Source organism: Lacrimispora sinapis, from assembly GCF_043633585.1.
Taxonomy (GTDB): Bacteria; Bacillota; Clostridia; order Lachnospirales; family Lachnospiraceae; genus Lacrimispora; species Lacrimispora sinapis.
On sequence record NZ_CP141832.1, the window covers coordinates 3,456,486 to 3,512,774 of the forward strand.

63 protein-coding genes, 4 tRNA genes, 3 rRNA genes and 1 pseudogene (2 of these 71 running past the window's edge) are annotated in these 56,289 nt (G+C 44.5%); 6 read left to right on the top strand and 65 right to left on the bottom strand.

All coding sequences use genetic code 11. The features are described from left to right. The 36 genes from VIG27_RS16245 to VIG27_RS16420 form a co-directional block, all read right to left on the bottom strand. On the bottom strand, positions 1-199 hold the 5' portion of the coding sequence (locus VIG27_RS16245; protein WP_394523653.1) for a hypothetical protein. It extends 119 nt beyond the left edge of the window; 199 of the gene's 318 nt are visible here — the first part of the coding sequence; it begins with the start codon at positions 197-199; its stop codon lies beyond the left edge, outside the window. Positions 200-220: 21 nt separating this feature from the next. Continuing rightward, complete coding sequence (locus VIG27_RS16250; protein ID WP_394523654.1) at positions 221-352, bottom strand: XkdX family protein; 132 nt, start codon at positions 350-352, stop codon at positions 221-223. A 2-nt stretch (positions 353-354) separates the two neighbouring features. Continuing rightward, the gene (locus VIG27_RS16255; protein ID WP_394523655.1) at positions 355-798 is read right to left on the bottom strand and encodes a hypothetical protein; all 444 of its coding nucleotides are present in this window, start codon (positions 796-798) and stop codon (positions 355-357) included. Between the two features lie 86 nt (positions 799-884). Then, positions 885-1,352: a DUF2829 domain-containing protein gene (locus tag VIG27_RS16260; protein ID WP_394523656.1), complete on the bottom strand. Its 468-nt coding sequence runs from the start codon at positions 1,350-1,352 to the stop codon at positions 885-887. Positions 1,353-1,720: 368 nt separating this feature from the next. After that, positions 1,721-2,548 carry a hypothetical protein gene (locus VIG27_RS16265; protein ID WP_394523658.1) on the bottom strand — a complete coding sequence of 276 codons (828 nt, stop codon included), beginning with the start codon at positions 2,546-2,548 and terminating at the stop codon, positions 1,721-1,723. After that, a complete protein-coding gene (locus VIG27_RS16270) occupies positions 2,548-3,666 on the bottom strand; it encodes a hypothetical protein (protein ID WP_394523660.1) in 1,119 nt (372 codons plus the stop codon). The genes VIG27_RS16265 and VIG27_RS16270 overlap by 1 nt, the downstream gene beginning before the upstream one ends. Beyond that, entirely contained in the window at positions 3,666-3,839 is a 174-nt protein-coding gene (locus VIG27_RS16275; protein WP_394523662.1) for a hypothetical protein, read from the bottom strand. Before VIG27_RS16275 ends, VIG27_RS16270 begins: the two co-directional genes overlap by 1 nt. A gap of 67 nt (positions 3,840-3,906) precedes the next feature. Next, a complete protein-coding gene (locus VIG27_RS16280) occupies positions 3,907-4,299 on the bottom strand; it encodes a hypothetical protein (protein ID WP_394523663.1) in 393 nt (130 codons plus the stop codon). Positions 4,300-4,360: 61 nt separating this feature from the next. After that, positions 4,361-6,328 (bottom strand): tail fiber domain-containing protein, encoded by a 1,968-nt coding sequence (locus VIG27_RS16285; RefSeq protein ID WP_394523664.1) that lies wholly within the window; start codon positions 6,326-6,328, stop codon positions 4,361-4,363. 10 nt (positions 6,329-6,338) lie between these two features. Continuing rightward, entirely contained in the window at positions 6,339-6,725 is a 387-nt protein-coding gene (locus tag VIG27_RS16290; protein WP_394523665.1) for a DUF6711 family protein, read from the bottom strand. 14 nt (positions 6,726-6,739) lie between these two features. Next, positions 6,740-10,129 carry a hypothetical protein gene (locus VIG27_RS16295; protein ID WP_394523666.1) on the bottom strand — a complete coding sequence of 1,130 codons (3,390 nt, stop codon included), beginning with the start codon at positions 10,127-10,129 and terminating at the stop codon, positions 6,740-6,742. A gap of 194 nt (positions 10,130-10,323) precedes the next feature. Then, positions 10,324-10,620 carry a Gp15 family bacteriophage protein gene (locus tag VIG27_RS16300; protein ID WP_394527630.1) on the bottom strand — a complete coding sequence of 99 codons (297 nt, stop codon included), beginning with the start codon at positions 10,618-10,620 and terminating at the stop codon, positions 10,324-10,326. Between the two features lie 37 nt (positions 10,621-10,657). After that, on the bottom strand, positions 10,658-10,954 hold the full coding sequence (locus tag VIG27_RS16305) for a hypothetical protein (RefSeq protein WP_394523667.1): 297 nt from the start codon (positions 10,952-10,954) through the stop codon (positions 10,658-10,660). Positions 10,955-11,047: 93 nt separating this feature from the next. Continuing rightward, entirely contained in the window at positions 11,048-11,497 is a 450-nt protein-coding gene (locus VIG27_RS16310; protein ID WP_394523668.1) for a phage tail tube protein, read from the bottom strand. 10 nt (positions 11,498-11,507) lie between these two features. Continuing rightward, positions 11,508-11,912: a phage tail terminator protein gene (locus tag VIG27_RS16315; RefSeq protein ID WP_394523670.1), complete on the bottom strand. Its 405-nt coding sequence runs from the start codon at positions 11,910-11,912 to the stop codon at positions 11,508-11,510. Continuing rightward, a complete protein-coding gene (locus VIG27_RS16320) occupies positions 11,912-12,292 on the bottom strand; it encodes a hypothetical protein (RefSeq protein WP_394523671.1) in 381 nt (126 codons plus the stop codon). Before VIG27_RS16320 ends, VIG27_RS16315 begins: the two co-directional genes overlap by 1 nt. Continuing rightward, on the bottom strand, positions 12,292-12,531 hold the full coding sequence (locus VIG27_RS16325; protein ID WP_394523672.1) for a hypothetical protein: 240 nt from the start codon (positions 12,529-12,531) through the stop codon (positions 12,292-12,294). The genes VIG27_RS16320 and VIG27_RS16325 overlap by 1 nt, the downstream gene beginning before the upstream one ends. A gap of 103 nt (positions 12,532-12,634) precedes the next feature. Next, positions 12,635-13,021: a hypothetical protein gene (locus tag VIG27_RS16330; protein ID WP_394523673.1), complete on the bottom strand. Its 387-nt coding sequence runs from the start codon at positions 13,019-13,021 to the stop codon at positions 12,635-12,637. Position 13,022: 1 nt separating this feature from the next. Next, positions 13,023-13,280 (bottom strand): hypothetical protein, encoded by a 258-nt coding sequence (locus tag VIG27_RS16335; protein ID WP_394523674.1) that lies wholly within the window; start codon positions 13,278-13,280, stop codon positions 13,023-13,025. A 13-nt stretch (positions 13,281-13,293) separates the two neighbouring features. Beyond that, positions 13,294-14,253, bottom strand: coding sequence for a major capsid protein (locus VIG27_RS16340; protein WP_394523675.1), 960 nt, complete (start codon positions 14,251-14,253; stop codon positions 13,294-13,296). 20 nt (positions 14,254-14,273) lie between these two features. Next, on the bottom strand, positions 14,274-14,882 hold the full coding sequence (locus tag VIG27_RS16345; protein ID WP_394523677.1) for a phage scaffolding protein: 609 nt from the start codon (positions 14,880-14,882) through the stop codon (positions 14,274-14,276). Positions 14,883-15,023: 141 nt separating this feature from the next. Beyond that, complete coding sequence (locus VIG27_RS16350) at positions 15,024-16,082, bottom strand: phage minor capsid protein (RefSeq protein ID WP_394523678.1); 1,059 nt, start codon at positions 16,080-16,082, stop codon at positions 15,024-15,026. 149 nt (positions 16,083-16,231) lie between these two features. Continuing rightward, positions 16,232-17,788 (bottom strand): capsid protein, encoded by a 1,557-nt coding sequence (locus VIG27_RS16355; protein ID WP_394523679.1) that lies wholly within the window; start codon positions 17,786-17,788, stop codon positions 16,232-16,234. Further along, entirely contained in the window at positions 17,789-19,183 is a 1,395-nt protein-coding gene (locus VIG27_RS16360; RefSeq protein ID WP_394523681.1) for a terminase, read from the bottom strand. Then, positions 19,183-19,710, bottom strand: coding sequence for a terminase small subunit (locus VIG27_RS16365; RefSeq protein ID WP_394523683.1), 528 nt, complete (start codon positions 19,708-19,710; stop codon positions 19,183-19,185). The genes VIG27_RS16360 and VIG27_RS16365 overlap by 1 nt, the downstream gene beginning before the upstream one ends. Positions 19,711-19,802: 92 nt before the next feature. Next, on the bottom strand, positions 19,803-20,366 hold the full coding sequence (locus VIG27_RS16370; protein ID WP_394523684.1) for a hypothetical protein: 564 nt from the start codon (positions 20,364-20,366) through the stop codon (positions 19,803-19,805). 383 nt (positions 20,367-20,749) lie between these two features. Next, on the bottom strand, positions 20,750-21,247 hold the full coding sequence (locus VIG27_RS16375) for a helix-turn-helix domain-containing protein (protein ID WP_394523685.1): 498 nt from the start codon (positions 21,245-21,247) through the stop codon (positions 20,750-20,752). A 4-nt stretch (positions 21,248-21,251) separates the two neighbouring features. Then, positions 21,252-21,677 (bottom strand): hypothetical protein, encoded by a 426-nt coding sequence (locus VIG27_RS16380; protein WP_394523686.1) that lies wholly within the window; start codon positions 21,675-21,677, stop codon positions 21,252-21,254. Between the two features lie 376 nt (positions 21,678-22,053). Then, the gene (locus VIG27_RS16385; RefSeq protein ID WP_394523687.1) at positions 22,054-22,296 is read right to left on the bottom strand and encodes a Lar family restriction alleviation protein; all 243 of its coding nucleotides are present in this window, start codon (positions 22,294-22,296) and stop codon (positions 22,054-22,056) included. A gap of 74 nt (positions 22,297-22,370) precedes the next feature. After that, complete coding sequence (locus VIG27_RS16390) at positions 22,371-22,556, bottom strand: hypothetical protein (protein ID WP_394523688.1); 186 nt, start codon at positions 22,554-22,556, stop codon at positions 22,371-22,373. 224 nt (positions 22,557-22,780) lie between these two features. Continuing rightward, entirely contained in the window at positions 22,781-23,059 is a 279-nt protein-coding gene (locus tag VIG27_RS16395) for a hypothetical protein (RefSeq protein WP_394523689.1), read from the bottom strand. Then, positions 23,049-24,431, bottom strand: coding sequence for a DEAD/DEAH box helicase (locus VIG27_RS16400; RefSeq protein ID WP_394523690.1), 1,383 nt, complete (start codon positions 24,429-24,431; stop codon positions 23,049-23,051). Before VIG27_RS16400 ends, VIG27_RS16395 begins: the two co-directional genes overlap by 11 nt. A gap of 11 nt (positions 24,432-24,442) precedes the next feature. After that, positions 24,443-24,760, bottom strand: a complete 318-nt coding sequence (locus VIG27_RS16405; RefSeq protein WP_394523692.1) for a VRR-NUC domain-containing protein — start codon at positions 24,758-24,760, stop codon at positions 24,443-24,445. A 262-nt stretch (positions 24,761-25,022) separates the two neighbouring features. Continuing rightward, entirely contained in the window at positions 25,023-27,428 is a 2,406-nt protein-coding gene (locus VIG27_RS16410; protein ID WP_394523693.1) for a VapE domain-containing protein, read from the bottom strand. Between the two features lie 12 nt (positions 27,429-27,440). Beyond that, positions 27,441-29,438, bottom strand: coding sequence for a DNA polymerase (locus VIG27_RS16415; RefSeq protein ID WP_394523694.1), 1,998 nt, complete (start codon positions 29,436-29,438; stop codon positions 27,441-27,443). Between the two features lie 45 nt (positions 29,439-29,483). Beyond that, positions 29,484-30,164 carry a DUF2815 family protein gene (locus tag VIG27_RS16420; protein ID WP_394523695.1) on the bottom strand — a complete coding sequence of 227 codons (681 nt, stop codon included), beginning with the start codon at positions 30,162-30,164 and terminating at the stop codon, positions 29,484-29,486. 83 nt (positions 30,165-30,247) lie between these two features. Between VIG27_RS16420 and VIG27_RS16425 the strand changes: the two genes are divergently transcribed. Beyond that, positions 30,248-30,547, top strand: a complete 300-nt coding sequence (locus tag VIG27_RS16425) for a hypothetical protein (RefSeq protein WP_394523696.1) — start codon at positions 30,248-30,250, stop codon at positions 30,545-30,547. 141 nt (positions 30,548-30,688) lie between these two features. On the opposite strand, the gene VIG27_RS16430 is transcribed toward VIG27_RS16425, so the two are convergent. The 10 genes and pseudogenes from VIG27_RS16430 to VIG27_RS16475 form a co-directional block, all read right to left on the bottom strand. Next, positions 30,689-31,879: a DUF2800 domain-containing protein gene (locus VIG27_RS16430; protein WP_394523697.1), complete on the bottom strand. Its 1,191-nt coding sequence runs from the start codon at positions 31,877-31,879 to the stop codon at positions 30,689-30,691. Beyond that, a complete protein-coding gene (locus VIG27_RS16435; RefSeq protein ID WP_394523698.1) occupies positions 31,879-32,367 on the bottom strand; it encodes a hypothetical protein in 489 nt (162 codons plus the stop codon). The genes VIG27_RS16430 and VIG27_RS16435 overlap by 1 nt, the downstream gene beginning before the upstream one ends. Further along, positions 32,364-32,582: a YdbC family protein gene (locus VIG27_RS16440; protein WP_394523700.1), complete on the bottom strand. Its 219-nt coding sequence runs from the start codon at positions 32,580-32,582 to the stop codon at positions 32,364-32,366. The genes VIG27_RS16435 and VIG27_RS16440 overlap by 4 nt, the downstream gene beginning before the upstream one ends. Before the next feature lie 12 nt (positions 32,583-32,594). After that, on the bottom strand, positions 32,595-32,765 hold the full coding sequence (locus VIG27_RS16445) for a hypothetical protein (RefSeq protein WP_394523701.1): 171 nt from the start codon (positions 32,763-32,765) through the stop codon (positions 32,595-32,597). Continuing rightward, on the bottom strand, positions 32,765-33,406 hold the full coding sequence (locus VIG27_RS16450; RefSeq protein WP_394523702.1) for a hypothetical protein: 642 nt from the start codon (positions 33,404-33,406) through the stop codon (positions 32,765-32,767). The genes VIG27_RS16445 and VIG27_RS16450 overlap by 1 nt, the downstream gene beginning before the upstream one ends. A gap of 38 nt (positions 33,407-33,444) precedes the next feature. Beyond that, positions 33,445-33,693, bottom strand: coding sequence for a hypothetical protein (locus tag VIG27_RS16455; RefSeq protein WP_394523703.1), 249 nt, complete (start codon positions 33,691-33,693; stop codon positions 33,445-33,447). A 49-nt stretch (positions 33,694-33,742) separates the two neighbouring features. Next, a complete protein-coding gene (locus VIG27_RS16460; protein WP_394523704.1) occupies positions 33,743-33,931 on the bottom strand; it encodes a DUF6906 family protein in 189 nt (62 codons plus the stop codon). A gap of 74 nt (positions 33,932-34,005) precedes the next feature. Beyond that, positions 34,006-34,224: pseudogene (locus VIG27_RS16465) on the bottom strand (AbrB/MazE/SpoVT family DNA-binding domain-containing protein); the annotation flags it as partial. 176 nt (positions 34,225-34,400) lie between these two features. Then, positions 34,401-34,685 (bottom strand): hypothetical protein, encoded by a 285-nt coding sequence (locus VIG27_RS16470; RefSeq protein WP_394523708.1) that lies wholly within the window; start codon positions 34,683-34,685, stop codon positions 34,401-34,403. A gap of 92 nt (positions 34,686-34,777) precedes the next feature. After that, positions 34,778-35,575, bottom strand: coding sequence for a Rha family transcriptional regulator (locus VIG27_RS16475; RefSeq protein ID WP_394523710.1), 798 nt, complete (start codon positions 35,573-35,575; stop codon positions 34,778-34,780). Between the two features lie 92 nt (positions 35,576-35,667). On the opposite strand from VIG27_RS16475, the gene VIG27_RS16480 reads away from it, so the two are divergent. After that, complete coding sequence (locus VIG27_RS16480) at positions 35,668-35,955, top strand: hypothetical protein (RefSeq protein ID WP_394523711.1); 288 nt, start codon at positions 35,668-35,670, stop codon at positions 35,953-35,955. Here the strand turns inward: VIG27_RS16480 and VIG27_RS16485 are convergent. The 3 genes from VIG27_RS16485 to VIG27_RS16495 all read right to left on the bottom strand — a co-directional run bounded on the left by VIG27_RS16485 (position 35,945) and on the right by VIG27_RS16495 (position 36,973). Continuing rightward, the gene (locus VIG27_RS16485) at positions 35,945-36,268 is read right to left on the bottom strand and encodes a hypothetical protein (protein WP_394523713.1); all 324 of its coding nucleotides are present in this window, start codon (positions 36,266-36,268) and stop codon (positions 35,945-35,947) included. The two genes, VIG27_RS16480 and VIG27_RS16485, sit on opposite strands and share 11 nt — an antisense overlap. A 267-nt stretch (positions 36,269-36,535) precedes the next feature. Next, a complete protein-coding gene (locus tag VIG27_RS16490; protein ID WP_394523714.1) occupies positions 36,536-36,742 on the bottom strand; it encodes a hypothetical protein in 207 nt (68 codons plus the stop codon). A gap of 15 nt (positions 36,743-36,757) precedes the next feature. Then, a complete protein-coding gene (locus VIG27_RS16495) occupies positions 36,758-36,973 on the bottom strand; it encodes a helix-turn-helix domain-containing protein (RefSeq protein ID WP_394523715.1) in 216 nt (71 codons plus the stop codon). A gap of 217 nt (positions 36,974-37,190) precedes the next feature. Between VIG27_RS16495 and VIG27_RS16500 the strand changes: the two genes are divergently transcribed. The 3 genes from VIG27_RS16500 to VIG27_RS16510 all read left to right on the top strand — a co-directional run bounded on the left by VIG27_RS16500 (position 37,191) and on the right by VIG27_RS16510 (position 39,087). After that, positions 37,191-37,574 carry a helix-turn-helix domain-containing protein gene (locus VIG27_RS16500; RefSeq protein ID WP_394523717.1) on the top strand — a complete coding sequence of 128 codons (384 nt, stop codon included), beginning with the start codon at positions 37,191-37,193 and terminating at the stop codon, positions 37,572-37,574. After that, a complete protein-coding gene (locus VIG27_RS16505; protein ID WP_394523719.1) occupies positions 37,574-37,804 on the top strand; it encodes a hypothetical protein in 231 nt (76 codons plus the stop codon). Before VIG27_RS16500 ends, VIG27_RS16505 begins: the two co-directional genes overlap by 1 nt. A 170-nt stretch (positions 37,805-37,974) precedes the next feature. Beyond that, complete coding sequence (locus VIG27_RS16510) at positions 37,975-39,087, top strand: tyrosine-type recombinase/integrase (RefSeq protein WP_394523721.1); 1,113 nt, start codon at positions 37,975-37,977, stop codon at positions 39,085-39,087. A gap of 17 nt (positions 39,088-39,104) precedes the next feature. Here VIG27_RS16510 and VIG27_RS16515 read toward each other — a convergent pair. From VIG27_RS16515 to VIG27_RS16545, 7 genes are all read right to left on the bottom strand, one after another. Further along, positions 39,105-39,177 (bottom strand) — tRNA-Gly (locus tag VIG27_RS16515). 88 nt (positions 39,178-39,265) lie between these two features. Continuing rightward, positions 39,266-42,157: ribosomal RNA gene (locus VIG27_RS16520) — 23S ribosomal RNA — on the bottom strand. 328 nt (positions 42,158-42,485) lie between these two features. Next, a tRNA-Ala gene (locus tag VIG27_RS16525) sits at positions 42,486-42,558 on the bottom strand. A 70-nt stretch (positions 42,559-42,628) separates the two neighbouring features. Continuing rightward, positions 42,629-42,702 (bottom strand) — tRNA-Ile (locus tag VIG27_RS16530). A 7-nt stretch (positions 42,703-42,709) separates the two neighbouring features. Next, a 5S ribosomal RNA gene (gene rrf / locus VIG27_RS16535) occupies positions 42,710-42,827 on the bottom strand. A gap of 90 nt (positions 42,828-42,917) precedes the next feature. Then, positions 42,918-44,448: ribosomal RNA gene (locus VIG27_RS16540) — 16S ribosomal RNA — on the bottom strand. The 16S, 23S and 5S rRNA genes sit together here with 3 tRNA genes alongside, the layout of an rRNA operon. Before the next feature lie 592 nt (positions 44,449-45,040). Further along, positions 45,041-45,352: a hypothetical protein gene (locus tag VIG27_RS16545; RefSeq protein ID WP_394523722.1), complete on the bottom strand. Its 312-nt coding sequence runs from the start codon at positions 45,350-45,352 to the stop codon at positions 45,041-45,043. 134 nt (positions 45,353-45,486) lie between these two features. Here VIG27_RS16545 and VIG27_RS16550 point away from each other — a divergent pair, with 134 nt between their 5' ends. Further along, positions 45,487-46,065, top strand: a complete 579-nt coding sequence (locus tag VIG27_RS16550; protein WP_394523723.1) for a hypothetical protein — start codon at positions 45,487-45,489, stop codon at positions 46,063-46,065. Between the two features lie 1,170 nt (positions 46,066-47,235). Here VIG27_RS16550 and VIG27_RS16555 read toward each other — a convergent pair. The 9 genes from VIG27_RS16555 to VIG27_RS16595 all read right to left on the bottom strand — a co-directional run. Continuing rightward, a tRNA-Gly gene (locus tag VIG27_RS16555) sits at positions 47,236-47,308 on the bottom strand. A 106-nt stretch (positions 47,309-47,414) separates the two neighbouring features. After that, positions 47,415-48,161: a GntR family transcriptional regulator gene (locus VIG27_RS16560; RefSeq protein WP_394523724.1), complete on the bottom strand. Its 747-nt coding sequence runs from the start codon at positions 48,159-48,161 to the stop codon at positions 47,415-47,417. A gap of 12 nt (positions 48,162-48,173) precedes the next feature. Beyond that, positions 48,174-48,821, bottom strand: coding sequence for a hypothetical protein (locus VIG27_RS16565; RefSeq protein ID WP_394523726.1), 648 nt, complete (start codon positions 48,819-48,821; stop codon positions 48,174-48,176). A gap of 17 nt (positions 48,822-48,838) precedes the next feature. After that, positions 48,839-50,968 carry a hydantoinase/oxoprolinase family protein gene (locus tag VIG27_RS16570; RefSeq protein ID WP_394523728.1) on the bottom strand — a complete coding sequence of 710 codons (2,130 nt, stop codon included), beginning with the start codon at positions 50,966-50,968 and terminating at the stop codon, positions 48,839-48,841. 70 nt (positions 50,969-51,038) lie between these two features. Next, positions 51,039-52,382, bottom strand: coding sequence for a citrate transporter (locus tag VIG27_RS16575; protein WP_394523729.1), 1,344 nt, complete (start codon positions 52,380-52,382; stop codon positions 51,039-51,041). A 313-nt stretch (positions 52,383-52,695) separates the two neighbouring features. Further along, positions 52,696-52,830, bottom strand: a complete 135-nt coding sequence (locus VIG27_RS16580) for a hypothetical protein (protein WP_394523731.1) — start codon at positions 52,828-52,830, stop codon at positions 52,696-52,698. Between the two features lie 86 nt (positions 52,831-52,916). Next, a complete protein-coding gene (locus tag VIG27_RS16585; protein ID WP_394523734.1) occupies positions 52,917-54,404 on the bottom strand; it encodes an aldehyde dehydrogenase family protein in 1,488 nt (495 codons plus the stop codon). 1,015 nt (positions 54,405-55,419) lie between these two features. Further along, the gene (gene catA, locus VIG27_RS16590) at positions 55,420-56,067 is read right to left on the bottom strand and encodes a type A chloramphenicol O-acetyltransferase (RefSeq protein ID WP_394523736.1); all 648 of its coding nucleotides are present in this window, start codon (positions 56,065-56,067) and stop codon (positions 55,420-55,422) included. Positions 56,068-56,089: 22 nt separating this feature from the next. Further along, positions 56,090-56,289: the end of a GNAT family N-acetyltransferase gene (locus tag VIG27_RS16595; RefSeq protein ID WP_394523739.1), read on the bottom strand. It continues 658 nt past the right edge of the window; only the last 200 of its 858 coding nucleotides appear in the window; its start codon lies beyond the right edge, outside the window; the stop codon is at positions 56,090-56,092.

Genomic DNA, 56,289 nt, shown 5'->3' on the forward strand with positions numbered 1-56,289 from the left:
ATTTTAATTTTGCGATTTCCTCTCCTTGCATTGTCTGCTCCTTAAGCATAGCCTGCATATTGATGGCCAACTCTTTCACTGCCAGGACTAATTCCTGGATTGTCTTACTCTGTTCTTCCTGATCTTCCATTCGATGTTTCAGGGATTTAATTTCATGCTCATGAGCTTCCAATCGAACGGCAACCTCCGTTTCAGTCATGGCAGCACCTCCTACGTTTCATTAATTTTTAGTCGCCATAATCTCTTTTTTCTGGTCCTCACTAATCCACTTTTTAATAACCGCATTTGCCAACATTGGCACCGTCAACGGTCCCTTGCCACCATCGTATAACCACATTAATGTATCAAACATATTTACACCTCCAGACTTGACAAAACTAAAGTTCCAACGGTTGCTTTTAAGGTTTCAATTTCTTTTGCCTGCGCCGCTACGGTTTCTGTAAGATCAGGCTTGCGGAAATAGGCTGTCATCACATCGCCCTTGATATCCTTGTTTTCATAGATCGGTTTGTTTGTTTCTTCATCTGTGCCAATCTGCACCTGCTCACTTCCAATCACCTGGTCGGACTGTTTAGTCAGCTTTCCTGCATACACAAGATCTGATCGAGTCCAGTCCGGTTCATCGGATAATCCGATCTGCGTTATGCTTCTATTTTCTTTTAAAACAGCTTCGATTGCATCAAAGGTCATTGGCCCTTTCTGGAAGGAAATACTGCCTCCCGATTCACCAAGATTCACACCTGCAGCAATCAGCTCAAATTCCTGATCGCCAAATTTGATTTTTTCAATTTGATTCATAAATTGATTCCTTTCCGCCCGATTCGGGCATAAAAATAAGAGCCTTTTGGCTCTGGTTTACAAGTTTATTTAGTTCGGTAAATAGATTATTCTGCCACAACCCAATCCTCAGCCAAGCAATCATTGATTGAAGGAACCCACATAGCATGTGATCCATTTACCATCTTAATTTGCAAATAGGGTTCACACTTAAACAGATCACCTTCGTTAAGTCCCCAAGCCTCAGCGGTTTGTTTATTACACGGAATGCCTTGTGGATACCCCTTTTGATACACTACGAACATTCCTTTTCCGTTCCAGCCATCACGGGCAATTTTGATTCCCTTTTTAGCCAAATCGAGAGCAATACCAAAGGACATACCTTCACAGTCCTTGTATGATTCCTCAAATACTTTTTTGGGTGACCATGATTCATATCCATCCTGATATTTTACAAGATACCCCTCATCGTTTGGATTTTCATCCGCAGGAATCGTCCAACCTCTGTACTCGTTATATTTTCCTCTGTTCATCGGTCTTGCTTCTAACATTTTTGTTCCAATATATTTTTTCATTCTTATTTTCTCTCTTTCTGCTGTTTTTCGGACAGCTCCGGTTCTACGCTAAATAGCAATTTAGCATTGAAAGCCAATATTACAGATGTGAATACTTCAATGGACCAGAAGCTTAATAAAGATGCGGTACCAATCGAATGGCTAGACCTAATCCGGCGTAGCGGTTTATATGCTGTAGTAAATAGAGCCTATACGCCCGACGATAAGGAAGAATTTATTTTTCAAGCCTTCGCACCATCGCAAGGTAGTTGGGTTGTGTGGCTTACGGCATATCAATTATACGGTGACCATGTATATATAGCGAGAATGGCAACCACAAATGGAACAAATTATACAGTCGGAACATGGCATCAACTTTTTTAAATTAATCATTTAGTCCATAGAGTTGTCCATGTGCCATTATCAACCTTTGCATATTTTATATTATTAGAGTTAATCGCAAGCTGATATATTTTGCCTGACCCAACATGGACCTGTATGTATACTGTATCGTTAGCTATATCATAACCAGCTACAAATTTTTGTGCCCCAGTCTCTAATGTAAACTTGCCAGTTAAACTTGTTAAATTGCTATTTAACTCATTAAGTCCCGCCGTTAAATTATCCCCGATGTCCAAGTCCTCACCCATGCCAATTCTCTCACAGAGTTTATGGACAAAGGCCGATGTAGGTATTTTATTTTGATCGTTCGTATCCATATTTGTGAGCATATTTTTGAGCAGAGCATTTTCATTCAATCCCATGGTGACTGCTATGGATTTAGCAATTTTACCAAGTGCAGAAGCAATCGCTTCCCCTGCTATAATATTGGCCAACTCCGCCGCCTGCTCAAAGATGGTGTTTACATCAATGCTGCCGTCCTCTCCCACTTTTATCCCTGCGCTGCCCTTGACAATGCCGGCGGCAGTCTGTGTGGCAGTCTTTACACTTAAAGTGCCATTACTGTCCACTTCTGTTGTTACACCGTCCGGCTTAACTGTTCCTGGTGTGCTTACCGTAGCTTTACTGGTTCCCTGAGCTGATAACTGCCAGTAGTTCGTATCCGTTGGTAAAGTACCGACCGGGGGATCTGTATGTACTACATAGCTGCTGCCATCATAGGAAACCAAATTTAATAGCTCATATTTTACCTCCGGATCGAATTCCCCCATGGGCACCGTTCCTATGGTCCCATAAATTACTTCTGTTTCGTCCATTAAGTCGCAATCTCCTTTCCTATAAACTTCCCTTTTTCTAGCCGGAAGGTCATGCCTTTAGCCAAAAAGGTACTTTTTAACTGCATTGTTTTTGGGTCAACCCAAAATCGGGGAATTGACAATTTTGCCACATGGTCAATCTGCTTTTTCAGATCCTGTACCTGCTGCCAGTACCACTTTGCATTGTCTTCTGCATCAGCCGGCACCACACCTCCTACCGCATACCGCTTCGCTGTATCTGCGCTGGCCTGCGCTTCAGCTGCACTCTGCTCTGCTTCCGTCTTACTGGTCCCTGCCTCGGTTGCCTTATCCCTTGCCACCTGTGCACTGTTCCCCGCCTCTGTTGCTTTTTGTGTGGTGGTTATAACATCGGCTGCCGTCTGGTTTGCTGCCGACGTTGCCGCTGCTGCCTTTGTTGTGGCTATCCCCGCTTGGGTCGTGGATACCGCCGCACTGTCAGCCGCAAGCTGGGCATTTTCTCCGGAAGTGGCTGCATCCTCTTTTACCTGTTCATAGTAATATTTCGCATTATCTGTTTCGCTTCCGGGAAAAGATTCATCCCCCAATGTGTACCGTTTCGCAAACTTTTGATAATTCAGAGCTGCGTCCCGGGCTGATTGGGTATCAAGCATATACTGCCGGAACTCTGTCTGTATAGCAGCATCCAGTTTTTCCATAGTCACGGACCCAGCCACAATTTCAGCAGTAATGGTTCTGTTCATAATCTTTAGTGAAATAGTAGGTGTGCTATCCACAGAATAAACAAACCGGGTAAGGTCAATTATTTTCTGCGTACCATCTGCCAAAGTAAGAACCAGTTCATTATCGTCGTTGATGTCAAAGTTTGTGACCACTCTTTCAATGTCCAGATCAAAAGTTTTTACTGATCCGTTTTGATAGGTTATTGTCCATATTCCGGCATCAACATCAACATCAATATCTTTAACCAGGGCATTGACCATGGATTTATCTGCCTTGTTTGTGTCCATCAGTACAAGACGGTTGTCAGCTTCTTTAATCCCGTTTTCCATCTTTAGTAGATTGGTTCGATTGATGGCCGTCTTTTGAGAAGGTTCATTCTGCCAATCAGTAATTCTATAATATGGTTGTAAAGCCATTAGCCTTCACCTTCTTTCTTTTCAGGTTCCGTTATCTCTCCAGGCATTCCGGATTCTAGTACCTGCGCAATAGCAGATACTTGCCTTGCATTCTGGATTCCTATAACAGTAATTCCGTTAAGCATGTATTTCATTTGCAAAACCTGTTCCTCTGTAAATGTGAGTACTTTCAAGATTTTACCTCCTTTCAGGCATACAAAAAGAGCGGGGAATCAATCCTCGCTCTGTGTAATATTTTATTTAATTATTGGTTACAGCCTCAATAACTACCTGACCGTCTTTTACCCAAGCTCCATCAGGGCCCACTGTGTAACCGTCGGGTGTTGTGGTGTCGTGGAGCATAAGGCTGTTCTCATCAAAGTAATACCATTTTTCATTTATTAACGCCCAAGAACCTGGCATGGTCAAACCATCTTCTCCGAAATAACACCATCCACTTTCAAATTGTCTCCACTGGTTTTTTAAATAAATGGGGTATCCATTTTCATCATCATCTCCAGTATAATACTTCCAAGTTATTCCCTTTGATGTACTTCCGGAAGCAGATAACCCCTCTTTTCCAGCAAACGACAAAAAGGAAACGCATAAACAAAACAGTAAAGAGACGGATAGTATTCTAAATATTTTTTTCATCGTATTCCCCTCCTTTTTTGTTCATTATAGTTTTAGCATGTACAAAAGTCAAGTATCGTAATTAATCATCCCAACTGCCCATATCAACGAAATTTCTTAACTGGCTTAATCTATTATATATCTGCTTGAACATATCTAGTGCGGTATATCCTGCAGACCATGAGTCTTTAAATAAAATATCTCCGCATTTAACATCCCCGCAGTTGACTCTGCCAGTTCCAGTTATTGTGACGCCAGTATATCCGTCTCCGCCAATAAACAAGGAAGCCATTCTCCCTCCTGGGCTTCCTGATGGCCTGTCATTGGTGTTTATTTGTACCCAGCCATTTTTTGACCTTAATAAATTTGTTCCGTCAACAGAAACATAATAGTCTCCAAACCCAACCGCATCGTCATTCGCATAAAATGTTTCTGATTCCAAGTTTCCGGAGAAAGTACCGTTTATCGCTCTGATATTCCGGCAGGTTAATACTCCGTCCTTTGTCATGCTAGAATAGTTAGATTCCCATGACAAACGGTTTGTTTTAAGGATAATATCGTCCGGTTCAATAGAAAGTTGAGAAGAAACATCACCCTTACTCACCTTTAATGATATCTGCTCCGCTGTCTGTTCAAATTTTGAATTAGTTTCATTAGCAAGGCTGGTTACAGACATAGCTATCTGATCCGCTCTAATCCGCAATGACGCTTCTGCCTGCTGCGCCCTGGTCACTTCTGCAAGGATCTGCTTTGCTGTTTGAATAAACTTGGTTTCCGTTTCTTCTTTGAGGTCCGATACCCTGACAGATACCTCTTCTACAGACTTCTTTATAACAGCCGTTTTTCCTTCCAGTTGTATGATCTGCATGGGAATTCCAAAGTTCTGTTTTCTCTCCTTAGTGCCCTGGGCTTCGTAGGTGTCTGTCATGGCCTGAATGCCTTTTAAGGTTCGTTTCAGACAATAAGTCTCAATCACATCATCAGATGTATAGCAGATGATTCCGTCTCCCGGTTCCACCCAGGGAAGCGCGGCTGTCACGATCTTACACGGCCTGTAAATCTTCCCCGATATTTGATCATACGCTGTGGCCGCTATATTCATCAATTCTGACGCACTTTTGCCGTAGACGAGGAAATTACCCTGTATGGTATAAGCGTTCTTTCCACCACCGTATACGGCTCCTACATCCCCTTCTTCCTGTCTGATCTGGACCTGGTCGATACCGTACACCAGGAAATCTTCATAGGTGGTCCCTGATGGGTTGTAATATGAAAGAGTTTCTCCCTCCAGTTCGGAGGGGAACAAATCATCTGCAGGGTGAAGTTCCTCTGACGGATAAAGACCAGATGCTCCCAGGAAAACATATTTAAACTTTCCCGCTACATCAATCTGGCCAAAACACCCGTTAATTTCACAAATGGCTTTCATTATATCTCGGCCGGATATCTGGGACGGGTCAATCGTCTTTGCTACCTGCATATCGTCCAGCGGAAGAGTAACGTCTTTCTGCTTGATTCCCACAAACTCACAAAGGGAATCCCGAAATTGTTTCAAGGTCAGGGGGAATGTCAGGCTGTTATACCAATCAGCCACATCAATATCAAATTTCCTCATGCGGTCGAATGCTGTGATCTTTCTCTTGCTCCCGTCCACCTGCCTTACAAAGCTGTCCACTTTGTATATCCCAAGCATCATTTCATAGTCCCCTACTTCTACGGACAGGGCAAATTCTTTCCCCGTCACATCCAAGGTGACGTCTGAAACAACAATTTCCATCATTGCTGAACTGCATTGCCCAAATTTTAGGGCATTGCTATCACACAGGGCCTGCTCGAGGACAAATGTTTCTGATGATATCCGGTCCCCATCAACCAAAAGCATAGGCGTGTCATCTACGGGGAACAGGTCGTCAGATGGCCAAACATCTTCTCCGGGATAGAGCAGATCTATTTCTCCATCGAAAAACCTCAATCTGGCTGTCTTTACCGTTGGATCGGATATATTATTTCTTCGATACAAATTTTTTACTTCTTCGGGAATATGAATCATGGTTTTCCTCCTAATATTCTATGAGCTCAAAAGTGATGGGCCGATACAAGACTGTGTTTTCATATGGCATTAAAATATCAAACTCCACGTCAGGTATATAAAAATTCCCGGTTGCATAATCATTTGTTTCATCATTCCAGTATTCAATACTGACAAGCGTTCGGTCCGGGAACAGCTCCTGCAATTCGATTTTATCTTCCAAACACAAAGGTGGAGTGGTGAAAGTAATTGTAGTCTTCCTATGCGGAAGGACGTTGCGGTGAGTTAATCCGGTTGCATCCGTCCAGGGATTTAAGTCCGTTTGTCGGTTTGGTATTGATTTATAGTTTTGAAAAAACCTTCCTGACACAATGTTTCCTGATACCTTCATGAGATATCCCCTGTAGTTCGTTGCCATAAGCTCACCTCCCTTTATGTAAATGCTGATTCGCCGGTCTTGCCTTTAAAGATGTCATTCTGGCCTCTTACTGCTTCAAACATTTCTTTTGCGGTAGGAGCTGCCTGTGGATCCTTCTCACTGATTTTCTTTAAAAAGGCTTTCATTTCCCGCAATAGCATAAGCAGTTCTGTCTTTGATATGCTATCTCCCATCATCAGATCCGACTGAGATAATAACCCCTGGGTGGAGCTTTCTGTTCCGCCTGGCCTTGCGCTCCCCACCATAGCGAGCTGTGGAGTTGTGCTACTTACCAGATTCCTTACGCTGGATATCAGCGGGGTAAGAGATGATCTCATGCCGCTTTGTACCGCTCGGGAAATCCCCTCTGTGATCTGCATGTTATTGGCAACGGCCGTCCGGTTTCCAATCTGTCCAACTAACTCCGGCCCGCTCTCTCTGGCCACAAACATCTGGCCTTTGTTAGGAAACCCACCAGATGCAAAACCGGAAACAGGAGATACAGAAACTGAGGACCCTCCACCTATACCCATAGCGTCTTTGATTCCGTCCCCGATTCCCCCAAAGAACTCTCCCATTTTGTTCTGCAGCCAGTCTCCCATGGATAGCAGGCCGTTCCATATGGCCTTTATCATATTTTTGCCTACGTCCACCAATTTTCCTGGGAGTTTATTAAACCAGCCCACAATGGCGTTTAGGGCCTTCGGTATGTTCGTACCGACCCAGCTGATTATGTCCGTTGTCCATTTGACGATCGTATCTTTAAAAGCTACGATCTTATCATAGATTTTGCCTGGGAGTTCTGCAAAGAAGGTCAGGACTTTTTCAATGATCTTTGGTACTTCTACTGAAGCAACCGCAATCATTGTTGTTACCCACTCTACGATCTTATCCTTTACCACAAGAATCTTATCCCATATCTTGCCCGGGAGCTCTGTGAAAAACTTTATTACAGCGCTGATTATTTTAGGAACTTCCGTTGTCACAGTGGAAATCATGTTAAGAACCCATGTGGCCACGGTCCCGATCGCAAAGCCGATTGCATAACCGATCTTTCCGGGAAGTTCATCAAACCATTTCACTACGTTGTCTATGACCGTCCCTATTTTATCCGGAATTCCCGATAGATACTGTAATAAACTATCCCACTTTTCAGAAGCTTTTGTCTTAACGCTTTCCCACACCGCCGATAATTTTTCTGGGATACTCTCGAAAAATGGAATCACGGTATTGTTCCACCAATCCGGCACTTTCTTTGTCCAGAACTCTTTTATTTCATCCCAGTGAGTAACTGTGTAAACGATAGTGGCGACCACAGCTGCGATTGCTGCCACAACCAGCGCACCGGCTGCTGCTACGCTGATCCCAAGTGCCGACGCAAGAGCGGCAACTCCGCTTGCTATGGCTGTTCCTAACCCACTTATTGCGCCGCTTAACATTCCAGGTATTGTCACTGTAAAAAACGTCCGTATAGGAGTCAATATTAGACCTGATAATACAGACGGCAAAGAAGCCCCTGTTTCAGCCATAGTTGTAGTTATGGTAGTCATAATGGTACTGCTTGGAAATGCCTTGGCCAGTAATTTCCCAATACCGGAAAATGTCAGTCCTTTACTTATAGAAGTCATTATCTTTGCAGACAGTAACTTTCCAAGCCCCGTAAATTGTAAAAGTCCAAAGGCCGTAAGTATTGTTGTTTCAACAGGTGCCGCCTTAAAGGAAGCCCCCCAAAGCTCAATGCCTGCATTTATAGCTTTCCAAATTAATTCTCCAACTTTATTTCCTATTTCGAGGAAATCAATAGATTCAAGGAATTTTCCGATCTTAGTACCTATCAGAGACCAGTCCGTGTTATCCAGGGTAGCTATCATTGTGTCTAGCAATCCCTTGACCCAGACATTAATCGTCTGCCCTGCGGAAGCAAAGTCAAAGGTCAAGAAGAAGTTATTAACGCCGCTTGCAATGGAATTTCCCCAGTTCGACCAGTCAAAATTTTCGCCAAAAGAAAGTGCTGCGTACATTGCGGTATTGAGTGCACCCGCAATAGTCCTTGCTACCGAACCAAATAGATCGGGTGTAATAAGTCCATTTAAGAATTCAGCCAATCCCTGACCGAAGTTGCTTGCACCAGTATAGATGGAAGGCCAGTTAATACGATTTAAAGCATTGGTAAGGCCATTGCTGATGATAGATCCTACTTTTTCATAATCGCCTTCTTTAAAAGCATTGGTTAGCTTTTCCACAACACCCTGTATTGCTTTATCTACCGCAGGGCTAACGGTAACATTGGAAAACAATTCTCCTCCGGAAAGATCTCCAAGATCCGGAACCCCTGCACCTCCTGCCCCGGTACCACCCGATTTAGAATCCGAAGTGGTCATAACATTCAGCTTATCAATGCTTGATAAACTTTCTTTTGCTTGTTTTCCGGCTTTCTTTGCCGCATCTCCAATGCCCCCAACTGCATTAGAAGCATTGTCTGCCGCATCGGTAACCGCACCTATGCCAGCTGCCGCATCCGATACTCCACCGCCGCCCTTCTTTCCCGTAATCATCTCCGTAAAGGCTTTGAAGGCATTCGCAAGAGTCATCAGCTTCCCTATAATAGCATTGATTACCTTAATCACCGGAGTAAGGACATTGATAAGCCCCTGGCCAATGGTTGCCTTTAAGGAATCAAATTGTAGTTTTAGCACTCGGACTTGATTGGCCCAACCGTCACTGGTCCGGATAAAATCTCCGGAAGCCAGAGATAGCTGATCCTGTACAAACTTATACCGTAAAGCTACTTTTTCAGCTTCAGACATTTTGGATGTTACTTTTCCATAGCCATTTGCCAAAGCATAGGCATCAAGGGCATTCTGAGTCATTACGATGCCCAGGTCCTTAAGCGTCTCCGTCTCCCCTGTGAATACGGATTTCAGCTTTGTATATGCCTCGTCCTGGGAAATGTTATAAAAGGATGCCACGTCACCGGCCAGACCGGTTAAAGTTGTGGACATGTCATAGGCCGCACTCTCAGAGAATCCAAAAGCCTTAGCCATTGCCCCAAAGGTACCGGTAAATTTCTTAGCCATTGTCTCGGACAAACCAAATGACTGTGCTGCGTTCTTTGCAAAATCATTTACCTGCTGGGACATTTTAGGGAATGTCACATCAACAACATTCTGCACCTCCTGCAGGTCAGAACCCAGATCAATACAGGACGCACCGAACTCAACAATCTTTTTGACCGCAAAAGCGGCAGCCAAAGCCCCGCCTATTTTAGCCGCGAAACCCGACATCTGTGATGCTAGAGAGCTGCCTGCTTTGCTTGCCGTTTTCTGAATGCCGGCCATCTGCTTATCAAAACTGTTTTTATTAACTACAAGATCAAGGCCAATTTGACCCACACTGTCAGCCATAAATATCACCTGCCTTTAACGAGACAGGCACATCGGCACAGCGTCTTAGATTCTTAGTTCAAATTCTTTCTTGCAATCTTTGTTTTTGCATTTTAGAAAAACCCCTTTGCAGACGGCATCTTTGGTATGAAAAACATTTACCGGATAACCGCAATGCGGGCATTTCACTTTTATTTTTTCTTTTACAATTTCAATCACCCCCCACACATCTGCGCAAACGTCTGCTCCAAGAGTTTCATTTCCTGATCATAGGTAGCCGGAGTCATTGCTTCGGCCTTTCGGTTTCTCCATTCATCATAAATGCGCTTCTGATCTTTGCTGAAATGCTTAATTACATTTTTGTCTGTTTCAGATCGAATTGCCACAACTCGGCCCAGAGGGGTTTCCGGATCAATTCCTGTAAGCAGAGACTTGAATTCATCCCAGCTCACCGATTCAAACTCTTTGGTGCGTATTCTCAACCCGTACTGCGAAAGGAAGCTGGAAATAATTAAATCCCAGTCCTCAAATAAATCGTAGTACGGGTCACTACTCTCCCTGGTCGACGTCCTCCCCGGTTATCAGCCCTATTGCTTCCTGAATTACCACAGTCAGATCCTGAAAACTTAACTTCAACTTTTCAATTTCTTTCTGGGATTTTTCCGGGAACATCAAGTCGTAGGTTTTTAAAGTCTCACTCAGCCCTGACTGCCCTGTACTCATGAGCCCCATAACCTTTAACATAGTGGGCGCATCGGCATTTACCTCCAGCTTCTTTCCTTTAATGACCAATGAGGGATTTCCGTCAAAGGTCAGCTTCTCTGTGATATCAACTACTTTTGCCATGTTTTTTTATCTCCTCTCAAAAAAGAGCCAGGTCCTATCCCTCTGGCCCGATATCTTCTTCTGGTTCTTCCGGTTCTGCGGGCAGCGCAGGCTCTACGCTCCCGCTGGGGTAAAATTTGGCTTGCCATAGCAAACCACCTCAAATTCAAGCGTATCAAGCGCTGCGGTGTCTCCGCCGCCCGGGGTAGTCACATTAATGACACAATCAAAGGCCAATTTTGCTCCGGATACCATTTCCCATTCAAACTTTGTCATAGCATCCTCACCCATGGCCATAAACAGGCTGGCTATATAGTCATTCCCCGGATCCCCAACACTTCTCTTTCCCTGAAAGGAAAAGCTAAGTTTCTTGCCGACTACTGCATTTTTCGCCCAACCGCCTGCGTCCATGGCATACCATTCATCGGTTGTATTGTCGATTGCGGGGGCAAAGTTCGTTAAATCCTTCGGCATCACCATATCAGCTTCTGTACTTTTTAATCCCTTTGTTCCAAATCTAAATTTGTTGTTGTGTACTGGAAACACTGTTGCTGCTTCTGACATTTTTCATGCCTCACTTTCTCTGATAAATAAAATCCAGCCATATCACATATTCGTATACCCCGCCATCATCCGATCCAACATCCTGCGGTTCAGGAACCATCAGACGCAAGTAATTGATGTGGGTATCCCCTATGGATAGGCTGGTTACACTTCTTAGCTTCTCAAATAAATCATAGGCCGCTTTCTCCGTCTCATCCTTAATTTTGTTCCAATGGATGAGCAGGCAAACGGACTTCGTATCATAGGTAGTGCATTCTAATCCGCCAATGGCAATATCGGCCGGGCCAGACGTTGGGCGACTGTAAACTCCAATAGATTTTTGAGTTTTATTATCCAGCTTGCCAATATAGACATTATCATCTGCAGCAATATTCAAACTGGATATATACTGCCTGATATCTTTTAGAGCCAGCATCACACGCCACCTGCTTTCTTGTAAAACTTCTTAAATGCTTTTGGTGTAAAATCTTCACTGATTCCCCCCGGCAGCCACGGTTCATACCATTGGCCACTTGCAAATGCATTTTCATCTTTCTGGAAGTTGTATTCCGGGTGAAAATACAACTTCCTTGCATAAGGCGTGCTAGTTACAAGCTGGGCCTTCCCTTTGTAGGAATCGGAATAATCAACAAAAGTACTTTCATCTTGAAGATTGCCGGTGTCAAAAGGCATGATCTCCGATTGAAGTACTTCTGTATGTAATGCCTCCGCTGTCATTTCCAAGGCTTTTACTGCCGCCTGTGACAGCTGTTTGATACGTGGCAAGTTCATCTTAACCGTTGATTTCACCTGCATCAAACCACCTCCAATGTGCAGAAATTAACTGTTCCATCCGGATTCCGGTTCTTGGTTCCCTGCTCAATGCGCCGTTCTTCCCCAAATACAGTAACGGTACCCCCACTTAGAGATGGGAAGTCTGGCGCAATATCGCCGGGGAACATGGCCGTCCCGGTGATCTGGACCAGTTTCTTTTCTGCGGTAAAGATTGTCTTTGCTTTATCCTGGAAGTTGCACTTTAACTCCAGATCTGCCATATATTTAGGCTCTCCCAAGTTGTTAATTTCTTCACTTTCAAGGTGTACCTTGATATCTGTTTTACACAGGCTTTTCGGCACTAAACATGGGTATTTCATAGGCTCACCTCGCTAAGCGGCAACACAGGCCAGTCTGGGACAGCAGAGCATATACATCACGCATCATAGCAATACCCTTGTCAGTAAATACGTTCCAAGAACTACCAAACTGAACTGATGCACCATTAAGACTATAGCTGGAAAGAATTGTACTGATCTCATCGGCATTCTCATATTCAAAATCGGCCTGCCGACAGATCACTTCCTGAATGACTTCCTGCTGAAATTCCGTCAGAGAAGAAAAACCCCGGCCCACAATACGGTTGTAGGTCAGGGAATCAATGTGGCGGCTGGCTTGTCGGAGATACCTTTCCAGGTCTTCTTCCGGCACTGTGCTGCCTTTATAGGTTTCTTTATAATATTCCGCTGTTACATAGGGGATATAGGCCATCTTACTCACCTGCTTTCTGGCCGGCAGCTTTTCCTCTCTTTGTTTCCTTGCCCGGTTCCTTTCCTGGGTCTTCCGCTTCGGTTGTGGGCTGTTCTTCTTTTACATCCGCTTCTGGTTCTTCCGGCAGATTCTCCACCTCATAACCATGACTGCGAAACCATTCTAACAGGTGGGGATTATCTGTTTCTCCCACTCCGTTGCAAAAAGGTACGCTGGCAGATGTACCTGTATATTGTTTGTTGGGTGCATATACTTTCATAGATAATCCCTCCTTATTTTACTTTGATATTACGGAATGCACCGGCTGCTTTGGAAGCCTTTAGGGCGATTGCTGCATTCATTTCCACTTCACCCGTCTTTACTGCTCCTGCTGTGTTAAAGTCAGGAAGCCAGGTCTGCACGGGTGCTACTCCTGCAAATGACACACCGTGGAGTCCGTCCAGCGCCAGCCTTGCCGCAAAAAGGGATGTGGTTCCGTTGGTTGCGTCAATGCCTACGACCTCATCATTGGTCCCTGGCTTTGTTCCAAGATCCACAAACGGAATGTTTCCATAGGATTCCACGTTGGTCCCCCAGTCAGTCTTTGTTACCTGATACATAGAAGCACGCCTTGCACAGGCTCTCAGCTTAGAAATCAATTTGGTATTGCCGGCAATGAAAGACGGCTCTCCATCAAGACCACGAAGGAATTCATCTAACATATCTAGGAAGTACTGAAAGTTATCCGTCACCAACTCGGAGGTGGATAAATCAATGACGGATTCACCTGCATTATACTCCGTGGAACTTCCAGTCAAGGCTTTGTCCAGACCATCAAAAGCGTTACTGTCTACCGCACTGTCACCGTTAATAAACGTATCATTAAATAATGCCTGGGCTGCCTTAATTTTCTGGGACTGCTGTAAGTCAATTTCAGATACGATACCGCCCATATTGGCAATCACACGATCAATTTGATAGGATCCACCAAATACCTTGATATCAACAGAATGACGTTCCTTAATAACCTCTTGGGGCGTATATTCCTTATTAATCTCACGGAACTGGGCTGTAGGCTGTGTTTTCAGCCTGGTGTAAGAATAAGTTGGGGTTGCTCCGCCTCCGGTTGGGGATACGGCATCATCAAAGATAATATGATCCAGAATCCAGTTGGATTTCCTGAATTCATCAATCACCCCGATCTGCAGGTCATCCTGCACATTTTTTCTTGCTTCTTCTAACGTAATAGCCATAGTTATTCATCTCCTTAATTTTATTTAGATGGCATCTGCGCCTGAAGTGCTGCTTCAATGGCGGATTTCATATTTACCTTTCCATCATCGGTTTTGGTTCCTCCCTGGGAGGACTGCTGACCGGGAACACCAAGAGGACGGAAGCCTGGCTTCGGATCTGTACCTGGCTTAGTCTCTTTAAACAGGAAAGGCTTTGATTCCTTGATGGATTTTAGCTGCTCCTCCAAGCCGGTTACTTTCCCATCATCTGAAAGAATCAGCTTAGACTTATCAAATAAGCCTGCCACCAGATCTGCATCCTGAGCAGACTCGGCAATGGCCAGCTTAATAGCAGTAGAAAGTTTCAACTCTTTCATGTCTGCTTCATTTTTCTCTACGGCCGCTCTGTTCTCTGCCTGCAAAGTTTCAATCTGTTTTTTCAGTTCCGCATTGTCCCCACTGTTTTTCTTTAAATCTTCCAGCTGCTTATCCCTGTCCTTGATATCCTTTTCAAGCTGTCCCTTTGCCTGATTGACTGTATCGTAATCAGCTTTAGGTACATAGGATTCCAGTTCCTTTTTTGAAGCCTCTGCCGCTTTGGCTGCCTGATCCTCGCTGATTCCCAGCGCAATAAAATCTTCTTTTTTCATGATCTCATCCTTTCTTTGCAATAAAATAAAGCCCAGAATATCCTGCGCGCTTTATCTTTAATGATATTTAATTATATCGGATCCTCTCTTATCCGGTGCATACTGCCTCCGATCTGTTGCGACGGTCGCAACTTTAAACATTTATCTATTGACTCTATTTTCCCATTCATTAGCTTTAATTTTATATTGCTTCTGATTCTCGCTGTCCAGGGAATACTCTGCCAGCCTGCCATACTTATCTGCCTGCCGCTTGGTATACTGCTGACTCTGCTCCTGCTTGTACTTCTGCTCAATGCCTTTTAGTTCGTCCTTTGTCCAGGTATCTTCTGCTGTAGAAATGCCAGAAAAATAAGAGGTATGGCTATCCTTGCACCTTGGATGGTAAAGCCCCCTCGCTATGGCAGTACTCATTAGAGGATATGGACCATCACCAGCTTTTCCTGCTGACCATACATCATCAATCAGGACTTTCCCTACAAAGGGAAGGCACTTAGGGCAGGGATTCCCGCGCTTTGCCACAATAACGGTACTGATTCCCCATTCCTGACGCTTCTCCCCTTCTCCCTGCAGGTATGCTCTCTTGCTGGCTGTACGGATTGCCATATCTGCGTAGTCTGTCAGGGTATGACGAGCACCATTCTTGTACTCAATACAGTTAAGGCCGCGTGAGAGCATATCCTTGGTGGCCATGTCCACCGCTTTTTCATAGGTTCCGGCCCCAGAATTGGCATACACCTGGGCATTAAAAATGACCTTGCGGTACTGATCATTAGCCATTCGCAAAACTGCTGTTTCCGCTTTTTCCATGTCGTGAGTGGTTGCTTCGATCAGTGCTTCCAGCTTCCGGGTATTCAGCTTGAAAAACTCTGCCTGCATGGCTGCTGATGCGGGCTTATAGCCCTTAAAGCCGTTTTTAATAGCCCGGAGAATCTGTGCTTCCTGCTTTAACCCTCCCTTTTGTCTGGCCTGCCAGATCAGCTCTCCGATCTGAACATTGATGTTTTTAAACTGTTTGCTGTATTTTTTCTGGTTCTCCAGCTTATACTTCTCCAATGCCTTCAGCTGCTCTACCTGCCACATGGACCAATCATATCCCTCTTTCAGTTCCTCGGCCCGGTGCCGATCCATGTTTCGGATCATGGAAGCGATCAGATTCTGCTCTATGACTTCAAAGGCGGCAGTGATATCATATTCATTCATGGAATCACCTGCCATTTGAAAACACTTTGTATCCTTGCGCCTTAAACTGCCGAGTTAGATTTTTCAAGTGGGTAATACTTTTGCACTTATCGCACCTAAGTTCCGTATATTCCTTCTTTTCAATAGCGTAAATGCCGAAAGGAACCTGCTCACTTGCCATCTTCAGGAGTTCCTGGTACTCCGTCAGGCTCATTCTGTACAGGCGGTTCATCACCTTCACTTTCATCCAACTTCACCCCTTCCGTATTTAGTCCAGGTTCTTCCACCTCAAAGATGCCCTGCTCAATCTTGATCCGCTTTACTTCCTTTGCCTTCTCATCTTCTGTCAGAGTATCGCCATACATTTCATCTATGGATTTTTCTATGCTCATGACTCCACTGGTCCTGGCCTTGCCGACCGTCTCCACCACGGTATCGAAGCCGGGGGCGGCATACTCTCCGAATTTAACGGAAACTTCATACTTTCCAGGAGTTTTTTCCTGCATTTGGTCATAAGTCATCATGACTTTACTTACCAGCTCCGGGAGCACCTTACAAAGAACCTTAACCAGTGTCCCCCTGGTGTGCATGGTGATTTTCTCTTTTTCTCTTTGGCTATCCGCATTATCTGTCTTTTTCAGGTCAATACCAAGAGTGGCCGGGGAAATGACACCTTGCAGAACCAGATCCAGAAAGGAAGTATAGCTGTTTAAATACGCTTCATAGGATATCTGTGGCTGAACCACCTCAATTTTATCGCTATACCCTTCCTTCTTTACTGCACCGATGGCTATGTAATCGTTGTCAAACTCATTCGGTTCAATGAGCTGGCCGGTGTTTGGGTCCCTGGGAACCATATCCTCCGGAATGTACCGGTTCACTCTTCCTTTCCTCACTGCATCAAGCCATTGGCTGATCACTTCATCCAAAGCGTCCAGATCATCTGTCTTCCCTTCAAACAACGCTTTGCCTCGTCCCTTCCACTTGCTTGAAGTGAAGAAGATAAGGGGCACACCCATGATGTAATCTCCATCATAAGCAGTATCTTCATATATCGCTGTTTCCGAAAGAGTATTAAGTGGAATTTCCCCGCCTCCATCATCAAAGAGTTTATAAAGCACGTACCCTTTCCCGTAAGTCTCCTCTAAGCGGTATTCCTTCTCTTTGTTATCCGGATACGAGTAATTCGTGGAGAAGACAATCTCGGTCAGCCTGCCACGTTGGTATTTGTACTCCACCCGATCCGCTTCGTAAAATTCTATAATCGGATATTTACTGACCTGATCCAGACTTATTTTAAAGGCACCGTCACCGGCTGACAGAGCACCGGCCACCGCTTCTCCCAGGAGTCCTTCAAAGTTGTTATCCTCTGCAATCTCATCCCATAGTTCCTTCAAAGGTTGATTGTCTCCTTTTTCTCCAAAACTGATATCATTCAGATCTGCGGTTATGATATCCTTAAACCGGTCCACCACGATTCCCACGATGCCGGAATGAATCTTCCTTACCTTTCGGAATGGAACGGAAGCCCAGAACCTTGCCTTAAATACATCACAGTAGGCAGTCTGCTTAAAAAACTGTTCCAGCTCTGATGGATCTCCTCGGTACCAGATCTTATTTTTTAAGACATTTCCTTGAAAGGAAAGCGGCTCCTTTATAACCACCTGTCTTTCTTTTGCTCGCACAACTTTAAGCAATTTGAAATACATATCTTTAAACCAACCCATTTATGCACTCCTCCTTCCTGTTCCGATTTTCACTTCGTATGGCAGCCATGCATACTGCACACTGTTTATCATGTGATCGTTTCTGTCTTCTGGCGTATTGTCCTTGTCTTCCAACCAACTGTATACTTCAAGCTCCCGGATATAATTTGAGCAGGTATCCACGATATAGAAACATGGCTTCCCACCTGCATCAGCGAACCAGTTTAACTGATTGATGATACGGTCAATGATCTGTTCTTTCTTCCAAGCATCATTGAAATTGTAAACGCAGCCATTCAAGCGCTTATACTTTAAGAACTCCGTAATGGTTGCCTGATCCGCTGAGTCGATAAAGGTATCCCTGGCAAATCCCCATTCGTTCCGGTTGCGATCAAGAAAGTCAATAAAGTTCCTTACCGTATCTGTAGGGGCAAGAGGCGTCCCCAGGTCTGCGTTGTTGTAAACCTTTTCATCAAGCACGTAGCAGTTACCACGGTTTGTGATACCAAGAAAACTCATGGAAATGGTATCCGGAGACTTCTGGGAGTAGGACGTATCCAGTCCGGCAGAAAAGTGTACAAACCATTCCGTTTGATGACGGTCATTTTGATTCCGGATAAACTGCTTTGCGTGCTCCTTTGTGACCACGTGCTTCTTTCGGTCAAAATTGCTGAAGATCAGACCGGTCGCCTTGCCACGTAAGCCCTGGATTTTATTCTTCCAGATTTTCGTACCTTTTGGAGTGTTCCGGATAATGTTTTCCAGCTTCTCCTTGGACAGGCCCAAATTATGGGTAAAAGAAAAGAACCAATGTACCCAGCCAGGCTTTGGTTCCTCTCGTAATTCTTCCAGTATTTCTTTTGGTGTTTCATCCTGCCACTCAGGCAGCGGACGGGAGCAGTTAATATACTCTTTGTAGACTGGTAGGTTGGGATCATCCGGGTTAAGCGTCCCCATCAGGTAGTCACACCGCATGGCCGACTCTCTTACAAATTCAATGTCGGCCGTGTTAATCTCGTCTATGTACAGGCAGCCATACTGACCGCCCAGGGCTTTCTGCCACTTCTTTTTATCACCATAGCCCAGGACGTAAACAACCTTATCCCCGCCAGATGTATGAAAAAGAATGTGGGGGATCTTGTCATCCTTGGTTCCGTTGCCGTTGTATTCGGTCAGAATGCCAAAATCATCAATAATTCCCAAATCCTTATTGATGATATTCTTCTCAGCAGTTCCGGTATCCTTTGCGGCAATGATGTGCAGCTTCTTGGGGCTCTCTGCTACCTTCAGCATGAACTTAAAAAGTCCTACTGTCGTTTTACCTGCAGCCGTAGTCCCTTCCAGGAACTCCACCGGAGCATTATGTTTGAGAAAGGCTTTGTACTTCTCTGACAAGAGCAGGCGTTCATTACTCATTATCCATCACCGCCACGCATCTGCTTGATCAGATCGTCAAGTTTGGTCTTCTCGGTTTCCAGGGTACCGGATAGCTCCATTTTATCTTTCCACATGCCCAGATGCCGCCCGATCAGTTCCAGAGCCTTCCCTTTATCATTCAACTTGATCTCAATGCCGTTGGCCCCTTCCTTGATTCCTGCAATAGCTCCCATTTTATCTCTTGGCATTTCATCTGTGGGTTTTACCTCAACCACCCTAAGTATTCCTTTGTTCTCGATCGTCACAAAGTCAGTTACATCCGCAAATCCAATCTTCGCAAGCTCCTTCAAAACCATGTCCTGGGTGATCTCAGTGCGCTTTTCCCGGTCTTTCATGCGTTTCTGGATATAATCCTCAACCTTAACATTTCTTAACAATCTGGCTCCTGCAGCTGAGGCCGTTTCATCATTCTTGACCTTGGGGTAGGCTACCTTGTAAGCCCTGGTAGCATTAAGATCAATCAGGTATTCATCTGCAAATATTTTCTGTTTGGCTGTTAATGCCATCAGTCTCACCTCACCTTCTAATCTGGCTAATTTTTTATATTAAAAAGAGACGGGGTTGAGCCGTCTCTGTAAATGAAATATAACCTCAATAACTAACTTTTCTTTGAACCTGTCTTTTTTAAAACTTTACTATAATCTTTGTAGAACGTTATTTTTCTCAAAATTCCCATAAATATGATGTAATAAGCAACTCCAGAAAACGTAATTACAATGTAACAAATAATTATGGCATCTATTATAGACTTATTATCTGAATCCAGTTTTTTTATTTGTTCCTTGTAAATATCAACCCGTTCACTCGTTGTTACCTTATTTGTTTCTATATTCTCTAAATATGTACTAGTTATATCACTTTGAAGGTTATCATTTCTTTGTATTATTCCCTCAAGCACAGATGGCAATGTCAATGCCAAAGTAATAATTAATGCCAAAAACGGTATTAACACCTGAACTAAGCTATCACGCCTATGTTCAAGTTGAAAACGTTTTTTGTTTAAATATGCCTTGAAATTTATAATATACCTTGTATCTGAAATATTCACATATTTATTTAGAATCGACTTTTCCCATTCAGTATAATTTTTATATACACCTTTTTTACCAATTTTCTTATATAGTCTATACTCTTCTTTTTCATTAAAATTATAATCCTCCATATCTCTCCCCCTGTAGTTTTCTCCATCATACACCAAATTTTTCCAAAAGAAAACACCCATCGACCATAAATCGACAGGTGCTTCGCGAAATAATCAGGTATGAACCAGCTGCTCCACTTTTTCAGCACAGCAACCGCAGGCAGGTAAGAATATTTAAAGGGAATTAACTACACCTTTAATACAGCTTACACTGAAATATCTTGTCTCGTGATAATTCTTTATCAAAAACACCCATCAAGGCTTAACCAAGACAGGTGTCTTCAAAAAAGGAGAAAATCAGTAATTTAAGGGTATTTCCAGCTTTATCTAATTTTGGATAATACTATTATAAATCGGCCATACGGCCAACACAAGGCCACGATTTTGCCAAACCTATGCCAAGCCTATTCAAGTACAATTGCGTCTGATCCAAATAAGTATACGCTTAAAATAGCAGTACAGTCCGCAATCCAACGCCTTGCTGTCCGTTCAGCATATCCATATTCTTCGGCCATCTGCTCATAAGTCATTTCATCAAGATAAAAATGTTTAAATGCATCGTATCTTTCGGGCCACTCCTTCCGGATCATTTCCTCTTCCAGAAGCCCCAGGCATTTATCAATATGTGCAATCATGACAATGCTCCGCAGCTTGCTTTTTATGATACTGTTTATGTAGATATCTTCTGGAGACAATTCCTCCAGGTCTTCCCCATCGTCCACATCCGACAGCTCCGACACACCTTCCTGGACGCTCTGACATATCCGGTTATAATTTTCCATCAGCTTCTTGGCATTCTGGAATACCCTTGCTTTGGCATTCTTCTTTTGAGACTTCTCAAATATTTTCACAGCCTCCAGTGCTGCTGTTCTAACCAATAACTCCGCTGCTTCTTTTTCCAAGCAATCACCTCCCTACTGTCAATTTCTTCTTGGATTTATTCTTTTTCTGTTTATACAATTCGGCATAAGTCATGGTCACTGGCCTTTTGGAATCTTCCGGCCTGACCAGCTCCACAAGATTACGATACTTTCTCACTACAACAACCTTACTGGAGTCCCCATAAACAAATTTGGATCCAACCTTCAAGGTCCGCTTAAACTCCTGCAGGTCCTGTACCGTAATTTGGGGATCCTCCGAATGCGTCAATTCATCAGTTCTCTCCTCCCTCACAGCCTTAAACGTGTACCGGCCTTTATAGGATCTCCCTTCACGGGCATAATCTCGAACAAGATGTACGGACACTTGTAGCATTTCTGCCCATTCCTTGGATGTGCGTTCTCCTTGATATACCCCGTTGTCATACATTGCATATGGATATTTTAGCTTCATGACCCACCTCTCACTTTTCGCTGAAAATAAACACTGATACTGTATAAATGCCCCTGTTCTTCACAGTCACAATTTTTACGCCCACAATCTACAGGCCAATGTTTTCGACAAATTAAGCATATCATTTCTGTGCTTCCAAAAGGACGTATTCCTTCCGGGTGTTCCGGTTTCCGCTTCGGAGGCTCCCTGCGCTTTCGATCCGGACACAGGCTTGTATATGCATAAGCTGGCATTGTTGCACTGAAGGTACCAGCTTTCGGTCCTTTCAGTATGTATTCCTGTTTCGCAGCCCTGGCCCGCTCTGTAGCCACCGCGGCTGCATGTTCTTCTTTACTGGTCAAATTTATTCCTCCCTTTCCCAGCGTTCCGGTAAATTTCAGTTTACACTGTTCCTATGGTTCCACCTTTTGATTGCTTCCGGGCGCTTATCGTTTAAGACATTTATCTCACCGTTTTCAGTTAGGCTTAAATCCATCTCATAACTTTCTGGTAGTTTCATGCCACAATCCTCGCATTCCACTTCAAACGAAAACCCAGCAGAGTAGTGTGTAGAACGGTTTGATTTTATATGAAATACAGCTTTTCCTCCGCAAAATGGGCAGGGTTTTAACTTTTCCATTGTTACTCCTTTCTCCCGGCACTCCGGGAAATTCTAATTCCCTGGCTTGGATCAGAGGCCGGGCCAATTTCAGTTTAAATATATATCTCTTCTATGGTGCGCTCTAACTCCTTGGTAAGAACAGGTACACCATTATTCTCTTCCATAGCCTTATATGCTCTTTCAAACATACGAACATAAGCATTTCTTCCTGAGTACCCAGCCTCCAATTCCTCATAATCTGCCAATGTCATTGTCACCGTTGCGCTCTTTTTGTCCATGTCAACACCTCCTCAGAATCCTAATTATCTGTATGTGACAAGATTATCAATACGATATGGGCTAAATCCGCCTCGATAATACATTTCTCTGACGGTGTCCTTTTCTGTCCCGCCACACACTAAAGTTCCTTTATGATTGTCTGGAAACAACCCTCTCAGTCTTGCCAGAAAATATAATATCTCAAATTTCATAACACGCCGCCTTTCTTATGAAAATCCTAATTTTACAGACCTAACTTTTCTATTTCCCTCAAAATCCATTCGTATCTTTCTGTAAGTTTTATCTTATCCCCCACCTTCCACCAGTGGGTATGCTCTGTCTTTTTCAGGTTTTGAATTTCTCCCTTTATCCAGTCCTTCACTTCTTGAACCGCTTCCGGATCCGGACTGGTAGCCTTAAAGTACTTAAGCATTTTCCGAATCGTGGTTTTATTGGCTTCCTGAAAGAAAATATCCGCATTTATCTTCATAGCCCCGTTTGGAATCCCAAATTCAATGATCACCCTTTATCCTCCTTATCCTCGCTTTCAAACTCTCCATGACCCAGTTTTGAACATCGTCCTTTCGTTCAAGGGCCTGCATGACGTCTTCGTCCCGGGTTCCACTACATACCAGATGGTGAATAATAACCTTTTCTGTCTGGCCTTGGCGGTGTAGCCTTTTATTCGCCTGGGTGTAAAGTTCATAATTCCAGTTAAGCCCGAACCATATCACATGGTTTCCTCCTTGCTGAAGATTAAGCCCATAGGCGCTGCTGGCAGGGTGTGTAAGTAAGATATCAATTTCCCGGTTATTCCAGTCTTCTTCATCCTGCGTAGTCCTAAGCTCTCTCACCCTTAATCCGGAATCCTTTAGAGCTTTTAGGATCCGGTCCTTATCATGCTGATAGTTGTAGAAAACAAGTGCTGGTTTCCCCTGCAGGGATTCGATCAGTTCCATAAAGGCTTCAATTTTGCAGTTATGTATTTCATGGACGTTGTGATCCTCGTCGTACAAGGCTCCGTTTGCCAGCTGTAACAGCTTATTGCTTAAAGCGGCTGCACTGGTAACGCTTATTTCTTCTTCCGCTTCCGGAAGGGCCAGGACCATTTTCCTCTCCAAATCGTAATAGGCTTTACTGGACTTTGGGTCCAGAATAACCGGAATCTGGTTGTATGTCACATCAGGAAGCTGCAAATAATCTTCTGACTTCATGCTGATGCAGATATCTGATATCCTTTCCAGAATACTGTTTTCGCTCCCCGGCTTTGCCTTGTAGTTGTAAATTACATTGTTTCCCCGGTCTCCCGGATCGAAGTACCGTTCCCGGAACTGGGTGTATCTCTTTCCCAATCGTTCACCCCCGTCTAACAGGAATACCTGGGCCCATAGATCATTTAACCCATTGGGGGAAGGAGTTCCAGTAAGCTCAATCAGCCGATCGATATGGCCACTCATACTTGCCAGGGCTTTGAACCGTTTCGCCTTGTGGCTCTTAAAGCTGCTGGACTCGTCCACAACCACCATGTCAAACGGCCAGGCATTCCGGTAGTAATCCACCAGCCACACCACATTTTCCCGGTTGATGATGTAAATATCTGCCGGGGTGTTCAGTGCCCGGATCCGTTTGGACAGGCTTCCAAGTACCTGGGATACCCGAAGCATTTTGGTGTGATCCCATTTATCCTTTTCCTTGGTCCAGGTCCCCTCCGCCACTTTCTTCGGGGCGATCACCAAAACCTTGCGGACTTGAAAGCGGTTATACTTTAAATCCTTAATGGCTGTCAGCGTTGTAACTGTCTTGCCTAATCCCATATCTAAGAAAAGCCCGATTTTTTTGATCTCCTGGATCTTGTCAATACAGTGCTGCTGGTAGGCATGTGGTATAAATATCATCTTCCCATCTCCTAAAGTTCGTACTTGCAATCAAGGGCTTTGCTGACCTCATCATATCCGTAGTCCCGGAAGAACTGACTTAATCCATTAATGCCGTATATCACATATATTCTTTGTCCTAAATCTGCAAGGCGCTTGATCTGCACTTTCTGCAAAGCGCTTAACTTCCCTGTATCAGTCTTTAGTTCTGTGAATATTGGTGATTGCCCTGAAAAAATCACAATCCGGTCTGGCACCCCACTGTTACCAGGGCTGACCCATTTATAGGCCCGACCCCCCAGTCTCCTTACTTCGTTCACAAGAATTTTCTCTATTTCACTTTCTCGCATAAAATCCTCCTGTCTACAAACAACGCTATATACGCGTGTGGGTTACGTAATTAGGCGTATTAGGCGAAATGCGTATTTACCTATAATACCTATTTACTTAACTATCTATATAAGTTTGTAGTTATTGTAGTTAGTATTAAAATTCTTAGTGTTTATCAGGGTTTCAGGTCACTACAAACCCGCTCTACATTATGCCTACAAACTACAAAGCGTATTTTTTCAAACTACAACAAACTACAATTTAAAAATTTAAAACTACATTCTACTTTATAACTCTTTCAAATCCACGCTGTGGACCATGCGGGCCAAACGTTCTGGGCGATTTTATTCTCCTCCAGCCTTTTAATGAAGATAGAATATTATTTATTTCCATGCTGTCTGTTCGCTTTAAATACCCAGGGATACCGCCATAACACTCTGTCCAAATCTCCATAGCGCAGATCTTGTCCCTTGGGGCTAATTCCATATCCCCCGGATTATTGTTTCCGTTGAGGAACATCTTTCTATTAGCCAAGTCCATCTGGTCCCAATTTAAAGGCACTGGCTTATCCAAAAATTCTAGAATTAGACCTTCCTTCCCGGAAGTCTCCCGGTGGCTCTCCTGTTGTTCAAATGCCAAGGCTTCCACTTCTTTTGAAAGATACAGTTCTTCTCCAAGCGCCCAGTATGTATAAGCCTCCGCCCAGATCTGATCCACTTCCTTCGGAAGATCGTTCCACACAGATTTCTTCGCAGGATGCACACCTACATCAACGGGCCAAAAGCGCCGGTTCCCGGTAGAATCCTTTAGAAACTCGCTGTCATTGCTGGTACCGAAGAACACACAACGCCGGGGATACCGCTCTGTGCGTCGCCCGTATGCCGCTCGGTAGATATCCTCTCTTTTGCTTAGGAACTGTTTAACAGCGGATGTTTCCTGCTTCGACATGGCTGTAAGTTCTCCAATCTCATTGATCCATGTACCCTGTATGAGCTCTGCAGCATCTTTCCCTTCAAAACTTGCAAGACTGTCGGAAAACCACTCTTTTCCTAAGATCGCAAGAAACGTACTCTTACCAATTCCCTGTGGTCCAGTAAAGATAGGCATATAATCGTATTTCACGCCTCCTACGATCCCTCTGGCTACAGCTGCGCACAGGGACTTTCTCATAATCGCCCTGGTATAGATATTATCTTCTGCCCCTAAGTAATCAGGTAAAAGAGTATCCACCCGCTTCACACCGTCCCATTTTAAGCCTTTTAAATATCTCTTCACGTCGTTGATTGTGTTCTGGCCCCCTACAATAGAAACCGCAGCCGCCAGCTTATCCCTGGACGATATCCCGTAATAGGTCTCCATATACCAAAAGAATCCGTCATCGTCTGGATCCACCCACTGACGCTTTTCCTCCGTGGGGTTCCATGGAAGGGATCCCAATACAAGCCCCCGGTTTGCAAATTCATCGGTCACGATCTTTCCCTTAAGAAGTGGATCATTCTGCAAAACTATGATCACATTATTAACTGTCTTCTGGTAGTTTCCGTTTCCATCTACGGAAAGTCGGCTGATCCAGCTTAGATCATCTTCCTGCGGCTGCCCCTGCTGTTCTGGTGCTGAAAAGGCCTCTCTCGCCGCTTCAAACTTTTCCTTGGCTATAAGATCAGCTACGGGTTTATCACCGACCGCCAAGCGGCTCATGGCCGCAAAGGACGGCAGCTTATTGACAGGGGTTCCATCTTTTGCTTCGATATCCTTATCCCCGTACATATGGAGCCGGACCAGATCAAAGGCATTAACGAGCTGTCCAGAGCATGGATCCGTTGCATGGTGGGAATACATGAATAAATCCCCATCATAGACAATGGCTCCACCTGCTGTACTTCCTCCTGTGTAGGTGTATCTTCCGGAAACGTCAGTTTCTTCGTACATTCCGGGTATAAATTTTTCCATTGCCTGGGTAATACTGTAGGTCCGGCAGAATGCACCGATAATTCCCTTTTTAGTCGTAGGATCTTCCTGCTTTGCAAGTCTCCTACGTTCAATTGCTTCTGTTCCTGGAACCTGCGGCCATGAAGCTATATCATGCCAGTCTTCATACATTGCCAGAAGACCGTCAAGGCTACAGAATGGACTATCATATACCTGAAACACATAAATGCTGTCAGCGCTGCAGCTGGGCCAAAACATCAGTCTGGAGGCTTCAAAAGTGGTCGGATCACAGAACTCAATGCCTATAAGGGCAGCCAGCTTCCTTGCTGCAGGTTCATATTCATCCGCTGTGGCAGTCCGGTCGAGGGGAATAATAACCCTCAATCTCGGCGCGTACTCTGCGTGCTTTCTGGTACTGTAAATTGCCGCAGCGCACCCAAGCCCATTTACTCTTTTTAGAATGTCCTCTGTATGACCTGTGGGAATATTATCAAGGTCAAGGGTAATTAAATCCCTCCCCTCCACATAACACGCCTTACGGCGGTCACCGATCAGAGTACCACCTACAAAGCCGCCTACGTCCTTTAGCTCATCCTGCTGGCCCCTTGTGTATGATAAGTACTGTTCAAGAGTTTCCGTACTCCGGACAGGGTTCTTTAAACGGTCCACAAATTCCGACCACATGATGATACTTCTCGGCCAGTGCGTTGCTTTCCGGCTACCGGCTGTACTGATCTGCAGCTTTCTGTTATTCTGCACGTTTACTCCCTCCTAGTCCTTCATATAATAACTGCTTTCAAATCCTGCGCCTTTTAAGATAAGCCCCGGTGCCCAGGGAATCGGTTCCGCCATAAGATCACAGACACTTTCTACGGTTGTCTCCATAGGGGCATCTATGATCACCTCATCATGTACATGGAAAACTGTCTGTAATCCTCTGTCCTCAATTCGTTTTAGCGTCACCGCCAAACAATCACGGGCAATGGCCTGCACAATATTCTCCGTCATTTTCCCGCCATAGGTAGAGGTGACTTCCCATTTCTTTGTCTGCTGGCCAACTTGGTAATAATGAACCGCCAGCTTACCGAACTGGTTTTCCTTTAGAAAAGGTTTCGGATAATAAAGTTTCCGGCCACTTGGAAGCTGCACCGTAAGGAAGGACTGTCCATAGACCAGATCTCCTTCGAGGGCAAAGATCAAGCCGTAAATTCCTTGTGGTTGTGCCGTCTGCATGGCGGTAACTGCCGCCTGTTCCACGGCGTACCATAAATCCCTGATTCTCGGGTTTGCCTGCCTCCACCTTTGTACAATGTCTGGTAACTCTTCTTCCGTAAGCCCCTGATCCAAAGCTCCCATGGCGATCAGTGCATTAGGCCCGCCTTGATATCCCAGGGCAAGGGTAGCCACCTTTCCTTTCTGGCGTAAGGCATATTCGGGATTTCCTTTTGCTATCAGTTCAAGCGGAACATGGAACATCTGCGCGGCCGTTGCTTCATATATTTTTCCGTGAGTGGCGAATACCTCGTTGACCCACTGTTCCCCCGCCAGCCATGCAATGACTCGGGCTTCAATGGCTGAAAAGTCGGATACTACAAACTTGCGCCCTTCTGATGGTATGAAGGTTGTACGGATTAGCTGTGATAATGTATCCGGGACGTTCCCATATAACAGCTTCAAACCTTCGTAATTCTTTGCCTTAATCAGCTTCCTAGCATAGTCCAGGGTTTTTATGTAATTACGGGGAAGGTTCTGCATTTGGACCAATCTCCCAGCCCATCGCCCCGTCCGGTTGGCTCCGTAGTACTGTGTCAGACCTCGCACCCGGTCTCCTTCTCCGCAGGCGGTATCCATAGCAACATATTTTTTGATAGATGTTTTACCAAGCTGCTGACGGATTTCCAGCATTCTGCGGACTTCTTCCGGGAGATCATTCCGGTTCTTAAGCAGTTCCTCCACCGTAGCTTTCTGAATATCGGATAACAGATCAGGATCGGCTGAACACTCCTTAGACTGTTCGTTAAGCCAGGGGATTAGCTGCGCCCCGCTGTTTGGGTTAGAAAGCCCTGTAAGTACGATGGCTTCGTCCGTCAGCTTTTGGGTACTTACGGTATCTATGTAAAGAGCTCCTTCAATCATTTCCTTATCCACCTTGACGCCATAGGCATTCATAAGAACATCAAGCTGCCATAGGCGTTGTTCATCTTGGGGCATCGGAAACAGATTCAGGCGCTTTAGTATTTCTCTTTCGGTCACGACATCCTGCTTGCAGTATTCCTTGAATAAATTCCATTTCTCCTGATCATGCCATGGTTGATTCCAGGTCCTTCCACCATTTGTCCTTGTGGGCTTACAGGGAGTACAGAAGTACTTGATCAGGGCTTTTCCGACTGTCATCTTCTGCTTATCCTGAGGAAGCCCGATTGCCTTTCCGGTAGCTTCAAGTCCTGCCGTATAGCCACAGTACAAACCATGAGCCATGGTGCAGCGCCACTGATTGATTGGAGTTGTATATCCAGCACGGTTTAAGCAATACCACTCAAACGCTGCATTGTAGGCATGTTTCAAAACCTTATAATCCGAAAGAGCCGATATGATCCAGTCTGGAATATGCTCCCCATTGATCAGATCAACAATCTGAACGGGATTTTCGTCCCACTGATAAGCAAACAGGAGAATCTGAAAGTCCGGAGACTGGGCATATTTATAGGCACCTGCCTTTTTAATATCCACGCTGCTCCTGGTCTCAATATCTATACTTAAATGGTTCATAAGTCCCTCCTGTTAGATTGAGGGGCCTTTAAGCCCCTCTTGGTATTAATATGGAAGTCCGGTAATCGGATTGATTCTCGGCGCAGCTTGCTGTGTATATTGTGGAGCAGTATAAGATGGCTGTCCGGTTGTAGCAAAAGGCTGCTGCTGTGATGGTGCATAGCCCGGTTGCGCTGTTGGCTGTGGAGTTCCGAAAGCCTGTGCTGCTGTTGGAGCGCTTCCTCCCAGGGATTCCCCGTCTCGTCTTTTCTGTACAGGCCCAAGACCGCATCCGATCCCCTTCTTACCTCCAAAAGCGTAAGGGAAGAACGTCACATTTACCCGGGCATACATACCGCTGTAAACTTCGGACTGATTGATAATAGGATTTCCCTGTGCGTCTACAATCTCAGGCGGATAGTCAGCTTTTGCACTGGCCGTAAATACCCAGTGGCCTTTACACTCCGGACCAAAGGCCATACCATCGGAAGGTCTTACGCCATCCCCATCATAGACGGGCGTCGGAAGAATTGGAGGGCACTGGCCATTCCATTTTTCGGATATGCCTTTCTGCTTGGCTGCCTCTATAGCAGCGTTAATCCGGTTCATGGTGTCCGTATCCGTTTTAGGTACTAAAATGGTACAGCTGAACTTCTCTTCCTGCCCCTGCATCGGTGAATAGGGCTTAAATAAATGTACATAGGACAGTCTTACTTCTCCAGTTGTGATGTTTGTTAATTCGTTCATAATTAAATATCCTTTCTATAATTAAGATTGTTTTTGGTTATCTCCCGATTTATAATAGAGAAAAATATCAGGAGGATTTATTTATGAATTTAGTTGAAAAAATTGCTTCGGACTTAGGAAGTCCGTACATTGCTACAATAATTGACTTTGAAAATGTTATATACCGTAATTTAGGAAACAACTATGAATTTGAAGTTTCTGGCATCAAGTCGATGCGAGGAAAATGCATTCTGTATGTTTGGCGAATAGCCCCCAAGATTTGCGTGGGTGTATATGAAAACATATCTGTAGCAGATCTAAAGGATATTCTTGGGCACTATGCTACTCAATACCGAAACTTGACCGACCAAATTCGGGTCGAACGCGAAGACCCAATAGAATAATAGCTATGTCTTGTCTGGAAAGGTCCTTTTCTTTCAGGACTCTTTCCAGTTCTTCATTTTGTTTCTCAGTTTGCACTAGCAACTCAAACCTTCGCCATTGACTTTCGGCTTCTATTCTCCATAACTCTTTAACATCTTCTTTCAAACTGTGTCCTCCTTGAATGCGTCTTTCGCGCTTATGGTGTTTGTGATCGCCGGCCTCTTATCTGATTCTTTTACCAGCGCCGGTTTTCCTGGGGCTTTCTCTACCTTGTCCCCTACAAAGGTTTCAAAATCTTTCTTTCCTACTACCTTTTCTATCTGAGCCAGTGTAAGAGGCTTTCTTTCCCACAATACAGTCTCGGAAATTCCGTTTTCTTTCAGCTTTGAAAACGCTTCGTCCATGTCTGTCCATACTCTGGAGCCTCTGCCTTCTACTGCTTTCCAGCCAGGGACCTCCTTACCAGCCAAACATTCTGCAAGTGCACAGTCCTGAAGATCACTAAGCCACTTAGCAACATCTGCACCCCGGGTAAGATACTGTCCCATCTGTTCATTGGTGATCAGGGGAGGGAGCTTTCCCTTGTCAGGGGAGAATGCCAGTCTGACATTTTCTTCTGCCCTTGCCCGGCATCTGCCACGGGCCCGGCAGTATTTACAGGTCTTTGGGCCCGGAGAAAAATCCCCTTCTCCTTTTGTGGCTAACTCTGCACGCTCTTGCACGTATTTTCCCCATGCCAGCAGTTCTGATAGTGGACAGCCCCACTCTGAGATACCATCAGGAAGCCTTGGCTGGACAATGGACATCTTGATTTCTTCTATAGGATATAGAACTTTATAGGTTTCGTAGGCTCCCAAAGCATAAAGGGCAAGCTGGGGATTCCCTTCTGCTTTCACCCGCCCATCTGGACTTTTTCCGTACTTAAAATCTATAACGTGCAGCACCTTACCTCCGATCAGCACACAATCCGCAGTTCCAAATCCTTCGGGAACATAGGCGCTAAAGTCTACCCTCTTTTCGATAGCCACGTAAGGCTCAATTTTCATGGCCAGAGCTACCGACTTTATGTAATCCAGATACTCATCCGTATAGCCCACCATTTCATCCTGCCAAAGTTCTTCCTTTTTCAGCTTATTGATTCCCGCAGTCAGCTTCCGTTTTCCAAAGTCTGTTGTGTAGAAATAGTTCCGAACTTTCATTTCTGCTAATTCGTGAGCAAGTGTACCCTCTTTTGCCGCCTCTGAAGTTGTGTCAGGAAACTGTTCCTCCAGCTTTGCACTGGGAGTACAATAAAGCCATCGGTGAGCACTGGAAGCACTTAACAGGGCATGTGCCCGTTCCGCATGTCCCATTATATCTGTGCCCCCAATCCCCGGAGAGCTGTTGCAAACGCTCCGTACTGCTCCTGTGGGAGTGCGGGTAATGCCTCCACCCCAAACTGGGCCAGAAGGTTCAGCAGATCAGCCTGTCTTCCAGAATCCATAAGCATGACTGCTGCTTTTGTCAGATCGTCCATAGTATAGCTGCTGGCAGTAGTCTGCACCTGTGCAGGAATCTGCTGTGTTGGTGCTGTGTTCTGCGGCGGAGTTGTCGGTGCGGCCTGTGTCTGAATCGGCATATTCGCTTCTACTCCATCTGGTATATTCATAAAGCCAGTTGTCGGCGCAGGATGCGTCTGAATTGGTGCGGTCATTGCCGGAACCTGCTGTACTGGTGTGGACTGTACTGGCGCAGGGATTTCCTGCATAGGTACAGGACCGGGCCCATTCTGTCCAAGTGTAGCCAGTCTGTTTGCAAAGCTCAGCATTTCATCTAAAGAGTCAAAATTTACGTTAATCATAATTCAATTCCTCCTAATCCTTCTTTTAGTTTTATTAGATCCTCTTTTGAGAGGGTGATACCTTTTGTCATTTCTGACCGATCATCAGACCAGCCACGAAGATCATACTTCGGGGAATTATCTCCCCATTTAATCAGGTTCAGTTCCTTGTGATATTTCCCGGACTTTGGGAGCTCCACAAGCGTTTCTAAAATCTCGCATTTTAAATCAGCCATTTTGATATCCTCCTAGTTCCAAGCTTTCACTGGTGCTACTGGTGTATTTGGCGGCATCGGAACATACTTAATTTCCAGGGATCTTATTTCACCATCATCATCGGTATGTACTTTCATATCAACAATATCCATCTTGCTCAAGGCATCACCGATAGACATTTTATATAAGTCATTCAATTTCATTACTGTTTTTCTCCTCTCTTTGACTTTGTTACCTTTTCTATAAAAATCGTTTCCGCCACTCTGTAGGCGTTAAAATCGTCTCTACCTTTTCTCTTCTTCCACGATTGAATAGTAGAATATTTTCCCTTGGCCTGCTTTGGGTCGTCATACTCCAATCTCATTGTCTTATGAGTGGAAACCAGAAACTCTAACAATGCTTCCGTTTCCACGCCCGAAGCCCGTCCGGCCCTGGCGACCTCTGGGATCGGCACATCATAGCTTATCTTCATTCCTTTTTTCTCCTTCTCTCCTGTCAGGTACTTGATATTGTCCACTGTAATACAACTCCCATAAGTCAGGTCATCAGTCCCCGGAATCACATCATCCAGGCTGACTGTCCGGATCTGCCTATCCTGCCTTTCCCGTTCGTGTCCAATGGATCTGCGCACAGATTGCTTGACCACTGTTTTAAAGGACCACTGTCTGACCTCGGGCCGGGCAAACCATTTCTTGACTGCCTGCAGGTATCCGAAGGCTGCCACATCGTACAGGTCCTCATCCAGCTTTTGAATCCTCATGCACCATTCAAGGGCGCTGTGGTTTTCTTCTGCAAATGCTCTCTCCTCTGGGGTAAGCGGGGTAAGCATGACACGATCACACATAGGCTACCCCCCCCCCTAAAAATCCGCATCTCATAGTTTTAATGGCTTAATACATCTTCTTTAGTGCGTTTACTGGCACTTTCTATTGCAGTTGCAGAAATAGCTTTGATGAGATCTTCAGGAGTTATCATTTTATCGAAAACCTCCTCTTGGGAAAGGGATACTCCTACTTCTATTAACAACTCAGTGGTTAAAACCACAATGTCCTTAAATGTTCCTCCAGCTTCAACTCTGGAGCCGCTACCAACTTTTTCGCATGTTACGAAAATCTTTTTCTGATCATCCATCTTGATTTCCTCCGAATCCCTATGTATAATAAGGGTGAATTGTTTTTATTTAATTACTTGAACCTTGGCAGTTTGCACCTGCCGGGTTCTTTTTAATTTTCAGTTTCTCTCCGGTGACTACGTTCAGTAAACGCATCTTCCGGGCTTCATTCGATATGACCAGATACACTTCCGGATCATATCCATTCTGACGGATTATCTCCCGCTGGCCCCTGGTTGGCTTTCCTGGTCTTCCCATTAGCGTTTCCCCGCAGGATTAAGAACTCTCTGAATTTCCCGAAGGTGTCGCCTGATATCTCCCGTTCTTTCCGGCCCCAAGTCCTTGCGCAACTCCTCCACTTCCTCGTTAATACTTGAAATCAGATCCGACAGACTTTCTTCTGCATAATATTTTTTCAGCAGAATACCTTCCTGGGTCGGAATGATCTCCATGGGGCAGCCTTCATTGATTCTTAAAGTTCTTCTAATCTCCTTGGGAATGACAACCCGTCCAAGATCATCTACCCGCCTTACAATGCCACTTGCTTTCATAATTTTTCTCCTCTCACATAGCTTCTAAATGTGCGCAATACGCCAACACCAGTACAGTACACCATACCGCAATTAGTCTGGGCATGAGCCACTTCCACCATTCCATCAAACGTGACGGGCGGGTGTCGGTGTAATCGTCTAAGTTGTCATAGTACTTTCGCATGGGGTTCCTCCTTTCACAACAAAATAAACTCTCTGACTTCCTTGCTTGTAAGCGGCCGCCCCAATACGATGCTGGCAGCTTGTACTGGCGTGAGTTTTAATGACTTGCTTAAATCCCATAATTCCCCCAGGGTAAAAGTCTCTGGCCTTGCACGCTTGTTTTGGACCGTCCGCTGAGTAACTCCCAGCTTAACTGCTATATTCTCATCATTAAGGCAATAAAGATCCATATTATTAGAGATGCAGGCCCTTACTACCCTGCTTGATGCCTCTTTGTCGTTTGGTTTTAACTTTGGCACTTGGCTTCCTCCTCTCATATTTTATACAGGTATATCTTCGGCTCCTCTCCGGGCATCGGATCCGGCAGGACTTGCAGGAACGTGTAATCATGTTAGGCTACTCCCCTGTAAACCACGGTACAAAGTTTTGCATTGCCCTTCGAGTCTACATAAGAGATTCCAACCGGATAGTTGTTTTCCGCCAGCCACAGTTTCACATCGTCAAAGACAGATGGCTTGTACTGAACAGTCACGTCAGAATGTCCATTTCTACTGAATGGAGTTGTTACGATCTCGCTTTCCTCCATATGGAGCTTCTGAATAATAGCACTGACCGCCAGGCTATGAGGCTTGTCACCAGTGGAGTAAATCCCAAGTTCTTTGGCAATCTCTGTACAATCGTAAAGTTTCGGCATGTCCACCATGTCAGTAATCAGAGGGATTCCAAAGTCAATACCAGCTTCATTCTTATAGAGGTTGTTTACTGCAACGGCGATAAACTTTGAATCAACGCCAGCTTCCTTGTAAGAATCCTTCATGATCTTTGCGGCCATATTGACTGATGAAAGAGCCGGGCGCTTCGGTGTTGATCCCCTCTGTGGAATTCCTTCCCTGATCGTATCCTCCATATCATGGAACCGGTTAATGTATCGGGCGGTAAATTCTGTACCCTTGATTCCGGTCAGCTTGTGGGCGATAAATTCACATCCTTTCTTAGTAACCAGGAAGCAAGGTCGAACCTCTCCTTTTCCATCTGTATAGGTTGACTCTTTGAAGAAATCAACCGGCTCAATCTTGAGCTCGTTAAGTTCTTCGATATAAACCCGAATATCACGCACAACATTTTTGTGTTGCTTTCCTACCATTTCAGCCACTTCACGGCTGTCTAATGTTTGATTTAAACTTTTCATGTATATTCCTTTCTTGTAAAATTTTCCAATTCTCCTTATACTGTACTTACAGGCTCCTGCCAGGGCTTAGTACGAATGAAAGGAGAACGGACATGGAGAACGCTAATTATTTTTCTGATCTGAGTGAAGCGGATCAGAACAGCTTGCTTGATTACATAATCTCCAACTTTAAAATGATTCAGAGTATCAATCATGAGCAGACCGCATACGGCTTAAAGGCACGATATAATCGTTTGACGGGTGCGAATAAGGGACACCATGTTACCTCGCGCTGCTTTATGGAAGCGATGGTAAAGGAGGGATACAAGGCGGTTCCCGTGAAAGGGGCGGTAGAACCCAATTGGTACTTTAATGTTGGGAAGACCCATTTTACAGATTAACCCATTCGACAATCTCGTTCTTGCACCCCAAAAGGATATCGAACACATCTTTAATGGTTTCTTTTGGGGTATTTTTTACACAAAAAGCGATTGTGTTAGGTTCATCTTGCACATCCATAGGCCCCAGGGCATCTAATCTTGTTCCCGGCTCATCCGCGTCATACCCCGCATTTTTCAGTGTCTCCGCGAGTAATGATTTTCCTAAGCCGCGTCCATAAAAATAAACTTTCGCTTTTGCTTTCAGCGCCTGACGTAATATTTCGATCTGGGTCTCTGTCAGGCAACTGTTCAAAACCTTATGAAATACATCCATCTCTCTCACCTCCTTTTCAATGTGATGTTATTTATCCTGGTTGTCTTTTCCTTTTTTCGGTTTTATAATTACTGTATCAGCACTGCCATGCTGAAATACGAAAGAAAGGAGAATCATAAAACCATGGAAACTACTACTCTGTCGTTACAAGACCGAATTGACCGCCTCGCCATTGCCTACATCGAAAGTCACTACGATGTTAAAAGCATGTCTGTTTCTGACTTCATGAAGAAATTTAATGAAACGTGTGGAGAAATCTGCGATTCCCTAAACGGAATTAAAAACTGATTGCAACATGTATTCAGCCAGTTTCTCAAGTAACTCACGTGCAGAAGCAATTGTCATTCCATCTAGAATTTTGATAATTGCTTCTGCCTTTTCAATTTCATTTGGGGCAAAAATCCCCTCTTTTGCCGTGCAAATTCCATTATTGCATTCAGAAGTTATTCCTGACACATCTTTAATAGATTTCATCCTCTCTCACCTCCTTCAATGGTTGTCGAGTTGCTGGGTTTCTTTTGAATCTTCTAATAAGCTGTCTACGGTTACGCCTAACAACTTTGCCACTTTTTGAACTCTCCACACACTCGGCTCATTCTCATCCCATTTACAGATACTGCTTCTTGGAAATTCAAGATTTCTTTCCAATTGAGAAATAGGGATATTTTTTTTATCACATAAATTTTTTATATTCCCATAAAGCAAGGTTTCACCTCCTTATAATTTTGGTTGCGTAAAATTTTATGTTTTTTCTCTTGACTTTTTGCGTAAAATATTCTAAAATTGAAAGCGCCAACAAACAACAAAGAATATACGCCTTAGATATGACATTCGCAAAATCTTGCGCAACTCATAATTTTATTATACATAAAATTTTGCGAATGTCAATACTTAATTGCGCAAAATTTTGAGGTATTTTAAAATGGGATTATATGAACGAATAAGAGATACTGCGAAAGTAAAAGGTTATTCAGTAAATCGCTTAGAACAAGAACTTGGATTTGCGAGGAGCTCCATAAATAAATTTAATAAAAATGCTCCTAGTGCAGATAAGTTACAGAAAATTGCGGAAGCGTTAGGTGTGTCCGTAGATTATCTTATGACCGGCAACATGGAGGATGATAGTGAACATTACTACGTCAATGAAGAAACGCGGGAGATAGCGCAGGAAATTTTTGAAAACCCAGATCTGAAGTCACTATTCCATGCAGCAAAGGATCTGCCACCGGAAAGACTGAAAGCGCATATAGACTTTATACAATCTTTAAAGCAACAAGAAGACAAGCACAATGACGAAGGGTGTTGATGAGAATGAACAATCCTTTGCTTACGGAGGCAATAGGGGTACATTTTTTAGATATGGATGTAAAGATAGAAGAACAAGTGATCTGTAATAGTGATGGCAGCTTTACCATTATAATCAATTCGAGACTAAATCAAGAACGGCAGATGCTTGCATATCAGCACGCTCTTTTGCATATTGCAAACGATGACTTTAATAAAATAGATGCTGATTCAATAGAATTGGCGATGTAATAGAAAAACCGCCCGGTGCTACCAACACCGAACGGCTTTCACATAGATTTTCTCTTACCGGACGCTCCGGAAAGAAAATGATATTTTAGGCAAACATATTATATCATTTTCGGAACGTCCTGGCAAGAGGCGTTATTTTTATACCCAAAAATAGAAAGGAAAATGATATTATGGCTACAGCAAAGAAATTACCATCAGGCTCCTGGAGGTGCTTGGTCTACAGTCATTCAGAACCAGTATATCAAAAAGACGGAAAACCTGTTCTTGACAAAAACGGTAAGCAAAAACAAAAGCGAATTTACGAATCCTTTACTTGTGACGATCCGTCCCTTTCCGGAAAACGGCAGGCCGAGAAAGAGGCCGCAGCGTTCGCCGCTGATAAGACCAACATCAGTCGCCCAAAAGACTTTACCCTGGGAGAAGCGATTGATAAGTACTGTGAACTTAAATGTAATGTCCTATCCCCTTCCACCATCAGGGAGTACCGGCGCATGAGAAAAAACTATTACGGTGATTGCATTGATGTAAAGTTGCGTAAGCTGACTTCTGAGCTTGTGCAATGTTGGGTGAATAAGTTTGCCGTCAAACACAGTCCAAAGACCACCAGGAATGCCTACGGACTTTTATCTGCTGTGATGGAGATGTATGCACCCGGAATCCAAATAGATATTACTCTCCCTCAAAAGGTGAAGCCCGACCTATATGTCCCCACCGACAGCGATATCCGCACCCTGCTGGACTATTTTGCTGTGAATGATAAAGATATGGAGATAGCAGTTTACATGGCCGCATTTGGCACAATGAGACGATCAGAGATATGCGCTCTTACAGCTGCGGACGTATCAGGAAACACGATACGAATTAATAAAGCTATGGTTGATGCCGGTAATACAGAGTGGATCACAAAGACCACAAAAACGGTATCAAGCTCCAGGACAATAGAAATGCCGGAGTACATAATTAAGAAACTCCCAGACAAAGGGAGGCTTGTGGACTTAAATCCCGACCAAGTGACAAGACGGTTTGAAAGAGCTCTAAAAAAGCTCAACGTTCCGCACTTCCGCTTTCATGATCTTAGGCATTATGCAGCCAGTGTCATGCACGCAATTGGCGTACCAGATCAATACATTATGGCTCGTGGCGGTTGGTCCTCTGATGGAACATTAAAAAGAATTTATAGGGGAACTATGGAAGATTACAACACGATTTTTACAGAAAAGATTATAAATCATTTTGATACTATGCAACACAATTTGCAACACACACAGAAAAAAGCCCTGTAAATACAAGGCTTTTAAAGAGCGCGAGACGGGACTCGAACCCGCGACCCCGACCTTGGCAAGGTCGTACTCCACCAACTGAGCCACTCGCGCTTATCTTTGTTTCTTCCTTGGGCATATACCCTCAAAACCACACATTGTCTTATATCTTTCATCCGTTCTTCCTCTTACCTAAACCAACCTGGTTAAGCCCTCGACCTATTAGTGACAGTCAGCTGCACATGTTACCATGCTTCCACCTCTGCCCTATCTACCTCGTCGTCTTCAAGGGGTCTTACTCTTGCGATGGGATATCTCATCTTGAGGGGGGCTTCACGCTTAGATGCCTTCAGCGTTTATCCCTTCCCGACTTGGCTACTCTGCCATGGTCTTGATCACCAACAGATACACCAGAGGTCAGTCCATCCCGGTCCTCTCGTACTAAGGACAGCTCCTCTCAAATATCCTACGCCCACGCCGGATAGGGACCGAACTGTCTCACGACGTTCTGAACCCAGCTCGCGTACCGCTTTAATGGGCGAACAGCCCAACCCTTGGGACCTACTACAGCCCCAGGATGCGATGAGCCGACATCGAGGTGCCAAACCACTCCGTCGATGTGAACTCTTGGGAGTGATAAGCCTGTTATCCCCAGGGTAGCTTTTATCCGTTGAGCGATGGCAATCCCACTTTATACCACCGGATCACTAAGTCCTAGTTTCCTACCTGCTCCACCCGTCGGTGTCGCAGTCAAGCTCCCTTATGCCTTTGCACTCTTCGAATGGTTTCCGTCCATTCTGAGGGAACCTTTGAGCGCCTCCGATACTCTTTCGGAGGCGACCGCCCCAGTCAAACTCCCCGCCTGACATTGTCCCCCAGCCAGGTCATGGCTGCAGGTTAGAAACCCAGTATCGCAAGGGTGGTATCCCAACATCGGCTCCTCAAAGACTGGCGTCCTTGATTCTCTGCCTCCCACCTATCCTGTACATGCAATACCGAATCCCAGTATCAAACTAGAGTAAAGCTCCATGGGGTCTTTCCGTCCTGGCGCAGGTAACCAGCATCTTCACTGGTATTTCAATTTCACCGGGTGCATTGTTGAGACAGCGCTCAAATCATTACGCCTTTCGTGCGGGTCGGAACTTACCCGACAAGGAATTTCGCTACCTTAGGACCGTTATAGTTACGGCCGCCGTTTACTGGGGCTTAAATTCAGAGCTTCGCGTTTCCGCTAACCCCTCCTCGTAACCTTCCAGCACCGGGCAGGCGTCAGCCCATATACCTCACCTTTCGGTTTTGCATAGACCTGTGTTTTTGCTAAACAGTTGCTTGAGCCTATTCTCTGCGGCCTGATTTCTCAGGCACCCCTTATCCCGAAGTTACGGGGTCATTTTGCCGAGTTCCTTAACAATGCTTCTCCCGCCGGCCTTAGGATTCTCTCCTCATCCACCTGTGTCGGTTTACGGTACGGGCACATATTACACAATAGCGGCTTTTCTTGACAGCCCCTACAGAGACTTCCCTACTTTTGTTCGGTACGCGTCACACCTTCCTGTTGTTAAGCGGATTTGCCAGCTTAACCAGTCCAATGCTTGCCCCGGTCTTTTCATTCCCGGGTTCTCTCTCGGTTCTGTGTCCCCACAGTTCTGATAATATGCGGTACAGGAATTTCAACCTGTTGTCCATCGACTACGTCTTTCGACCTCGCCTTAGGCCCCGACTTACCCAGAGCAGATCAGCTTTACTCTGGAAACCTTAGATATTCGGCCTGGAGGATTCTCACCTCCATCTCGCTACTCATTCCGGCATTCTCTCTTCTTAACACTCCACATCTCCTTACGGTAATGCTTCGATGCATTAAGAATGCTCCTCTACCAATGTACATAAATGCACATTCCACAGCTTCGGTGTCGTGTTTTAGCCCCGGACATTTTCGGCGCAAGACCTCTCGACTAGTGAGCTATTACGCACTCTTTGAATGGGTGGCTGCTTCTAAGCCAACATCCTAGTTGTCTCTGAAATCTCACATCCTTTTCCACTTAACACGCACTTTGGGACCTTAGCTGGTGGTCTGGGCTCTTTCCCTTTTGACTGCCCAACTTATCTCGTGCAGTCTGACTCCCGTACATCATCTGACCGGCATTCGGAGTTTGATATTCTTTGGTAAGCTTTGACGCCCCCTAGGAAATTCAGTGCTCTACCTCCGGCAGACTAATACGAGGCTAGCCCTAAAGCTATTTCGAGGAGAACCAGCTATCTCCGGGTTCGATTGGAATTTCTCCCCTACCCACACCTCATCGCCACCCTTTTCAACGGATGTGCGTTCGGTCCTCCACCGCCTTTTACGGCAGCTTCAACCTGGACATGGGTAGATCACCCGGTTTCGGGTCTACCTTTACTGACTCAACGCCCTATTAAGACTTGGTTTCCCTTCGGCTCCACACCTTCAGTGCTTAACCTTGCCAGTAACGGTAACTCGCCGGACCGTTCTACAAAAAGTACGCGGTTCCACCTTTAACGTGGTTCCACAGCTTGTAAACACAGGGTTTCAGGTTCTTTTTCACTCCCCTCCCGGGGTCCTTTTCACCTTTCCTTCACAGTACTATGCGCTATCGGTCACTAAGGAGTATTTAGCCTTGGGGGGTGGTCCCCCCGAATTCCCACAAGGTTTCTCGTGTCTCGTGGTACTTTGGATCCTGCTCGCTGACTATTGCTTTCCCATACAAGGCTTTCACTTTCTATGGCCGGTCTTTCCAGGACCGTTCTGGTAACAAATCGTCTCACTTCCTGCAGTCCATAACCCCGCCATGCACGCATGACGGTTTAGGCTCCTTCCATTTCGCTCGCCGCTACTTTGGAAATCGAGTTTTCTTTCTTTTCCTCCGGGTACTTAGATGTTTCAGTTCCCCGGGTTCCCGACGTATGGCTATGGATTCACCATACGACAACTGAGGTTTGCTCAGCTGGGTTTCCCCATTCAGACATCTCCGGATCAAAGGATATTTGCTCCTCCCCGAAGCTTTTCGCAGCTTATCACGTCTTTCATCGGCTCTTAGTGCCAAGGCATCCACCCTGCGCTCTTATTAGCTTAACCAATTCGATGTTCACCTGCGGGTGCGGGCTACTAATCTAAGATACATAGCGTTGTATCTCTGGTCTTAGGTTTGTTCGTTTATCGTACGTCACGATAATTGAACGAGTTTTGTTTGGTTACATCGTTCGATGTAACACCTCGGATGTCTTGATATTGTCTTTTTGCAAAGACTCTATCTAGATATATTTCAATATGTGGTTTTCAAGGTACATACTAATGATTGTTCATTCAGCAAAACTCACTTTCGTTTGTTAAGCTTCCTGAACGGCCTCGCACTCAATTCAGCCTTCGCCTTTCGGCTCGTCTTGATAAAGTGGCTTTCGGCCAATGGAGATGGAGAGATTCGAACTCTTGACCCCCTGCTTGCAAGGCAGGTGCTCTCCCAACTGAGCTACACCCCCATGATACTGGATGTGGGTCTACCCTGTAAAGGCAATCCCTATATTCTTTCTTCTCTGGTTTTTTAACCAATGGGCTTAAGTGGACTCGAACCACCGACCTCACGCTTATCAGGCGTGCGCTCTAACCAGCTGAGCTATAAGCCCATAAATAATCTGGCACCCACCTGCTCTCCCATGCCGTTTCCAGCATAGTACCATCGGCCGCTTAAGTCTTAACCATCGTGTTCGAGATGGGAACGGGTGTTTCCCCTAAGCGCATCGGCACCAGAAATCTTTTGTCTTTCTTGGTGTTTCCTTATTTACTTCTTTGAAAACCTAAGACTCAACAGTATATAAAACCCCTACTTCTTCTTCCTTAGAAAGGAGGTGATCCAGCCGCACCTTCCGATACGGCTACCTTGTTACGACTTCACCCCAGTTATCAGTCCCGCCTTCGGCAGCTCCCTCCTTACGGTTGGGTCACTGACTTCGGGCGTTACCAACTCCCATGGTGTGACGGGCGGTGTGTACAAGACCCGGGAACGTATTCACCGCAGCATTCTGATCTGCGATTACTAGCGATTCCAGCTTCATGTAGTCGAGTTGCAGACTACAATCCGAACTGAGACGTTATTTTTGGGATTTGCTCCAGATCGCTCCTTTGCTTCCCTTTGTTTACGCCATTGTAGCACGTGTGTAGCCCAAATCATAAGGGGCATGATGATTTGACGTCATCCCCACCTTCCTCCAGGTTATCCCTGGCAGTCTCCCCAGAGTGCCCAGCCGTACTGCTGGCTACTAAGGATAAGGGTTGCGCTCGTTGCGGGACTTAACCCAACATCTCACGACACGAGCTGACGACAACCATGCACCACCTGTCTGGAATGCCCCGTAGGGAAGGCCCCGTTACGGACCGGTCATTCCGATGTCAAGACTTGGTAAGGTTCTTCGCGTTGCTTCGAATTAAACCACATGCTCCACCGCTTGTGCGGGTCCCCGTCAATTCCTTTGAGTTTCATTCTTGCGAACGTACTCCCCAGGTGGAATACTTATTGCGTTAGCGGCGGCACCGAAGAGCTTTGCTCCCCAACACCTAGTATTCATCGTTTACGGCGTGGACTACCAGGGTATCTAATCCTGTTTGCTCCCCACGCTTTCGAGCCTCAACGTCAGTTACAGTCCAGTAAGCCGCCTTCGCCACTGGTGTTCCTCCTAATATCTACGCATTTCACCGCTACACTAGGAATTCCACTTACCTCTCCTGCACTCTAGCAACACAGTTTCCAAAGCAGTCCCGGGGTTGAGCCCCGGGCTTTCACTCCAGACTTGCATCGCCGTCTACGCTCCCTTTACACCCAGTAAATCCGGATAACGCTTGCCCCCTACGTATTACCGCGGCTGCTGGCACGTAGTTAGCCGGGGCTTCTTAGTCAGGTACCGTCATTTTCTTCCCTGCTGATAGACCTTTACATACCGAAATACTTCTTCAGTCACGCGGCGTCGCTGGATCAGGGTTTCCCCCATTGTCCAATATTCCCCACTGCTGCCTCCCGTAGGAGTTTGGGCCGTGTCTCAGTCCCAATGTGGCCGGTCACCCTCTCAGGTCGGCTACTGATCGTCGGCTTGGTGAGCCGTTACCTCACCAACTACCTAATCAGACGCGGGTCCATCTCATACCACCGGAGTTTTTCACACCGTGCCATGCGGCACTGTGCGCTTATGCGGTATTAGCAGTCATTTCTAACTGTTATCCCCCTGTATGAGGCAGGTTACCCACGCGTTACTCACCCGTCCGCCGCTCAGTCAATCTTAATTCCACCCGAAGGCTTCCTTAAAATTGCTTCGCTCGACTTGCATGTGTTAAGCACGCCGCCAGCGTTCATCCTGAGCCAGGATCGAACTCTCAAATTTAAGCAAATAGTCTTTGAAAGCGGTCAGATATTTACCAGGAAGCCTGTTGGAAGCTCGCTTCCATAAAGACTTTTTGGTAAATGGCTGAACATTTGCGAAGCAAATGGTAGCGAATGAAGCAAAGCTTCATGAGCGTACCGCTTGGACCTGCCATTCTGTTCAATCCACGGTCAAAATCAACTAACTAGCTAATTTATTTCCCGTTTTACTTGTTGTTTGGTTCGTATACAATTGCTTGTATTCGTTCTGAATTTCTCATTCAAAGCTGTTCAAACACAGCTTATTTATTAGAATTTTCAGGGTTTTACATACTGTTCAATCTTCTGTTTTCAAAGTGCTTTTTGTGTTGTCTGCTTCAACAGCAACTCGTATATCTTATCATTTGTGGTTGTTTTTGTCAACCATTTTTTTCATTTTCTTCAAAACATTTTTCATCGTTTCCCGATGTGTTTTGGAAGAAGTTTTGCCGCCGTTTTCAGCGGCGAGTTATATCATACCAATGCAGGCGACATTTGTCAACACTATTTTACATTATTTTTTAAACTATATTTTTAAACAAGAGCCAGAACATGTCCGGCTCTTGTTTTACCTTTTATTGAGATACATATAATATCCTTCCACCCGACGCAGTAACAGGGGATAAAAGATCTCCTGTATTCTCTATTGTAAAAGTCTCGGTTGTTGCAGCAGTTATTGTTCCCTCTTCCGTTTTAGGAACTTCAAACGTTACTTCCTGCGTCTTGGCAGTACCTGTAGTGGAATCTGTGAGCAAGGCATAGTAATAAATGCTGGAATTAGCAGCGTAACTAAATGCGGAATCATTGGTAAACGATATATCAAAAAAAGCATCTGACACACTTGAATTGAATGCAGTTGCGTTGGTTACTGATATTTCAATTGCCATATATATTATCCTTTCTATCTTTTTATTTGCCAGGCCAAACAATTGTGCCTAATATAAGTATATTCCTAATATAGAAGAGTGTTTCAGTGCCCGTCCTGTATACTGATACATATATTAAACCAGGAGGGATTCACATGAGTTTCATTGATATTATATGTAAATATTCTGGAAGCTTTTGCAGCAATTGCTATCAATACAATAATGATGCTTTAATTGTAGGTCAATGTGGCAAATGCAGAGAAAACATATTTCTGTACTTTGATCTACAGCCTGATTTTTATTTAGGTAAAATCAAAAATTCCCGTTTAATTCTTTATAAGCTTCCCGTCTGCACCCCCAGTCATGTATGCAGACCATATTTCAGCGATTCATATTGCTTATACCCTTTAACTGACTTTTTCAATATATACAGTAACCACTTTTCAAAACCTCAATTCGATTATAAATATGAAACCTGTTTTATGAATGACATTTATTCAAGCTATACTGAAATTGATATAACGCAAATCACACAAATTTGGCATAACGAACAGTTAGAGAATAAGGGATTAATTATTACCAGTCCAGGAAATGGTCTTCCGCTTTTTTACGCAGGACATAATTTCAAAATTCTTTCCATGCGTCCAATGCTTCGGGTTACCTATGAAAGTATTCCAGGATTACCAATTATGAAGCAGGTTCCATGTACTGTTGAAATTAATCAGCATTTTTGAATTTGGGAAAATGCTGATTGATTTTCAGCTAACAGATTTCTCAATATTAATTATCAAATTTATGCCAAAGATTCATATATTATAATTTATGCTGTTATCTATTTGTCTGGCTTGTGATCATCAAATGCAGCATCCGTTTAAATTTGTATCAATAAAAGTCAAATATTCTTACATACCAATCTTTTTGAAAGACTCCCCAGAACATCGCTTACTCCAAACAAATGAAGGCGATTAAAAGTTTTTATTTATAGGAATAGATAGATGCTGCAGCTACACCTCTAATACTTTTATTTGATTTTAAGCTGAAGTACCATTTTAAAAACTCTTTTTTACTTAATTGCTTCACTTTCTTATATTTTTTTAATAATGTTAGTTATAGATAACTCGAATATAAGAATCTATAAAAATATGAAAATAAGGATCATTTCCATTGCAACCGTGGCGGAAGTAATCCTTTTATTGATATTTATTTAAAAAATACGTTTTTTCTATAATCAATAAGTCTCTCCTTTTTCATTCTGTTAATGCACTTCTTTCAACACAATTAGTCGGCCATTTTCTGTCTACTCATATTGATTAATCATCTATTTCCTTTCATAGAAGTATATTTTACAGGGCCAATATTTGTCAGGTATAGAACGCATGCTCATCATATGGCCTCTCCTATTTTGTTCAAGATTTCCATAAGCAGTCTGCGTCAGTATATTAGCTGTCACCAACGATACAGACCAACATCTTATTTCCTGACTAAAAACTTTGATATTTTTAAAAATAAAAGCTTTGTTTTTTATTTGCAATAACAGTTATAAGCGAAGGTTGGTCTGCGATATATGAACTCGCTCTTGCCATAGAATCTGATATATCCTTCAAACAATAGACGACACGTTTTATAGACTCATCATCCGAAAATTGAAATATATTTGATTTTCTTGTAATCCCAAAAGTTTCTTTTATTTATTCTCCATGTGTATTCTGTTAGTCTTCACCAACCCTTTTTCATTTTGTTTTTTTGAAATAAAAGTAGATCACTGTTTGATTTTTTTAGCTTATTAAAAAATCGTTTCCCACTACCTGGTTATATTTAAAACTTGCACTTGTTAGAGTTGCCCATGAGATCAACAAAAAAGCAGACTTCCAACTGGAAATCTGCTTTTTACCTTCTGAATGAAGAGCGCGAGACGGGACTCGAACCCGCGACCCCGACCTTGGCAAGGTCGTACTCCACCAACTGAGCCACTCGCGCATAACTGATCTTTAAATTCTGTTCGTTTCAACGATGGTAGGATTATATCATATTTTCCCGGGAAATGCAAGAGGTCAAAGAAAAATTTTATGGTTGTATTTCCCGGCTATGCATGATACTTCAGCTTGGTCTCGACCAGAAAATCCACGCCCAGTCCGTCGGTTTCCCGCCTGGTCCCTGCTTGTTCATGATCGAATAAATCTGTATATTTGGCTACCAGCGTCCGTTCTTTGTTGACCAGCCGGTTTAAGTGATGATTCAGCACCCCATGAAGGCGGTCGGAATCTTTTGCAAGGATGGCGTCCACCAGATCCCTGTGCTGCTTCACAACGCCTTTTTCAATACCGGAATCCGCCATGGCGAGAAGCCGTATTCTCCGGTAATGTCCGGAATTGGCTTCTAATATGTCGTTGCAGTAGCCTTTGTTGGCTCCATCATAGAATATAGAATGGAAATAAGTATCCTCTGACAAGAATGCGCGGATATCGCCGCTTTTTTCCAGCCCCTCCTGCCGTTCCAATGACATCTCAAGGGCTGTAATGGCCTTTAAATTGCACACTGCCATAAACTCCAGCATCACGTTTTCTTCCACGCAGGTTCTTAAAAACCGCTCATTCCTCACTTTGTCATAATCGATCTTGGATATCATGGTTCCCCGCTGGGGCAGAAAAGTGATAAGCCCTTCCTTGGAAAGGCTTATCAGTGCATCACGTACCGGGGTCCTGCCAACCTGATAGGACTCGCTGATGTCCTTAATGCTGAAAATCATTCCAGGGCGCAGCCTTAAATCCAGTATATCCGTCCGCAAAACATCATAAATAGATTCAATCTGGCTGTTGTCTGTTTCGCCCATCAATGCCTCCTGTTAAAAGCTTAATACTTCCCTGTACATCTTCAGGGCTTCATCTGGACTATAATTATAATACAAAAGTATATCTAAAGCAAATGGTGAATATGAAATTCCATTAATTTTTTTTGAAAAGTACATCCCTCCGATCTCAGACAAGGCCCGGATTGTGGATTTATTCTTTAACCCAAGGAACTTCCAGAGGGTGATTTTCTCATTTTTGGTATAAATCCCCTCTTCTTCCTCTTCTAAATAATGAAAGATCTCATGGCCCAGGATCAGCTTTGTCATCTGTTCCTTTGATATCAAATCGGATAATCCCCCCTGTTTTGCTGCCCGTTCCATGGGTTCCGTCATGATCTCTATCCGGTTTGGAGGTGTAAAAAGAGCAAACAGCACCCGGTCCGCAAGCTGCCCTCTTTCCGTAAACTCCACCTTGAGTTTGAGTTTTTCTGCCATTTCCCACGGATTTCGGGTCCCCAATCTCTTTGCGGCTTGATCTGCCATATCCTCCCCGCACCGGATGGACCGCCTGATCATAGATTCTTTTTGTGTTCCATCTATTTTATCACGAAGGATATCCCGGGAGAATGCATACATTCCCCAGGATTCATCCTTCACCTTAAACAGCTCCTGTGCCATACTCTGCAGCTGTGTCTTTTCCATTTCCTTCTCCAAACGCTTTAGCTCTGCTTTCTGTTGGCTGCTACTACAAGGATCTCTTCATCCGCCTCCAAAGCGGAGATTTCCAGATCCACAAGCAATTCCAGCTGTTCAAAATCAACGGCTGAAAAGTCCATGACACGGGCCCCCATACAAAGATAGTAGTCCGGTCTGATAATCAGGTCGGTCTGGTACACGGCCATATCTTCCCATAGCTGCTTGATCGCACTCATGCATTCTGCGGCTGTGGTCTTTACGCACATACCTCTTCCTCGCTGGACCTTTATAAAGCCCTTCTTATCTATAATACGGATCGCTCCTGCAAAATCGGCACCGGTCTGATCTCCATATATATAGAAATAACCGGAGCTTACCAGAAGCTTTGCGTCCTCATCCGCGATTCTCATATCTTCGGCTGCTAAATGCCGGGCTTCGGCTTCATCGCATTCTTTTAACAGATCTGCTGTCTTTACTTCCGTAGAACCGGTTGCTATGGCGGTTACCTTTGAGGTCTGAGGATCAATTTCAATATGGATCTCCACCGAATCTGCCGTTGCGCCGGATTCAATGGCTTTATTTAATGCTTCGTTCTTGATGGACTTAATGTCTTCTTTTGATGGTGACGGAATGATACGTTCCACCACATCACGGACCATGGAAAGGGCCACACCGATGGAGGAAATTACTTCCGCATTTTCAGGAATGGAGTATTTGACTCCCATTTTTTCGCTGAAATAAATGATCAGGGAAGCGGCTCCTCCTCCAACTCCTACCAAAGATATCTGATCCTTTTCCAGCTTGTATTTTTCCGCCAGCTCTAAGATCACAGGTTCGATCTTCAAATAAGCTTTTTCCATGATCTGCTTGGCAATGTCTTCCGGGGTGGTGTTACAGTAGTCCGCAAGGGCTTTCATTGCTTTTCTGGCTGATTCCACATTTCCGTAAGAGAAATGCTCTTTCTTTACCAGTCCCAATACGTTAGCCGCACAGGAATTGGTTATGGTGACTGCTGATCCGTCTTCCAGCCGAATTCTCACATAATCAGCCGGATCTCCTGGTTTTGGAGAGAAAAATTCCACAGTAGGGTTTTTGATCTTCTCAGTATCCGTAAATACGGAATAATCAAGCCCTGCAATATGGGCGGAACGGGGACCCACGTCGATGATTCCCTGTTTGTTTGCGCGGACCATGGACCCTCCGGCCACCCCCAGCACTCTTACATCAAGTGATGAAATATAGGTAGGATGTCCTCCGACAATGGAATAGTCAATGGCGGGACGTCCGTTTTTGATTACTCCGATGTTGGTGGTGGTTCCGCCTACTTCAAAATAAACGCCGTTTGATGCTCTTAAATACATGAGAGAGCCCATAACAGAAGCAGCCGGACCGGAAAGCATGGTGAGCACAGGCCGCTTTTTCATTTCGGAAATCTCCATAACACCGCCGTCGCCACGCATGATCATCAGGGGTACAAATACTCCGGCTTCTCTTACGGATTCTTCCGTAGACGTGGCGGTATCTAGCATCTTTGGCAGGATGGAAGCGTTGATGGCTGCTGTTCTGGTGCGTCTGGTCAGGCCGTAAAGTTTTGTGATATCGGAAGCCATGGTGGTGGGAATGTTTTTCTCACTGGCCACCTCATAGACCTCCTGCTCCGGGCCTCCGTCATCAACACCAAATGCCATGGAGGATACGAAAACCTGGGCACCTGACTGCTTCATGGATTCAATGGTATTTTCGACCACGGTGCGGTCCATCTTTTTTACATTGATAAACTCATTGATGATCTTGATCTTTTTTTGGTTTCCCAGATCAATGTCCGGAATCTTTGTCTGTCTTTTTGCCAGAAATCCTTCCATGCCTCCCTTTGCCATACCGATTACACCGACTACAGCCACATCGCCTTCGATCAGGGCATTGGTGGCCTGTGTGGTGGAGTGGGCAACGAACACTACATCCTCGGGACTGATTTCATTTTCCTTTAAGCAGTTCTGAAAGGACTTTACAACGCCTGCCGCTACACCTCTGGGATCATCATGTGTTGTTTTCACCGAAGACTTCCCAATGATTTCGTGGGTGGCATTGTCAATTGCAACCGCTTTTGTATGGGTGCCTCCCACATCGATGCCCATTCTTACTGATCTTCCCATTTTAAGAATTCTCCTTTCTTTGATCCCTTTTCGAGGGAACTGGCGAAGTATCTGCCAGTTCCGTTTATTTTTACAGTAAGCCGCCGTAAAGTACAAATACTGCGATACAGCAGATCACACCGATGATCCAGCCGGCTGGTATGGACATCTTCATGTAATCTTTCGTGGATACCTTGGTGTAACCAAATCCCCATGCCACCCAGGACTGGGTGATATCCAGATGCTGAGGTGCGATGGTTGTGATTGCAAACAAGGGGAATAAGAATGCAACCGGTGCGTTGGGGATTGCGGCCACTACGACTGCCAGAATCGCGGTTCCTGAACCAACCAGATTCAAAGGTCCCCGGAAGAAGCCAAGGGGTGTCAATACCGCAAACGTAATCGCCAGCAAAAGAGCTGTCTTGGGAACAAATCCGCCCAGGATGGCTGTAAAATAAGGTGCTGCATACGTCGCCGCGTTATTAAACATGGACAGCGTGAGCAAAAAGCCAACCATTGGTGCCACATCAATGGAACCGTCAGTAAACAGTTTTGCAAACAGTCTGCAGATCTCCGAATAGCTTCCCTTCATTTTTCCGGTTGTAACAAGTGCAAAGATACCGGATAAGCAGAATCCAAGGATGATGGGGATTTTAAATGCAACCACACCGATGACCGGCAGGATTACTGAGATCCAGGAAATAGCCGGAGCATTGTCGTTTGAAGAAGCAGAAGAGGCCGCCCATGCATGGGAAGTCTTCTTATTCATAGAGAAATTTGATACAATCAGTACAACGACCAGAGCAACGATCATGCAGATCAGGCCGATCTCAAAATAGTCGTTATAGGTGTAGGCTTCTGCTGCCGGATTAAATCCCGCATAAATGGTCTGATACTGCTTGAAGTTTACAATATTGCCAAAGATACCTGCCATAATGGAGCCCATGAAGCTGAACATGGCAACCGGTGCCGGGATGCCGAGTGACAGCATGATGGGAAGCACGATAACTGCGATTGAAATTACCGGACCGATCCCTGTCATGGACATAAAGATGATGGCTGTAACCACACAGAGCAGTCCCATGGTGATTCTTGGTTTATCGCCGCCAAGCTCAACCACCTTACGGATCAGTGTTGCTGCGATTCCGGTATCAACCAGGACCCTGCCGAAGAATGCACCGAAAAATACGTTTACTAAAATTGATTTTGCATAACCTGCCGGACCATCTGCGTACACATAGGTCAGCACATCGATGAGTGATTTGCCCTCCATTGCTGAATTTGGGGAAAATGCATTTCCCACCAGCGCAAGTACGGTCCAAAAGGTAGCCATGACTGCAAACCCCACCATAAGATTGAGTCCCTTCACACAGTACCAGACCATGCCAAGGAAGGACAGAATCATGATAATACCGATGATTACATTGATGTTCATACGAACCCTCCTTAAAATAAAATGTTTGATTGGTAACCCGCAGAAGATAAATACCCCCTTCTGCCTCCCCTGCAGAGGCTTTCGGCCAACTGCTGATACTAATATATTAGTACTAAAATATCAGTCTGTATATGGTGATAATCCCGGTTTTTCGCTTTATTTTTTGTCGAATTTTCATAAAATATAAGAGATGTATTAGATTTGTTTCTGCATTTTTTACACTTATAATTTCCAATAATTCTCATATATATTACAATTAATATATTAGTTGTCCATTTCTCCTTTTCCTTTATTTTACCCATAACCAGCCATTCTAAAAGTTCTTTCCGGATTCATTTTTGCCAGAAAGAATGGCTGGCAAGTCATCCCGTATTTTATTCTGAAGCCTGGAGCTTCCAAACGCACCGGAACCGTAGATCAAAAGTACGGCTTGTCTCAAATGATCCATAGGAGGATGCCTTTCTCCAGGATGACAAAAGAGGCTGCCGCAGATTCATTTTGCGACAGCCCCTTTTAAAAAAGTGTGTTTTTATTTTATTTCTGAGGATAAAAACCAGAAGGAACTTCATTTAAATTAATAAGGATATTTTTCATCTGAGTATAGTGTTCCAGCATTACCTTATGGGTCTCACGTCCGATCCCTGAGGTCTTATAACCGCCAAACGGCGCTCCCTCCGGTATGCTGTTATAAGTATTGACCCAAATACGGCCTGTTTCCACCGCTCTGGCAACTCTTATGGCCCGGTTAATATCTTTGGTCCAAACGGCTCCGCCAAGACCGAACTCGCTGTCATTGGCCATCTTAACCACCTCATCTTCTGTCTTGAACTTGATGATGCAGGCAACCGGCCCAAAGATTTCTTCCTGTGCCACTCTCATATCATTTGTTACATTCCCAAGAAGGGTTGGTTTTAAGAAAGCGCCTTTATCAAGGCCATTCTCTGTCAGCTTTTCTCCGCCGCAGAGAACTGTGGCACCTTCGGCTTTGGCTATCTCCACATAGCTTAATATCTTCTTTAACTGACCGTTATTGATCTGGCTGCCCATCTGGGTATCCGGGTCCAGAGGATCGCCAACCTTCACCTTATGAAAGCGTTTTACCGCTTCTTCCACAAATTTATCATAGATGCTTTCCTGTACGAAAACTCTGGAACCGGCACAGCATACCTGGCCCTGATTGAACAGAATCCCAAGCTGGATGCCGTCCATGGCCATCTCCCAGTCACAGTCTTCAAAAAAGATATTGGCAGATTTGCCACCCAGCTCAAGGGTTGCAGGAATCAGCTTTTCTGCCGCAGCAATTGCCACGCTCTTGCCTACTTCCGTAGAACCGGTAAAGGCCAGTTTGCGGAAGCCTTCATGTTCCAGCATATACTGCCCGGACTTGGACCCGGCACCTGTAATCACATTAAAGACACCGGCCGGAATCACATCCTGAGTCAGCCTTGCCAGTTCCAGCACACTTAACGGAGTTGCGCTGGAGGTCTTAAATACGGTACAGCAGCCGCTGGCCAGCACCGGTGCCAGCTTCCAGGAAGCCATTAAAAACGGGAAATTCCATGGCACGATCTGACCGACCACGCCAATGGGGTCTTTTAAGATCAGGCTCAGCGTATTTCCATCAAGGATATTGGCACTTCCTTCGTCAGCCAGGATACACCCTGCAAAATAACGGAAATGCTGGGCTGCCAGGGGAATATCCACATTCATGGTCTCTCTGATGGGCTTCCCGTTATCCAGGGATTCCACGGTAGCCAGATGTTCCCTGTTTTCATCTATGATATCGGCAATCTTATTTAAGATGACGGCCCGCTCTTTGACCGATACGTGCCTCCATGTCTCAAATGCCTTCCAGGCTTCTTTGACCGCTTCGTCAACGTCTTCTCTGGTCGCTTCCGCACAATCTGCAAGAAGTGTCCCGTCTGCCGGGGAGTGGGTGGGGAACGTTTTGCCGTCGGATGCATCCTTCCACTGTCCTCCTATTAATAACTGATATTTTTTCTGAATTTCTATGTTCGCCATAAAAAATCTCCTTTCTGATTCCTCATATATGTGTCTGCAACCCTTCCGGATTGATTTGTGTCTGTATTGTTCATTATATGCACGGAATTATATCTGTCAATTTAGTTATTTATTTCACATCTGTTTGACATTTATTTATCGGATTCCGCTTATTCTTTAACAAAGGAGTTTTTCTATCTCGGCAGAATTTCTTTTGATATTATCTGATTTCATAGAGTTGAAATATGGTTATAGGGCCTTTATTTCCTTTTTCACATACATTACCTTCCGTTTTTTCCTGATTGTCATTAGGTTTTGATATCATTTTCACAATCTTTTTCTCCTCTTTTTCTTCTGAACTTTCATATTCCGATCCTATGATTGGGTTTTTTTTAACAGAATACGAGGTTTTTTCTTAAACTATTTTCTTAAATTTAATTGTTCCCAATTTTATTGATGTTTTTTAATAAAATTTTTCTTTTGTTCCTCTTAATTTATCAATTAATCTGATTTATGTTAAATTTATAACACATGGAAATTGAGATAAAAGTTTTTACGTTTTTCATATTACTGATGATAAAATTTATATTGCTCTGTTATACTCAAGCTATAAATTTTAAAAATACAATCTCTCAAGTCCAAAAGCTGATGGTGTTCGTGCTTACCATGTCCTTGTACGGACTTGCCACATTATTCACCGAACTAATTCCAAAGTTTCAGGTGGATATCTTGGATTTTTCCCTGGAATATAGTTTTTATCCCGTTGAATCTGGTTATCCTGTTTGCCCCCCTATCCGCTGCCCCGGAGCTGCCACAGGCGAGCCGGTATTCAACGAGAAGTGGTTTAGGATGGTTTCCTCGGTCAGCTTCTTTTGTTCCGCCTCCGGCAAAGATAAACACAGCGGCATAGTTCTGTTTTAATGCAAGCATGAAATGGTGTTTTGAAAACATTGTTGATATATAAAAAGAGGGAGGTTACAAAACTCATGTAAATTGGTTTTGTAGCACTCCCTATGTATGCATAACAATCAATGCATTATAACCACTTCTCTGGATCTGCTGCCATTTGCCGAAATGACTCTACAAATTTCCCAACATGGCAGCCATCGCAAACCGCGTGGTGGCACTGGATGGCAAGTGGCATCAGCGTTTTGTGGTTTTCCTTCTTATATTTTCCAATGGTGAAAATGGGCAGCAGATAGCCTCCATCAGAAAAAACATTGATATTAAAAGCTGTAAAATCCAGCCACGGAACACTGGAAATGTTAAAAACATTGTCTGGAATTTCCTCTTGAGGGAACAAAACTCCGGTGGAATACTGTGCGGTATCCTTTAAATAGGCTTGATAAAATGTTTCAAAGCAACCATCAAACTTCGACCACACGGCTGAAAATGTTTCCGTTCCCGGATTTAAAACTGTATACATTGGATTTATGACTTCCCAATAGCCTAAGTGTCCATGTTCATTTGTTGTCATCCGAAACTCCGTAAACTGATTTACAACGGTTGCAAGCATATAGATTTGAGCAGGATAGCTTTTTATTTTTTTGTCTTTTAATCGGACAATCAAGCTGGATACATCAATATCCACCGTCACGCTATAGGAGCACCGCATATTATTTTTATAATGCTCGTAGTGGCTTTTTCTAACCCATTGTTCCATTGGTATTTCAATAAAATTCATAATATTAGCCTCCTAAAACCTCCTATAGTCGTATCCCAAAATCCAGCTTCATCTCATACTGAGTAACTGTATGATAAAAACCAGCGGCAGAAACAAAATAAAGCATTGCCTTTGAACGGGTATCAATATTTAAAATTTTTATTTGATCGCAATCCGTCTGTTTAATTAAATCTGCCAGTATGCTGCTGCCAATGCCTTTGTTTCTCCATTTCTTATCCACAG

Excerpts from the sequence above, each read along its gene's own strand:
- VIG27_RS16250 (WP_394523654.1), bottom strand. The coding sequence starts at position 352 with ATGTTTGATACATTAATGTGGTTATACGATGGTGGCAAGGGACCGTTG.
- VIG27_RS16255 (WP_394523655.1), bottom strand. The coding sequence starts at position 798 with ATGAATCAAATTGAAAAAATCAAATTTGGCGATCAGGAATTTGAGCTG.
- VIG27_RS16260 (WP_394523656.1), bottom strand. The coding sequence starts at position 1,352 with ATGAAAAAATATATTGGAACAAAAATGTTAGAAGCAAGACCGATGAAC.
- VIG27_RS16265 (WP_394523658.1), bottom strand. The coding sequence starts at position 2,548 with ATGGACGAAACAGAAGTAATTTATGGGACCATAGGAACGGTGCCCATG.
- VIG27_RS16270 (WP_394523660.1), bottom strand. The coding sequence starts at position 3,666 with ATGGCTTTACAACCATATTATAGAATTACTGATTGGCAGAATGAACCT.
- VIG27_RS16280 (WP_394523663.1), bottom strand. The coding sequence starts at position 4,299 with ATGAAAAAAATATTTAGAATACTATCCGTCTCTTTACTGTTTTGTTTA.
- VIG27_RS16285 (WP_394523664.1), bottom strand. The coding sequence starts at position 6,328 with ATGATTCATATTCCCGAAGAAGTAAAAAATTTGTATCGAAGAAATAAT.
- VIG27_RS16290 (WP_394523665.1), bottom strand. The coding sequence starts at position 6,725 with ATGGCAACGAACTACAGGGGATATCTCATGAAGGTATCAGGAAACATT.
- VIG27_RS16295 (WP_394523666.1), bottom strand. The coding sequence starts at position 10,129 with ATGGCTGACAGTGTGGGTCAAATTGGCCTTGATCTTGTAGTTAATAAA.
- VIG27_RS16305 (WP_394523667.1), bottom strand. The coding sequence starts at position 10,954 with ATGGCAAAAGTAGTTGATATCACAGAGAAGCTGACCTTTGACGGAAAT.
- VIG27_RS16310 (WP_394523668.1), bottom strand. The coding sequence starts at position 11,497 with ATGTCAGAAGCAGCAACAGTGTTTCCAGTACACAACAACAAATTTAGA.
- VIG27_RS16315 (WP_394523670.1), bottom strand. The coding sequence starts at position 11,912 with ATGCTGGCTCTAAAAGATATCAGGCAGTATATATCCAGTTTGAATATT.
- VIG27_RS16320 (WP_394523671.1), bottom strand. The coding sequence starts at position 12,292 with ATGCAGGTGAAATCAACGGTTAAGATGAACTTGCCACGTATCAAACAG.
- VIG27_RS16325 (WP_394523672.1), bottom strand. The coding sequence starts at position 12,531 with ATGGCAGATCTGGAGTTAAAGTGCAACTTCCAGGATAAAGCAAAGACA.
- VIG27_RS16330 (WP_394523673.1), bottom strand. The coding sequence starts at position 13,021 with ATGGCCTATATCCCCTATGTAACAGCGGAATATTATAAAGAAACCTAT.
- VIG27_RS16335 (WP_394523674.1), bottom strand. The coding sequence starts at position 13,280 with ATGAAAGTATATGCACCCAACAAACAATATACAGGTACATCTGCCAGC.
- VIG27_RS16340 (WP_394523675.1), bottom strand. The coding sequence starts at position 14,253 with ATGGCTATTACGTTAGAAGAAGCAAGAAAAAATGTGCAGGATGACCTG.
- VIG27_RS16345 (WP_394523677.1), bottom strand. The coding sequence starts at position 14,882 with ATGAAAAAAGAAGATTTTATTGCGCTGGGAATCAGCGAGGATCAGGCA.
- VIG27_RS16350 (WP_394523678.1), bottom strand. The coding sequence starts at position 16,082 with ATGAATGAATATGATATCACTGCCGCCTTTGAAGTCATAGAGCAGAAT.
- VIG27_RS16355 (WP_394523679.1), bottom strand. The coding sequence starts at position 17,788 with ATGGGTTGGTTTAAAGATATGTATTTCAAATTGCTTAAAGTTGTGCGA.
- VIG27_RS16360 (WP_394523681.1), bottom strand. The coding sequence starts at position 19,183 with ATGAGTAATGAACGCCTGCTCTTGTCAGAGAAGTACAAAGCCTTTCTC.
- VIG27_RS16365 (WP_394523683.1), bottom strand. The coding sequence starts at position 19,710 with ATGGCATTAACAGCCAAACAGAAAATATTTGCAGATGAATACCTGATT.
- VIG27_RS16370 (WP_394523684.1), bottom strand. The coding sequence starts at position 20,366 with ATGGAGGATTATAATTTTAATGAAAAAGAAGAGTATAGACTATATAAG.
- VIG27_RS16380 (WP_394523686.1), bottom strand. The coding sequence starts at position 21,677 with ATGAAGCTAAAATATCCATATGCAATGTATGACAACGGGGTATATCAA.
- VIG27_RS16385 (WP_394523687.1), bottom strand. The coding sequence starts at position 22,296 with ATGGAAAAGTTAAAACCCTGCCCATTTTGCGGAGGAAAAGCTGTATTT.
- VIG27_RS16390 (WP_394523688.1), bottom strand. The coding sequence starts at position 22,556 with ATGGACAAAAAGAGCGCAACGGTGACAATGACATTGGCAGATTATGAG.
- VIG27_RS16400 (WP_394523690.1), bottom strand. The coding sequence starts at position 24,431 with ATGATATTTATACCACATGCCTACCAGCAGCACTGTATTGACAAGATC.
- VIG27_RS16405 (WP_394523692.1), bottom strand. The coding sequence starts at position 24,760 with ATGCGAGAAAGTGAAATAGAGAAAATTCTTGTGAACGAAGTAAGGAGA.
- VIG27_RS16415 (WP_394523694.1), bottom strand. The coding sequence starts at position 29,438 with ATGAACCATTTAAGTATAGATATTGAGACCAGGAGCAGCGTGGATATT.
- VIG27_RS16420 (WP_394523695.1), bottom strand. The coding sequence starts at position 30,164 with ATGAACGAATTAACAAACATCACAACTGGAGAAGTAAGACTGTCCTAT.
- VIG27_RS16425 (WP_394523696.1), top strand. The coding sequence starts at position 30,248 with ATGAATTTAGTTGAAAAAATTGCTTCGGACTTAGGAAGTCCGTACATT.
- VIG27_RS16430 (WP_394523697.1), bottom strand. The coding sequence starts at position 31,879 with ATGGGACATGCGGAACGGGCACATGCCCTGTTAAGTGCTTCCAGTGCT.
- VIG27_RS16435 (WP_394523698.1), bottom strand. The coding sequence starts at position 32,367 with ATGATTAACGTAAATTTTGACTCTTTAGATGAAATGCTGAGCTTTGCA.
- VIG27_RS16440 (WP_394523700.1), bottom strand. The coding sequence starts at position 32,582 with ATGGCTGATTTAAAATGCGAGATTTTAGAAACGCTTGTGGAGCTCCCA.
- VIG27_RS16445 (WP_394523701.1), bottom strand. The coding sequence starts at position 32,765 with ATGAAATTGAATGACTTATATAAAATGTCTATCGGTGATGCCTTGAGC.
- VIG27_RS16450 (WP_394523702.1), bottom strand. The coding sequence starts at position 33,406 with ATGTGTGATCGTGTCATGCTTACCCCGCTTACCCCAGAGGAGAGAGCA.
- VIG27_RS16455 (WP_394523703.1), bottom strand. The coding sequence starts at position 33,693 with ATGGATGATCAGAAAAAGATTTTCGTAACATGCGAAAAAGTTGGTAGC.
- VIG27_RS16460 (WP_394523704.1), bottom strand. The coding sequence starts at position 33,931 with ATGGGAAGACCAGGAAAGCCAACCAGGGGCCAGCGGGAGATAATCCGT.
- VIG27_RS16475 (WP_394523710.1), bottom strand. The coding sequence starts at position 35,575 with ATGAAAAGTTTAAATCAAACATTAGACAGCCGTGAAGTGGCTGAAATG.
- VIG27_RS16480 (WP_394523711.1), top strand. The coding sequence starts at position 35,668 with ATGGAGAACGCTAATTATTTTTCTGATCTGAGTGAAGCGGATCAGAAC.
- VIG27_RS16485 (WP_394523713.1), bottom strand. The coding sequence starts at position 36,268 with ATGGATGTATTTCATAAGGTTTTGAACAGTTGCCTGACAGAGACCCAG.
- VIG27_RS16490 (WP_394523714.1), bottom strand. The coding sequence starts at position 36,742 with ATGAAATCTATTAAAGATGTGTCAGGAATAACTTCTGAATGCAATAAT.
- VIG27_RS16500 (WP_394523717.1), top strand. The coding sequence starts at position 37,191 with ATGGGATTATATGAACGAATAAGAGATACTGCGAAAGTAAAAGGTTAT.
- VIG27_RS16505 (WP_394523719.1), top strand. The coding sequence starts at position 37,574 with ATGAGAATGAACAATCCTTTGCTTACGGAGGCAATAGGGGTACATTTT.
- VIG27_RS16510 (WP_394523721.1), top strand. The coding sequence starts at position 37,975 with ATGGCTACAGCAAAGAAATTACCATCAGGCTCCTGGAGGTGCTTGGTC.
- VIG27_RS16545 (WP_394523722.1), bottom strand. The coding sequence starts at position 45,352 with ATGGCAATTGAAATATCAGTAACCAACGCAACTGCATTCAATTCAAGT.
- VIG27_RS16550 (WP_394523723.1), top strand. The coding sequence starts at position 45,487 with ATGAGTTTCATTGATATTATATGTAAATATTCTGGAAGCTTTTGCAGC.
- VIG27_RS16560 (WP_394523724.1), bottom strand. The coding sequence starts at position 48,161 with ATGGGCGAAACAGACAACAGCCAGATTGAATCTATTTATGATGTTTTG.
- VIG27_RS16565 (WP_394523726.1), bottom strand. The coding sequence starts at position 48,821 with ATGGAAAAGACACAGCTGCAGAGTATGGCACAGGAGCTGTTTAAGGTG.
- VIG27_RS16570 (WP_394523728.1), bottom strand. The coding sequence starts at position 50,968 with ATGGGAAGATCAGTAAGAATGGGCATCGATGTGGGAGGCACCCATACA.
- VIG27_RS16575 (WP_394523729.1), bottom strand. The coding sequence starts at position 52,382 with ATGAACATCAATGTAATCATCGGTATTATCATGATTCTGTCCTTCCTT.
- VIG27_RS16580 (WP_394523731.1), bottom strand. The coding sequence starts at position 52,830 with ATGGATCATTTGAGACAAGCCGTACTTTTGATCTACGGTTCCGGTGCG.
- VIG27_RS16585 (WP_394523734.1), bottom strand. The coding sequence starts at position 54,404 with ATGGCGAACATAGAAATTCAGAAAAAATATCAGTTATTAATAGGAGGA.
- catA (WP_394523736.1), bottom strand. The coding sequence starts at position 56,067 with ATGAATTTTATTGAAATACCAATGGAACAATGGGTTAGAAAAAGCCAC.